Origin of the sequence: Stenotrophomonas sp. SAU14A_NAIMI4_8 (assembly GCF_003086695.1) — a bacterium.
Lineage (GTDB): Bacteria > Pseudomonadota > Gammaproteobacteria > Xanthomonadales > Xanthomonadaceae > Stenotrophomonas.
This window is the reverse complement of record NZ_CP025999.1, coordinates 3,356,913-3,413,715: the sequence shown is the minus strand read 5'-3', so window position 1 is coordinate 3,413,715 and position 56,803 is coordinate 3,356,913. Positions and strand designations below refer to the sequence as shown.

Sequence of the window (56,803 nt, the reverse complement as noted above, 5' to 3'; positions counted from 1 at the left end):
AGGGCGTGGCCAGCGAACCTGCCGATTCGGTGAAGGGCGTGGCCTATCTGTGTTCGGCCACCCTGGCCGGCAATGCCCTGCTGCAGGGCGATATTGCCGGTTGGGCCCGGCAGATGCAGGACGTGCGTACCCGCCTGGACAGCGATTTCCTGCCCATGCTGAAAGATGCGCCGCACACGGTGCGCGTGGCCAGCGTGAGCGAACCGACGTTCGACCGCTTCCTGCAGTGGCCTCGCAGCGCCGAACCGATTGCCGTGCCTGCAGCCGACGTGAGCGTGCCGATCCAGCTGCAGAACGAGCTGCCGACGATCACCCTGAAAGTGAAGACCGCTGCCGGCGAACGCGACCTGCGCGTGCACGTGGACACCGGCGCGGCACGCTCGCGCATCGGCCGCACGCTGGCCGCGGAACTGGGGCTGGCCTTGACCGAGGGATTCACCGTGGCCGATAGCACCGGCGATGCGCTGTTTGCGTTGGCCGCGCCGATGGATCTGGACATTGGCGGACTCGCGGTGCGCCAGGTGTCCTTCGCGGTGCTGGGGCAGGACGATCTGCCGCGCATCGGCCTGGACGTACTGCGCGCGCTGGGGCGGGTACGCATCGACAAGGACGCGCTGGTGGTGCAGGCCGCGTCCAGCAAGGTGCCCTGCACGCGGCGCATGGCCACTGTCTCATCGCTCACCGGCGATGATTACCAGCTGCGCTATCCGATCCGCGCCGGCAAGGACAGCATCCTGGTGCAGCTGGATACCGGCTTCAACGGTGCGTTCATGGCCAGCGGCATTCCGCCCACGGCGCCGCCGCCGGCGGCCGTGCAGCGCAGGAACATCATCACCACCAACGGCGCGCGCGATCTGAAGTACGCCGGTGCCACCACGCCGGTGATGATTGGCGATGAAGTGCTGAACCTGCCGGTGGACCTGGCCCTGGAGCCGGGGCGCCTGTTCAATCCGGACTGGCAGGCAGGCTTTGCGACCACCCAACGCTACAGCCTGTATCTGGACGTGGCCGGTACCTTTGGCTGCCCGGTACCGGTGCCGCAGGCGGCGCCGCTGTTGCCGCCGCGCGGTTCCTGAGCTGCCCGCCGTTACAGCGCCTGCAGGAAGGCTTCCAGATCCTGCAGGTCCTGTCGGTTGAGTCCACGCGGACGCAGCAGCGGGTCCGGCTGCGGGAACGGTGGCGCATCGTCGTGCAGATCGACCGGCGCGCGTGGCCGGCCGCCGCCCACGTTGTAGAACGCCAGCACGCCGGAAAGAGGTGGGATCAGCCCGTTGTGCATGTACGGCGCGGTGTTTGCCACGCCCCGCAGTGATGGCGTGCGGAAGCGACCGCTGTCGGCCGGATCACCGGTGACCTCGTAGCGCCCCAGATCCTGCCGCGGGCGACCGTGGAAGTGCAGGCCAAGATTGTGGAAACCGTTGTCGGTCAGCGCCGCGCCGTTGTGGCAGTTCATGCAGCCTGCCTGGGTGCGGAACAGGTGCAGGCCGCGCAGCTGCGCATCGTCCAGTGCGCGCGCATTGCCACGCAGGAAGCGATCAAAGCGGCTGTTGCGCGGGGACAGACTGCGCTGGAACGCAGCGATGGCCTGGCCCAGCTGCTGCGCGTCGATGCGCGGCTGTTCGAACACGGTGGAAAATTCGCTGCGATAACGGGCATCGCGGCGCAGGCGGCGCACCGCTCCATTCACGCTGAAGCCCATTTCCACCGGGTCGGCAATGGGGCCCAGTGCCTGCGCTTCCAGCGTGGCGGCGCGCCCGTCCCAGAACAACGGTGCCACGTGCGCACTGGCCAGCAGGCTGGGGGCGTTGCGGCGCCCGGTCTGCCGGTCATGCCCGAACGAGACGCGGCGGCCATCGGCCCAGCCCAGGTCGGGGTCGTGGCAACTGGCACACGCCAACTGCCGCGAACGTGACAGGATCGGATCGAAGAACAGGCGCCGGCCCAGTGCCACCTTGGCCGGCGTGGACGGGTTGTCTGCCGGGTCCACCGGCACCGGCAACGGCGCCAGTTCCTGCCAGGTGACGCCCGGTTCAATGTCCGGGGCTGGCCATTGCACTGCCGGGCTGCTGTAGAGCGCGCGCAGGCAGGCCGCTTCCGGGCGTGCGGGCAGCGGGTCGGGGCAGGGTGTGTCGCGCGCGGGCGCAGGCCCGCCCGCGCCGCCCAGCAACAGGGCGGCGACGGGCAGGATCACGCGCAGATAGTGCATGCGTTGCATCGGCAGTGGCCCGGCAGCGTGCCGCCGGGCCGTGCGTTCAGAACGAATAGCCCAGTTCCAGCCAGAAGCTGCGGCCGGGTTCGAAGTACATGGTGCCGGCGGCCGCACCGCTGGCCGTGGTCAGGTTGCTGCGGTTGAGCACGTTCTGCACTTCCACCCGCACATAGGCTTCCTGCTCGCGCGGCAGGGCCCGGCGGTATTCCAGGTTGGCATCCCAGGTCCAGCTGCCGGAGAAGCGGCGCGTGGTGAGGTTGCGTACGCTTTCGCCGTCGATGATCTCCAGAGCCCCCTGGGTGGTGCCTTCGAAGCCCGCGCGGTAGCGGAAGAAGTTGTTCCAGCTCAGGCCCCAGGCCGGAATGTCGGTGCGGGTGCTCAGGCGTGCGCTCCACGGCCGCAGGTACTGGGTGGCGGGCAGCTCATAGCGGTACATCAGCTTGCCATCCAGGCGCACGCGTTCGAACAGGTCGAGAGTGTCTTCGTAGCTGTTGTAGTTGCGGTTCACATCGGTGTGGTCGGCCGAAAGCTGGAAGCTGTTGCGGGTGCCGGCAAACTCCCACGGGCGCTGCGGGCTGACCGACAGCGTCCAGGTCTGCGAATCGCTGCGGCCTTCGTTGGTGTACTCGAAGGTATTGAGGTTGTAGAGGTCGCGGTCCGGGCTGTCGACCTTGCGGCGCAGGATGTCCTTGCGGCTGCTACGGTCCACGTACTTCAGGTGGAACTGCAGGCCGAACGCCTGCTGGTCCACGCCCAGGGTCCATTCGTCGGTGTAGGGTGAATCGACATCGCTCAGGCGGTTGGTGGCCACGTTGCGGGTGCTCTTGGCATCTTCCCAGCGGGTGCTCGCGCTGGTGCGGTCCAGCGTGTCGCGCAGGCGCTCGCGGCCATCGCGCAGCAGGTAGCTGTAGAAGCTGCGCCCGTAGTAGCGGTTCACGCCGGCGTTGATGACCGTACGCTGGTCACCCAGCACGTCCCACGACGCGGCCAGTCGTGGTGACACGTTGGTCTGCTTCCACAGGTTGTTGCGGTCCAGGCGCAGGCCGGGGCGGATGTTCCAGTTGCCGATGCGGATCGCGTCCTGCAGCCAGGCTTCGTACTCTTCGCCGCTCACTTCGAACTGGCCGGCATGGAACAGGAACATGCGCTTGAAGTACTGGCCGGTGCCGCCGCTGCGGGTCGGCGACAGTGAGCAGCTGAAATCATCCACGCTGCCGTCGGACAGCGTGCAGCTGCGGGTGGTGGCGGTGTTCAGCAGAACCCGGTGGTCGTTCAGTCGCTGGTAGTCGCCATCGCGGCGCTGCACGCCGGCACCGAACTGCAGGGTGTGTTCACTGCTGCCCAGCTGCAGCGGTTCGCGGTCGGCCACGAAACGGTAGCCGATGCGGCGATCATGCTGGTCGATGTTGCCCCAGCTGCCCTCGGTGCTGATTCCAGACACGCCCCAGTCGAAGTCGTCGGAGATCAGCCAGTTGCGCATGTAGTCCAGGTCGCCACGGCGGCTGGTTTCCACGTCGCTGTAGTTGAGGGTGTTGCGCAGGGTCCAGGCAGCGCCAGTCCAGTTCGCGCGCAGGCTGGCGGTGGGGCCGCCGGACTTGATGCTGAAGTACGAATCGCGCGAGTTGGAAATGAAGTAGACATCGTCGGTGGGCGCGTAGGACAGGTTGGCGCCAAGCTGCAGGCCTTCGCCATTGCTCCAGTCCAGGGCCACCGTGGCACTGGTGTTCTCACGCGTCTGGGTGCGGGTGTTGACGTCCGCGCCGGTGGTTTCGCGGCCGCCGGCGTAAGCACGCAGCGGGATCTCCGAGCGCGTGCGGGTGAAGGTTCCGATGATGCCCAGACCGCCGCGCGTGCGTCCTTCCAGCCGCGCGCCGACGCGGTACTTGTCGTACTGCGGCTGGTATTTGTAGGTGTCCGATTCCTCGAACTCCTCCTGCTGCGCGTCGTTGGCGATGATGCTGTCCCAGGCCGAACGGGCCATGCGGAACCAGACCTTGCCGTGCAGGCCGTCGGTTGCAGAGCGGCTGCGCGCGTCCACGACGCCGCCCAGGAAGTGGCCGAACGAGGCCGGCACGTTGGCGTCGTAGACGGTCAGCGATTCCAGCAGGTCCACATCCACGGCGATGCCCTGCGCGCCGCCGGGCACATCGAAGTTGTGCGCCGGGTTGCCGTTGTCGGGCGTATCGGCCGGATCGATATCGTTGTTGATCGTGGCGCCATCGAGCAGGAACAGGTTCTGGTAGTAGGGCGCGCCATTGATGCTGAAATCATCGGGGCGGATTTCGCCCATGTTGCGGCTGCTGCGGTTGGTATCGCTGAACTGCACCGCCGGGTTGCTGCGCAGGGCCGTGGCGATGTCCCCGTTGCCCTTCACCTGCGCATCCAGCGCATCGGCATCCAGGGTGACGCCCTGGCCGAAAGGCAGCGCCTGCGGCAGCGCGACCTTGCCATCGGACGCCCCCACGCGCAGCGGCTGCGTCTGCCGGGTGGTCTGCGCGCCCTGCAGCGTGTAGCTGCCATCGGCGCGGCGCACCGCACGCAGGCCGGTGCCCTGCAGCAGTGTGCTGAAGCCTGCGTCCACGCCCGCGGCCGGATCGACCGGCGGCGCGGTGCGGCCCTGGGTCAGCGCCGGATCGAAGGACAGGGCGACGCCATGCTGGGCGGCAAAGGCGCTCAGCGCACTGCCCAGCGATGCCGTGGCCGGGGCGTTGGCGGGTTGCCCGGCGGGCGCGGTCTGGGCGAAGGCGGGCGTGGCAGCCAGGGCGATGGCCAGCAGGCTGTAGCGGAAACGGGTCGGGATCACAGGCATGGAGGGAGCCGGCAGAAGAAGGATTCACTTCCTCTGCCACGCAGGAACGAAAAAAGTGTCACCGCGGCGTGGCGGCCGCGCGCACGCGCACCGTCAGACCCTGATCGATGCGCAGCGGATAGGTGGCGGCCAGCATTGACAAGCTGCGCGGCAGGTCGTCCAGCGGGAACGCGCCGGACACCGGCAAGGCCGCCACATCGTCATCCAGCCGCAGCCAGCGCCGGTGGTAGCGGCCCAGTTCCTGCAGCAGCGCCTGCAGCGGCAGGCTGTCGGCCACCAGCATGCCGTGCAGCCACGCGTCGCTGCCGGGCGCAGCGGGCTGCGGTGCGGCCGGGCCGGCGTCCCCCCAGCGCAGCTGCTGGCCGGCGGCAACGCGCTGGCTGGCACCGGCGGCGGTGGTCACCTGCACCGCGCCTTCCTGCACCACCAGCAGAGAGGCATCGTCGAACAGGCGCACGTTGAAGCGGGTGCCCAGCGCCCGCAGCATTCCCTGCGCGGTGGCGACGCGGAACGGCCGCGCTGGGCGGTGTGGATCGGGCGCGGTGTCGATATGGATCTCGCCGCGGCGCAGCCGCAGCAGGCGCTGCTGGCCGTCGAAGGCGATATCGACGGCGCTGGCCGTGGCCAGGTGCAGCACGCTGCCGTCGTCCAGCACGCGGCGCAGGCGCTCGCCCACGGCGGTGCGCACGCTGGCGTCCCAGGCCGCTTCGTCATACAGCCGCCAGGCCAACCAACCGCTCAGCGGCGCCACCAGCAGCGCGGCCACGCTGCGCAGCACCGCACGACGGCCAGCGGAAGCCGGGCGCTGCAGGGCCTCGTGGGCCAGCGTGGGCGGTACCTGTGCGCTGAGCGCCAGCAGGCGTTCGGCACGTTGCCAGGCGCGTGCATGCTCGGGGGCGGCATCGTGCCAGCGTTGCCATTGCGCGCGTTGTGCCGCGCTGCCGTCGTCGTGCAGGCGCATCAGCCAGTCGGCCGCCTGTTCCAGCACCCGCGGCGACAGTGCGGCGCCGTCGCCCGGCTCAGGGCGCATGCGCCAGGCAGCCCAGCAGGGCCCGCTTCATATGGCGCTTCACCGTGGACAGTGACAGCCCGAGGCGTTCGGCGATGGCGTCGTAGCGCAGGCCATCGAACTGGGCCAGCACGAACACCCGCCGTGCCATCGCCGGCAGGCCGTCCAGCATGGCGTCGATCTGCTGCAGCGCTTCGCGTACCAGCGCCTGTTCCTCCAGCGAGGGCAGGGCGGGTTCGGGGAACTGTGCGAGGTATTCCAGATAGGCGCGTTCCAGCGCCTGCCGGCGGAACCAGTTGGCGGCCAGCCCGCGCGCCACGGTGGTGAGGAAGGCGCGCGGTTCGCGCAGTGCGGCCAGATCGCGATCCAGCAGCAGGCGCGCGAACGTGTCCTGGGCCAGATCATCGGCCACGTCGCGGTTGCCCACGCGCCCGCTCAGCCAGCCGCGCAGCCACCGGTGGTGGTCGCGGTACAACGTGGCCAGGTGCGGGTGGGAAGCGTGCATGCGTAGGGCGCCGATGCGCACGGATCGAAATGAGAATGATTCGCAAGTATGGCATCGGCAGGCCGGCCGTACCAGTCCTTGCCCACCGATTGCGCCGGATCAACGCGGTGCCCACGGGCGCCGGCGCATGCTTGCCGCAGCCTGACCGACCCCCGGGTGCAGTCGCAGCCGCCCTTGAAACGCGGTGGCGCAACCGCATCTTCCCTGCATCGCCGGCGCGGGCCGGCTCTGTAACCGATGAGGATTCGCAATGCGGATGGACAAGCTCACCTCGCGTTTCCAGCAGGCGCTGGCAGACGCACAGTCGCTGGCCGTGGGCCGCGACAACAGCATCATCGAACCGGCTCACCTGTTCAGCGCGCTGCTGGACCAGCAGGGCGGCAGCACGCGGCCGTTGCTGGCCCAGGCCGGGGTGAACGTGCCGGTGCTGCGCGAGCGCCTGGCCGAGGCGCTGGATGCACTGCCGAAGGTATCCGGGCAGGCCGGCAACGTGTCGCTGGGCAATGACCTGGGGCGCTTGCTGAACCACACCGACAAGCTGGCCCAGCAGAATGGCGATGCCTTCATCGCCAGCGAATGGTTCGTGCTGGCCGCGCTGGAAGACGGCGGCACGCTGGGCATGGCGCTGCGCGCTGCCGGCGCCGACAAGACTCGCCTGCAGGCGGCCATCGACAAGCTGCGTGGCGGCGAGAACGTGCAGTCGGAAAACGCCGAAGAGCAGCGTCAGGCGCTGGAGAAGTACACCATCGACCTGACCGCGCGCGCCGAGAGTGGCAAGCTGGACCCGGTGATCGGCCGCGATGAAGAAATCCGCCGCACCATCCAGGTGCTGCAGCGCCGGACCAAGAACAACCCGGTGCTGATCGGCGAACCCGGCGTGGGCAAGACCGCCATTGTCGAAGGCCTGGCCCAGCGCATCGTCAACGACGAAGTGCCCGAGGGCCTGCGCGGCAAGCGCGTGCTGTCGCTGGACATGGGCGCGCTGATTGCCGGCGCCAAGTTCCGCGGTGAGTTCGAGGAACGCCTGAAGGGCGTGCTGAACGACCTGGCCAAGAGCGAAGGGCAGATCATCCTGTTCATCGACGAACTGCACACCATGGTCGGCGCCGGCAAGGCCGATGGTGCGATGGATGCCGGCAACATGCTGAAGCCGGCGCTGGCGCGTGGCGAACTGCATTGCGTGGGTGCCACCACGCTGGACGAGTACCGCAAGTACATTGAAAAGGACGCCGCGCTGGAGCGCCGTTTCCAGAAGGTGTTCGTGGGCGAGCCGTCGGTGGAGGACACCATCGCGATCCTGCGTGGCCTGAAGGAAAAGTACGCCGTGCACCATGGCGTGGAGATCACCGACCCGGCCATCGTCGCCGCTGCGACGCTGTCCAACCGCTACATCACCGACCGCCAGCTGCCCGACAAGGCCATCGACCTGATGGACGAGGCCGCCTCACGCCTGCGCATGGAGATCGACTCCAAGCCGGAAGAACTGGATCGCCTGGAACGCCGCTTGATCCAGCTGAAGATCCAGCGCGAGATGCTGAAGAAGGAAAAGGACGATGCGTCGCGGCAGCGTCTGGCCGATCTGGAAAATGACATTGATGGCCTGGAGCGCGAGTTCTCCGATCTGAACGAAATCTGGAAGTCGGAGAAGGCCGCCCTGCAGGGGGCGACCAAGATCAAGGAACAGGTGGAACAGGCCAAGCTGGACCTGGAAGCTGCCCAGCGCCGCCAGGATTTCGCGCGCATGAGCGAGATCCAGTACGGCCTGCTGCCGCAGCTTGAAAAGCAGCTGGCCGCTGCCCAGGAAGCGGAGAGCAACGACTTCAAGCTGGTGCAGGACCGGGTGACCGACGAGGAAATCGCCGAGGTGGTTTCGCGCTGGACCGGCATTCCGGTGAACAAGATGCTGGAAGGCGAGCGCGACAAGCTGCTGCGCATGGAAGAGGTGTTGCATAACCGCGTGGTCGGCCAGGAAGAAGCGATCAAGGTCGTTTCCGATGCCGTGCGCCGTTCGCGTGCCGGGCTGTCCGACCCGAACCGGCCGGCAGGCTCGTTCCTGTTCCTGGGCCCGACCGGCGTGGGCAAGACCGAGCTGTGCAAGTCGCTGGCCGAGTTCCTGTTCGACAGTGCCGACGCGATGATCCGCATCGACATGAGCGAGTTCATGGAAAAGCACAGCGTCGCCCGTCTGATCGGCGCGCCCCCGGGCTACGTGGGCTATGAAGAGGGCGGCTATCTGACCGAGGCCGTGCGTCGTCGCCCGTACTCGCTGATCCTGCTGGATGAGGTGGAGAAGGCACACACCGATGTCTTCAATATCCTGCTGCAGGTCCTGGACGATGGCCGCCTGACCGACGGCCAGGGCCGCACCGTGGACTTCCGCAACACCGTCATCGTGATGACCTCGAACCTGGGCTCGCACCAGATCCAGGACATGAGCGGCGACGACAGCCCGGAGGCCTACACGCAGATGAAGGCGGCGGTGATGGGTGTGGTGCAGGCGCACTTCCGCCCGGAGTTCATCAACCGCCTGGACGACATCGTGGTGTTCCACCCGCTGGACAAGCAGCAGATCAAGCAGATCGCGCGCATCCAGATGCGCGGCCTGGAAAAGCGCCTGGCCGAGCGCGGGCTGAAGCTGGTGGTGTCCGATGCGGCGTTCGACCTGCTGGGCAACGTGGGCTTCGACCCGGTGTATGGTGCGCGGCCGTTGAAGCGTGCCATCCAGTCGCAGCTGGAGAATCCGCTGGCGCAGAAGATCCTGTCCGGTGCGTTCGCCAACGGCGATACCATCGAGGTAGGCAACGATGGCGGCCAGCTGGTGTTTGCCAAGGCCTGATGCAGTTGTGTGCGTCCCCGCCTACGGGCGGGGGCGTACCGGGCGGTAGCGCCCGTTATCGCCGACACCGCTGCCGCGGGTATCTACGTTGGCGCACAGTCTTTCTTTTCCGCACAGAACCACGTCGGCGCGGTTGTAGGCGCGCAGCAGCTGGGCCTCGACCTGGTTGCGCTTGATCTCGGTGGTATACCGATCGCCCAGCCACACCGCACCGGCCAACAGGGTGGTGCCGCTGGCCAAGGCGATGGTCACGCTTTTCCACAGCACACCGCGCGACGTGAGTTGCAGGCGCTTCACTTCTGCAGCCAGCGCGTCGGTGCTGCGGCCAAGATGCTCTGCTGAGGCGGTCAGTTGCTGCTCGTAAGCGCCCATGGGGGCGAGCAGGGCGTGCTTGACGGCGGCGCTGCCCTCGCGGGTCAATCCAGCAATGGCGTTGTCCGCGCTGCGGCGGAACTGCTGTGGCAACGATTGCGTGAGGCCGTTCAGTGCGGCCGACAGATGTGACTGCTGCTGGGCCATTTCCGTGCAGATCCGCTGGTAGCGCTCCATCAGCAGGGCGGTCTTGCTGATCAGTTCCTCAAGTTCGCGCTCATCCATGGTCCTGTCTCCCCTGGATCAGCGACGCATGGCGGCCGCCTGCGTTTCCTGCTGCAGGCCATGCTGACGTGCCTGTTCCTGGGCGTGCTCGCGCGTCGCGTCTTCTGCGTTCACCTGATTGCGCGCCTGCTGGTTCAGTGCCTGGCCGGCCTCACCGGTGGACATCTGCTGGTTGAGGATCTTGAAACGCTCGGGGTCTGCGTTGAGCAGCTCGTCCAGGCGTTGGCTCAAGGGGGACGCCGTCTGGAACTGGGGACGCTCGCGCTGCGGACCGCCGTGGGAGCCGGGCGCATTGCGGTGTTCAGCGGGGTTGAAAGGATGCGCGGCGCGCTTTGCTGCCTCAGCCTGGCGCTCTGCGTAGGCGCCGGGTTCATCCGGGCCACGGAGCGTGTGCACGACGTCCAGCACCAGGCCGGGTCCGCCACGTCCGATCACCGTCGCGGTCGCGCGCATCTGATGGATGCTTGTGCGATAGGCGTCGACTCTTCGCTGATCCTCAGGATCCGTGATCCGTGCTGACGGGTCATCCAGTACTGATTTGATTTCGACGCCGTCTTCGACCCGATCGAAAAAGTGCTTCATCCGGTGCGAATCGGACAGCGCGATGGCAGGCAGCGGAGCTCGGGTTGCGGCGGAGAGTACTCCAGGCAGGCGGGAAGCGAGCTCTGCGCCGCGCAGGGTGGCCAGTTCGCCCGGCAAGGCATACATCTCGACCCTGCCGTAGTGCTTGCCGGCCGCGCTGACGAAGTCGCCGGCGGTGACATGGTTGACGAAGGTCGCCGCATGCGCCGGCTGTCCGCTGGGAATGCGATAGCCCAGGCTGGCCGCGCCATACGGGTTGAATGCGTCGCCGGGAAGATCATGGTGATGGCCGGTGACCTGCGCCATGCCGCCACCGAGCGAGTGGCCAGTGACGGAAAGCTGGGTGCCATCGCGCTCGGCCATGACCTTGGCCTGTCGGGTCAGTTCCAACGCATCCTTGAGCTGCGCATTGAAGCGCGTGGTGACCATGCCGAGGTCGACGAGGCCATCCTTCAGCAGCTCGCGGTCGAACTCGGTGCCGCGGTGGGCTACGACGTAGTCGCCTGTCCTCACGCTTCTGTAGATGGAGCCTTGGTAGCCGCTGGGCCTGTCCAGATGCTGCACTACTTCATATTCTTCATTTCCGCCTGGTCCAGCTTTCAAGGTTCCAGGTGTCCCATCGGCTTTGATGGGAGGCGGGTCGTACACAGCCATTGCCAGATCGGCTCTTACGGATCTGCTCATTGTTCATGCGTCCTTGCGTTGATTGAGATGCTGTAGGAGAAAAATCTGTCGTAATCAGATAATGCAACTTCTCTTTCGAATCGCTCTTGCGACAAGCTGGATGCTGGGTATACGTTTCCGTCGTCCAGTAAAGGCACAAATGCCTTCGCTGCAAAGCGCGTCTGTTCCTTATGTGCTGGGGATGCGCTGATGGAGAAGTATGCAATTGACTTGGTGGATGGCGCTCTAAGATTGGCGCTTATCCGTACAAGGTTCCAACTGCACTCCCCGCGACCGAAGTAGTTTGATGGTTTCATGCCATCGCGATAGAACTCCCCTACGAAGGTAGCGTCGCTGACTTTCCGGAGCTGGATCGGAAGCGAATACCGCTCGATTCCGTATCTGACGCCTTCAAAGTTGTCTATGGGTGGTAGGCATCCTTCGTCGGCAATTTCGTAGTCCGCCGACGTCGCGGAAATGAACATCTCCTCCGGCGCGTCATGCGTAGTAACCACCACCTCATACGCCTCTTTCGGCGAGGGATTGGCTTCATACGGCGGCGCGCGCTCCTTGCTTCCGCAGGCGCCGAGCAGCATCAGCAGGCTCAACAACAGGAGGCGCCCGAATGAAACCCGGCACGTGTCGTCGGGGTGATCTTTGATCTCATCCATGCGACGCTCCATCACCGGGGATTGTCCCAACGATACGGCTGCGCAGGTGCACACTTCCGTTCTGCGAGTCGGCTGTGCCTGTTATGTGGCATTGATCTCAGTTTCATCGCAGGAATTCACCGGCTGCTGGACGATGGCTCTGCCGATTGCGTCACCCGCAGCTGCTGGCCTGCCGAAACGCGTAATGCTATGGATGCCACTGGCGCTCGCCGGTCCCTCGGCTTCCAAACCCCAGGAGAAGGAGTTCCATCCATGACATGCCGACTCACCTTGCTCCATCTCAGCCTGAGCGCTGTGTTGGCTCCAGCAATCGCACTGGCAGCCAACACCGAGCAGGCCCGCCTGCCTGCCATGCCCGGTTATGCACAGGCGCACCAGGACACCGATCCGCAGGGCAACCGGCTGGTCGAATACGTGCCGCAGGGCCAGACGGTGCAGGACTGGACCGACATGATCACCGTCAACACCGCCCCCCACGCCGCCAACGCCACCCCGCGCGAGTTCCTGGGCATTATCGAAGCCGGCTGGACGCTGGCCTGCCCCGATGCGCAGGCCAACTGGGTGGGCGAGGGCGTGGAGGAGGGCCGCCCCTTCGCGGTGCTGATGCTCGGTTGCCCGCGCAACCCCGGCACCGGCAAGCCGGAGTTCACCTGGATCAAGGGCATCCAGGGGCTGCAGGGCTTCCATACCGTGCAGAAGGCATTCCGCGCCGAACCCGAACCGAAGGATGTGGTGACCTGGATGGGCTGGCTGCGCGACGTCGCCCTGTGCGGCAATGGCCAGGCCCCCGCCTGCGTGCCCGACGCGCGCTGATAGCCAGCGGTACGGGCGTTATCACCATGCGCTCTCAGGAAGGTGCGCGCGCTGCCCTATGGTGGCGGTTTCCCGCCTGGAGGGTGTGCAATGAGCGATCCGCAGTGGCAACTGGAAACCCTGGCCGTGCACGGCGGCTACCGACCCGACCCGACCACGCGGGCAGTGGCAGTGCCGATCTACCAGACCGTGGCCTACGCCTTCGATGACACCCAGCACGGCGCGGACCTGTTCGACCTGAAGGTTCCGGGCAACATCTACACACGCATCATGAACCCGACCACCGATGTGCTGGAGCAGCGTCTGGCCGCGCTGGAAGGCGGCATCGGTGCGCTGGCCCTGGCCTCGGGCCAGGCGGCGATCACCTATGCAATCCAGACCATTGCCGAGGCAGGCGACAACATCGTGGCGGCCAGTGCGCTGTACGGCGGCAGCCTGAACCTGCTGGCGCACACGCTGCCGCAGTACGGCATCCAGGCGCGGTTCGCCGACCCGGCCGATCCGGCCGCGTTCGCCGCGCTGATCGATGCGCGCACCAAGGCGGTGTTCGTCGAATCCATCGGCAACCCGCGCGGCAATGTCACCGACATAGCGGCCATTGCCGAGGTGGCACACGCCGCTGGCGTGCCGCTGATTGTGGACAACACCGTGGCCACACCCTTCCTGTTGCGCCCGTTCGAGCACGGTGCCGACATCGTGGTGCATTCGCTGACCAAGTACCTGGGCGGCCACGGCAACAGCCTGGGCGGGGCGATCATCGATTCGGGTCGTTTCGACTGGGCCGCGCACGCGCAGCGCTTTCCACGCCTGAACCAGCCCGACCCCAGCTACCACGGCGTGGTGTACACCGAAGCGCTCGGGCCGGCCGCCTATATCGGCCGCGCGCGGGTAGTACCGTTGCGCAACACCGGCGCTGCGCTGTCGCCGTTCAATGCCTTCCTGATCCTGCAGGGCATTGAAACACTGGCACTGCGCATGGAGCGGATCAACGCCAACGCGCTGGCCGTAGCGAACTTGCTGAAGACGCACCCGAAGGTGGCCTGGGTGCGCTATGCCGGCCTGCCTGACGACCCCGAACACGCCGCCGCGCAGCGCTACCTGGGCGGGCACGGTTCCGGCGTCCTGACCTTCGGCCTGCCGGGCGGTCGCGCGGCAGGGGCGCGCTTCCTGGATGCGTTGAAGCTGTTTACCCGGCTGGTGAACCTGGGCGATGCCAAGTCGCTGGCCACCCACCCGGCCTCGACCACGCACCGTCAGCTGGATGCTGCAGAACTGGCCCGGGCCGGCGTGAGCGAGGATACGGTACGGCTGTCGATCGGCATCGAGCATATCGGCGACCTGCAGGCCGATCTGCAGCAGGCGCTGGACAGCGCCTGATAGCCGCACGCTTGGTCGTCATCGCCGAAGGCGATCACCACCGGCCGCGCGATGCGTTACGGTGGAACTGCCTCTCCAAGGCGTGGCAAACATGGCAATGCAGATCCCCGGCGGGTGCGGGCCCGCCGGGGATTTTTGTTTCTGGGGTCAGATCCGTTTTCCGCAGGAAAACGGATCTGACCCCATGCGCCACCGTGTCGACCAAGGTCGACACCTACCCATAGCCGTTACACCACCGGAATGCTGTTCTGCCCCAGATTCCGGTACGGCGGGGTGGACATGATCATTTCCGCCAGCGAATAGGCCAGCTCGCGCTCGGCCATCACCGTGCCGTCGGCGCCGTGTTCCAGCAGATGCTTCACTTCGGCATCGCTGTGCGCGCGTGCCAGCAGGGTCAGGTCGGGATTGATGGCGCGCAGCTTGGCCAGCGCTTCACCGGCTTCCAGCGGCTGCGGAATGGCCAGCACGGCGATCTTGGCGCGCTCGGGATGGGCCTCGGCCAGCACCCGGTCGGCGGCCGCACTGCCGCGGATGGCGGCCAGGCCCTTGGCATGGGCCTGCTCGACATGTTCCTTGTTGTCGTCGATCACCAGCACCGGCACGCCGCGGTCGCGCAGCACCTGGGCCAGCTCGCTGCCCACCCGGCCGTAGCCGATCACGATGGCGTGGTCATGCAGATCGCGCGAAGGGCCGGTGGCCTCTTCCGGTTCCGGCGCCTGCGGCAGCTGCTCCTGCTTGGCCTGCCAGCGGTCCAGCAGGCCGAACACCAGTGGGTTCAGCATGATCGACACCAGCGCACCGGCCAGCACCAGCGACTGGCCTTCCTTGGGCAGGATCTGCAGCGCCACGCCCAGGCCGGCGATGATGAAAGCAAACTCGCCGATCTGCGCCAGGCTGGCCGAGATGGTCAGCGCGGTGCTGGTGGGGTGGCCGAAGGCGCGCACGATGAAGAACGCAGCGGCCGACTTGCCGAACATGATGATCGCCACCGTAGCCAGCACCTGCCAGGGGTGCTGCACGATGATGTTGGGGTCGAACAGCATGCCCACCGAGACGAAGAACAGCACCGCGAAGGCGTCGCGCAGCGGCAGCGAATCGTGCGCCGCCTTGTGGCTGAGCTCCGATTCGTTCAACAGCATGCCGGCGAAGAAGGCGCCCAGCGCGAAGGACACACCGAACAGCATGGCCGAGCCGAACGCCACGCCCAGCGCGATGGCCAACACCGACAGGGTGAACAGTTCGCGCGAACCGGTGCCGGCAATGCGTTCCAGGATCCACGGAATGACCCGGCGGCCGACCACCAGCATCACCGCCACGAACAGGCCCAGCTGCACGAACGTCCAGCCGATATCGGCCAGCACGCTGCCCAGGGTGTGGGTTTCCTTGGCGGCATCGGGGCCGAACACACCGGCCAGCACCGGCATCATCACCAGTGCCAGCACACAGGCCAGGTCTTCTACGATCAGCCAGCCGACGGCGATCTTGCCGCGCATGGTTTCCAGCAGGCGCCGCTCTTCCATGGCCCGCAGCAGCACCACGGTACTGGCGGTGGCCAGCGAGAAACCGAAGATGACCCCGTGCAGCGCCGGCCAGCCCATCAACCAGGCCACGCCCCAGCCGAGCAGGGTAGCGACGGCGATCTGGCCGATGGCACCGGGGATGGCGATGGCCTTGACCGCCATCAGGTCCTTCAGGGAAAAGTGCAGGCCCACGCCGAACATCAGCAGCATCACGCCCAGCTCGGCCAGCTGGTTGGCCAGCGCCTGGTCGGCCACGAAGCCGGGGGTGAACGGGCCGACGCAGATGCCAGCGACCAGATAGCCGACCAGAGGCGACAAGCGCAGCTTGTTGGCCAGGGCACCGAAGATGAAGGCGAGCCCCAGGCCAACGGCCACGATGTTGATCAGGTCGGTGTCATGGTGCATCGGCACTCGCAGGTAATCGGGGGATGCCCCGATTTTCACCGATGCGGCCACATACGGCAAACCGAAAATGCGAACGGGGTCAAAGCCCTTTTCTGGCGAAAAGGGATCTGACCCCGGGGCAGCACCGCCGGGCGTGGCCCGGCGCTACCGTTATCGCTTACCAGTTGTACTTGATGCGGCCGTACACGTACGCGCCGTTGAAGCCGAACGGCGAGTAGTTGCTGTAGGGCAGCATGCCGAAGGTCGAGTTCTGCAGGTCTTCGGTGCGGTCGGGGTATTCGTCCAGCAGGTTGTCCGCGCCCAGGGTCAGGGTCCAGTTGCTGCTGGGCTTGTAGCTGACCGAGGCATCGAGCACCCACTTGTCGCCGTAGGTCTGGTCACGCAGGGCGGTGGCGGAGTTGCGCACGGTGAATTCGCCGTAGCGGGTGGCCGCCAGGCCCAGTTCCCAGTGGTCCGAACGCCAAGTGCCGCTGACAATGGTCTTGTCGCGCGGGAAGCTGTCTTCGATGCGGCCGATCTCATCACGGCCGATCAGCGACTGGGTCAGGCCCAGCGTGCTGAATACCGCCGGGGTGCCGCCCACGCGACGCACTTCGGTGTCGTTGTAGCTGTAGGCGGCGGTCAGTTCCAGGCTGCTGGCGCTGAACGGAATGGTGTAGCTGGACACGAAGTCCACGCCGCGGGTGCGGGTATCCAGGCCGTTGGTGAAGTACGAGAACGCGGTGACCTGCGGCAGCCCCAGGCCGGCCAGCAGGTTGCTGGTGGCGGTGTTGGTGGTGATGCTGGAGGACAGCGCGATGCGGTCATCGATGTCGATCTGGTACGCATCCACGGTCACGTACAGGCGGTCCACCGGCTGCAGCACCAGGCCCACGCTGTAGCTGGTGGAGGTTTCAGCCTTCAGCGGCGAAGCGCCCAGTGCCTGTGCGGCGGTGCTGGTGGTCGGGAAGGTGCCGCGTTCGACGAACACGCCGTTGGTGAACTGGCTGGTGACCGCCTGGTAGCCCTGCTGGGCCAGCGACGGTGCGCGGAAGCCGCTGGAAGCGGTGGCACGCAGTGCGACCTTGTCGGTGAAGGCGTAGCGCGCCGACAGCTTGCCCGAGAAGCGATCACCGAAGTCCGAGTAATCCTCGTAGCGACCGGTGATGCCGGCCGAGAACTTCTCGGTCAGGTCCGCTTCCAGGCCAGCGTAGACCGCGTAGTTGTGGCGGTCGGCATGCACTTCATTGGTGGGGGTGAAGCCGCCGAAGCCCTGCGCGCCGCTGCCGGTGTAGGAGTTCAGTTCGCCCGGGTTCTGGTCCCACTTCTCCTTGCGGTATTCACCACCGAAGGACAGGGTGACCGGATAGGCCAGGCCCCAGTCCAGCGACTTGGTGAGGTCGGCATTGAACACGTCCTGCTGGTACTTCAGCGTGCCGTCGTAGAACGAGCGCGGGCTGGTCGCACCGAGGCTGTAGTTGATGCTGTTGCGGGTGTGGAAATCCAGGGTGTTCTCGCCGTGGTTCAGGCTCAGGTCCCAGGTCCAGCCGCTGTCGGTGTTGCCCTTGACCCCGGCCACCACCGAACGGTCCTTGGAATACTGGTTGATCTCCGGCACGAAGCCGTCCGGGTAGACCTGGGCCAGCAGCGCGCTCTGGCCGTTGTGGTTGCGCGAGCGGTAGAACGCGAACGAGGTGATGTCGCGGTTGCTGAGGATCGCGTTGGCGTAGCCGGTGATGTGGTCGCTGAAGTCGAAGCTGGCGTTGGCCGACACGGCGGTGGCGTCCACCTTCGGGTCGCCCACCACGAAGGTGGTTTCGCCGATGGACGGGTAGTTCACCGTGTTCGGGGTGGTGCCGCGGTACGGGCCGGCGCGGTTGCTTTCATCCTGCTGGCTGATCTGGCCGGCCACGTGCACGCGGCCACGGCCGCCGCCGAATTCCAGGCCGGTATCGCCGGAGAGCTGGTACTTGTTGCCGTCACCGGCCGAGTACTGGCCGTAATCGACGGCCAGGCTGCCGCCACTGCCGCTGCCCTTCAGCACGATGTTGATGACGCCGGCGATGGCGTCCGAGCCGTACTGCGCCGAGGCGCCGTCGCGTAGTACTTCCACGCGCTCGATGGCGGCGATCGGAATGGCGTTGATGTCCACCGCCGAGGAACCGCGGCCGATGGTGCCGTTCACATTGATCATGGCCGAGGTATGGCGGCGCTTGCCGTTCACCAGCACCAGCACCTGGTCCGGCGACAGGCCGCGCAGCTGCGCCGGGCGCACGCCGCTGGTGCCGTCGGTCAGGGCCGGGCGCGGGAAGTTCAGCGAGGGCAGGGCGCGCGACAGCGCCGTGGCCAGTTCGCCGCTGCCGGTGGACTGCAGGATTTCCGGGGTGATGATGTCGATGGGCGACTGCGATTCGGCCACGGTACGGTCGGCCACGCGGGTACCGGTGACGATCACCGTGTCCAGGGTATTGGCGGCGGTGCCGGTCTGCTGGGCCAGGGCGGCGAACGAGGAACCACCGAGGGCGACAGCGACGGCGGCGGCGATCAGGCTGGTCTTGCGGGTCATCGGGAGGGGGCTCCGGTTGGCGGGGGCGGGCACCGGAATCGACATCACAGGGTGAGGCGGACGACGGTTGTTGCGGTGCGCAATGCAGGAATTAACGGGATATTCAGTGCCTGTCAAATGGTGGTAACAGGAAAAAATGTTGCCGTGGCAACCATTTAGCTGTGACAGGCAGTGAAGCGGGGGGAGGGGCCGGGGGCTGCGCGGGGCCGACGCGGGAGAGAGTTGGCCTGCCACCGCGCATCCCGGGGCGCGTCAAGTATTCGTTAACGCTAGAATTGCGTCGCAGGAACAGTGCTCACCAGCACATTCCATTCGGTTATATGGACGCCTTCCCCCATGATTTCGCTTCGTAATTTCGCCTTGCGCCGCGGCGAGCGGCTGCTGTTGTCCAACGTCGACCTGACCCTGCACGCCGGTTACCGGGTGGGCGTGGTTGGCCGTAACGGGGCCGGCAAGTCCAGCCTGTTCGCTGCAGTGAAGGGCGAACTGGAAGCCGACAAGGGCGATGTGGACCTGCCCGGCAAGGTGCGCATCGCCAGCGTGGCCCAGGAAACCCCGTCGCTGCCCGACCCGGCCCTGAGCTTCGTGCTGGGTGGCGATACCGAGGTGGCCGCGGTGCTGGCGGCCGAGGCCGATGCCACCGCCCGCGAAGACTGGGAAGCGGTGGCCGAAGCACATACGCGCATGGCTGAGCTGAACGCCTACGACGCCGAAGCGCGTGCCGGCAAGCTGCTGCACGGCCTGGGCTTCCCGGCCGAGACCCACCACCGCGCGGTGTCCTCGTTCTCCGGCGGCTGGCGCGTGCGCCTGAACCTGGCGCGCGCGCTGATGATGCCCAGCGACCTGCTGCTGCTGGACGAACCGACCAACCACCTGGATCTGGACGCGGTGTACTGGCTGGAACAGTGGCTGCTGAAGTACCCGGGCACCCTGCTGCTGATCTCGCACGACCGCGAGTTCCTGGACAACGTGGCCACCCACACCCTGCACCTGCACGGTGGCGGCGCCAAGCTGTACCCCGGTGGCTACACCGACTTCGAGCGCCAGCGCGCCGAACAGCTGCGCCAGCAGCAGATCGCGCACGAGAAGGAACAGGCCGAGCGCGCCCACCTGCAGAGTTTCATCGACCGCTTCAAGGCGCAGGCCAGCAAGGCCGCGCAGGCGCAGAGCCGCATGAAGCGCCTGGCCAAGCTGGCCGGTACCGAAGCGGTGCGTGCCGAGCGTGAATTCCGCATTGAATTCGCACCGCCGGCCAAGCTGCCGTTCTCGCTGATCCGCCTGAACCATGTCGAGGCTGGTTATGGCAGCGACGCGGTGATCCTCAACAACGTGGGCTTCGGCCTGGAAGCGGGCCAGCGCATCGGCCTGCTGGGCCCCAACGGCGCCGGTAAGACCACCCTGGTGAAGACCCTGGTGGGTGAGCTGAAGCCGATTGCCGGCGAGCGCTCGGCGCACCCGGACCTGCGCATCGGCTACTTCGCCCAGCACACGGTGGAATCGCTGCATGAAGGGCAGTCGCCCATCGAGCACTTCCGCGAGATCGCCCCGGACGCGCCGAACCAGGCCTTCCGCGATTTCCTCGGCAAGTGGAATTTCCCTGGTGACCGCGCCTTCGAGCCGGTGGACGGTTTTTCCGGTGGCGAGCGCGCGCGCCTGGCGCTGGCCCTGATCGCCTGGCAGCAGCCGAACGTGCTGCTGCTGGACGAACCGACCAACCACCTGGATCTGGAGATGCGCGAGGCGCTGGCCGAAGCGCTGGCCACCTTCGAGGGCGCCATCGTGATGGTGTCGCATGACCGCCATCTGATCGGCCTGGTCTGCGATACCTACTGGCGCGTGGCCGATGGTGTGGTCGAGCCGTTCGATGGCGACCTGGATGCCTACGCCGCCTGGCTGCGCACCCGTCCGCAGGCACAGGGCACCAAGGCGCGCATGGAGCAGGTGGAAGAGCCGGTGGTGGTCAAGACCGCACCGGTGGCGCAAGTGGTGCAGAAGAAGCCGGCCAACCCGCACAAGCTGGCCAGCGCGGAAGCCAAGGTGGCCGAGCTGGAAGCCAGCCTGGCCGAGCTGGACCGCCAGCTGGCCGACCCGGCCAACTACGCCGATGCCACCCGCATGGCCGTGCTGGGGCGCGAGCGCGAGACTGCTGCCGCGCAGCTGGAAAAAGCCGAAGCGGCGTGGATGGAATTGCTGGAAGCCTGATGGCGTCCGCCGGGCACGGCCCGGCGGCTTTCCCCGATCCGCTGCGCTCGCCGGGCATGGCCCGGCGCTACCGAGGCACCGCGAACGCGGGTAGCGCCGGGCCGTGCCCGGCGGGATCAGCGGTATTCGCGATCCATCGGTAGCGCCGGGCCATGCCCGGCGGCATCAGCGGTATTCGCGATTCATCGGTAGCGCCGGGCCGTGCCCGGCGGCATCGGCGGCGTACGCGATCCATCGGTAGCGCCGGGCCGTGCCCGGCGGCATCAGCGGCGTACGCGATCCATCGGTAGCGCCGGGCCGTGCCCGGCGGCATCAGCGGTGTTCGCGATCCATCGGTAGCGCCGGGCCACGCCCGGCGGCGTCAGCGGTGTTCGCGATCCATCGGTAGCGCCGGGCCATGCCCGGCGGCATCACCCGCCCTGCGCCTGCAACCATTCGCGGAACCGCTTGGCCGGTTCGCGTTCGCTGCGCGAGCGCAGCCGGGTCAACCAATAGCGGCCCAGCTCCAGCGTGGTGGCGAACGGCTGCAGCAGGCGCCCTTCGGCCAGTTCGGCCTCGAACATGCGCAGCGGCAGCAGCGCCACGCCGGCGCCACCGGCCGCAGCGGCGGCCAGGGTCAGCGAAGAGTCGAACACCGGGCCTCTGGCCTCCACGCCGCTGGTGGCGGCCGCCTGCAGCCAGCGCGGCCATTCGTCGCTGCGGTACGAGCGCAGCAGCGTCACCGCGGCCAGATCGCGGGGGTGCTTCAATCGGCGCGCCAGCGCGGGCGCACACAGCGGCGCGAAGGGCGCCTCCAGGATGGCCGTGCAGTGTTGCCCCTGCCAGTCGCCCTCACCGAAGCGGATGGCCAGGTCCAGTCCTTCGCCGGCCAGATCGATACGGTTGTTGTGGGTCTGCAGGCGCAGCTCGATATCCGGGTGCGCTGCCTCGAAGGCCGCCATGCGCGGCAGCAGCCAACCGGTGGCGAACGTGCCCACCACCCCGATCGTCAGCACCTCGCGCGCTGGCCCACCGGTGTAGCGGGCGATGCTGGCCGAGATGCGCTCGAACGATTCATGCAGCACCGGGAACAGTGCGGCGCCCTCGTCGGTGAGTGCCACGCCGCGTGGCAGGCGGTGGAACAGGCGGATGCCCAGCCGGTCTTCCAGCCCACGGATCTGGTGGCTCAACGCGGCTTGGCTGACGCACAGCTCCAGCGCCGCACGGGTGAAGTTCTGGTGGCGGGCCGCGGCCTCGAAGGCGCGCAGGGCGTTGAGCGGCAGGGTGAGGTGCAGCATCGGTAGGTGTGAGGAAGGCTGATGGGTGCATCCTAGCGTGTTAACCGGCGCCGCCGTCAAAGGAAGGGTTGATTGCGTCAGGCATGAGTTCTACTCATGCCTGGCCCTGAAAATTCGCGTTGGTCGCGGGGCCGCCATGCTTTCAATAATCCGGGTTCGTATCCCGGAGCCCGCCCATGCACGCCCGCCGTCGATTCCTGCAACTCAGTGGTGCCGCCATCGCATCGTCCCTGCTTGCGCCCGCCTTGGCGCGGGCCGCCGCGCCTGCCCCTGCCAGCCCGGCCACGTCCGCCGCCATTGCCGGTGCGGTGGATTTCGCCGCGCTGGAAAAAGCCAGCGGCGGCCGCCTTGGCGTGACCGTGCTGGATACCGGCAGCGGCCGTCGCCTGGGCGGGCACCGCCAGCACGAGCGCTTCCCGATGTGCAGTACGTTCAAATCGATGCTGGTTGCCCACATCCTGAGCCTGGCCGATGCCGGTCGCCTTTCGCTGGACACCCGCGTGCCGATCACCGAACGGGATCTGTTGTCCTACGCCCCGGTAGCCCGCCGCCATGTCGGCAAGGACCTGAGTGTGCGCGACCTGTGCCGGGGCACGCTGACCACCAGTGACAACACCGCCGCCAACCTGCTGCTGGGGGTGAACGGGGGGCCGGCGGCGCTGACCGCCTTCCTGCGCGCGCAGGGCGACACGGTCACCCGCAATGATCGCTACGAGCCGGACATGAACCGTTTCGCGAAGGGCGACCCGCGCGACACCACCAGCCCGGCGGCGATGGCAGCCAGTCTGGCCCGGTTCGCGGTGGGCGATGGCCTTCTGCCGCCCTCGCGGCTGCAGTTCGCCGATTGGCTGGTCGACAACCAGACCGGCGATGCCTGCCTGCGCGCGGGCCTGGGCCCGCGCTGGCGGGTGGGTGACAAGACCGGCAGCAATGGTGAGGACACGCGCAATGACATCGCCGTGCTGTGGCCACGTGCGGGCGGTACGCCGTGGGTCATCACCGCGTATCTGCAGGGCGCCAGCGTGGACGAGGCGCAGCGCGCTGCAGTGCTGGCGCGTGTCGGCGCACTGGCCGATGCACTGATCGGCTGAAGTGCAGCGGCGCGGTGCGGGGTCGGAGCCGCTTCCGGTGGAAACGGATCCGACCCCAGTGCGTCAGCTGGCTGGTGTGTCGCTGCCTTCTACCGCGGCCAGGAAATCACGGCCCCAGCGGTCCACGTCGTAGTACTCCACGATGCCCTGCAACTGGCGCAGGCGCGCGCTGGCCTCTTCTTCGGGCATGGACAGCGCCTGCAGCAGGCCGGCGGCCAGATCGGCCGGGTCGTGCGGATTGGTCAGCACCGCGCCCTTCAACTCGGCCGCCGCACCGGCGAACTCGCTCAGCACCAGCACGCCGGGCGTGCCTTCAATGCCCTGGGTGGCGACAAATTCCTTGGCCACCAGGTTCAGGCCATCACGCAGCGGGGTGATCCACATCACCTGCGCGGCGGCGTAGTGCGCCACCACCTGTTCGAACGGCAGGGCCTGGGCGAAGAAGCGCACCGGCGTCCAGTCCAGCCGCGAGAAGCGGCCATTGATGCGGCCAACCGCCTGTTCGATCTGGTTCTGCAGCGTGCGGTAGACGGTCATCTCGCGCGCGGCTGGCACGCAGACCATCAGCAGGGTGACCTTGCCGCAGTGCTCGGGGTGCTGTTCCAGCACACGTTCGAAGGCTTCCAGTTTGGCCAGGGTGCCCTTGGTGTAGTCCAGCCGTTCCACCGACAGCACCAGCTTGCGTGCGCCGATCTCGCGGCGCAGCTTGAACAGATCGTTGCGCACCTCGGCACGCGCCAGCAGGTTGCGGATGCGGCGCACGTCGGTGCCCACCGGGTGCGCGCCCAGCGCCACATCGCGGTCGCCCACGCGCAGGCGGGTGGTCATGGTGTCCAGGCCCACCGCGCAGCCATAGGTCAAAAAGCGCGGCGCGCAGCTTTCCCAGGCCAGGCGCTCGGCCGGCATGGCGCCACGCACCACGTCCACGAAGTTTTCCACCTGGCGCGGAATATGGAAGCCGATGTAGTCGCAGCACAGCAGGCTGCCGATGATCTCGCGCCGCCACGGCACCACGTTGAACACATCGGCGGAGGGGAAGTAGGTGTGGTGGAAGAAGGCGATCTTCAGGTCCGGGCGCAGTTCGCGCAGCGCGGCCGGCACCATCCACAGGTTGTAGTCGTGGATCCACACCGTGGCGCCGTGCGCGGCTTCGTCGGCCACGGCCTCGGCGAAACGGCGGTTCACCTTCAGGAACACCTGCCAATCGTCTTCGCGGAACCGCGCGCGTTCCCAGAACACGTGCAGCATCGGCCAGAACGCTTCCTTGGAAAACCGCTTGTAGAAGATGTCCACGTCCTGGCGACTGAGCGGTACGCGGGTGGCGCGCAGGGTCGGGTAGCGCTGCGCGTCCACCTGCACATGGCGCTGGAACGGGCGGTGCTTGGGGTCGTCGATGCCCCAGGCCACCCAGCTGCCGCGCTGGCCACCTTCGAAGAAGCTCAGCAGCGAGGGGATGATGCCGTTCGGCGAACGCGGCGGTCGCTGCACCAGCTTGCCGTCCTCGATGGCTTCATCGAAGGGCAGGCGGTGATAGACCATCACCAGTTCGGCGCCCTGCGCGCGTGCGGCGGCCGGCGCATGCAGGTACGGGTCATCGGCGGCCAGCAGGCCGAAGTGTTCGATGGCTTCCACAATGCCGCCGCAGCCGGGTTCGCGGGCGTGGTAGGTGTTGGCCAGATCAGCGGTGGCTGCAGTCAGCGCTGGCTCCGATTCGCCCACGCACACGCCACGGAAACCGGCCTGGTACATGGACAGGTCGTTCAAGGTATCGCCGGCCACCAGGATGCGCTCGCGCGGCAGTTCCAGCAGGCGCGCCAGCGCGGCCAGGGTGCGGCCCTTGTCGGTGTCCGGCGGCAGGATGTCCAGGTAGCGGTCGGCCGAATACAGCACGTCGCAGCCCAGTTCCGCCGCGGTCTGCTGGATCTGCGCGCGCAACGGGGCCAGCGTGGCCGGATCGCAGAAATAGGAGCAGCGGCGTTCCTGCGGAACATCCTGGCGCTGCAGTGCGGTGAACGGCCGCATCGCTTCGGCCACCACCTGTTCGCCGGGCCAGTGCGCGTCGATCATCGACTGCAGCGGCTGCAAGGGCTGCAGGGTGTGGCCATGCACCACGGTGGCGCCCACGTCGCAGACGATGTAATCGGGGCGGGGAATGGCCGGGTCGGACAACAGCGGCATCACCGCTTCCAGGCCGCGCCCGGTAATGAACACCAGGGCGATGCCCGGGTGCTGGTCCACCAGCCGGTACAGGCGGTGGCGCTGGGCGGCGCTGCCGGCCAGGAAGGTGCCATCCAGGTCGGTGGCCAGGATCAGCTGTGGCCCGGTGGCCGTGCTGCTGGAAAGAAGGGGGTTCGGAATCAGGGTCGGGGACTCGACAGTCAATGCACTTCCTTCGTGGGTACGGTGGGAGATTCGGTTTCCGGCATCAGCTCCAGGGCCGCAGGCGTGGTCCGCAGCATGGGACGGAACGGTGCCGGGTGGGTGCGCAGGCGCGCATGGCGCAGCAGGCGCAGGGCGGTGAAGTCGGCCAGCGCGGTCAGCACGGCGGTGAAGTACAGCGGCAGCGCTGGGGCGCCGTAGCGCTGCATCAGCGCACCGGCCAGCGCCGGCCCGATGGCGGCGCCGATGCCGTGTACCAGCAGCAGGCTGCTGCAGCCGGACAACAGGTCCGGCGTGGGCAGGTAGTCCAGCATGTGCGCCACGGCGAACGGATAGAGCGCGAACGCCAGGCCGCCATAGCAGAACACCAGCACGAACATCAGGTGCACCTGCTGCGACAGCGGCGGCAATGCGGCCAGCGCGGCCACGGCGGCGGCCAGCACGCTCAGGCACAGCAGGCCCAGCCGACGGTCATGGCCATCGCTGATCCGGCCCAGCGGCCATTGCAGCAACGCACCGCCGGCAATTGCCGTCAGCATGAACAGCGGCACCTGCGCATCGCGCAGGCCGATCTGTTCGGCATACACCGGCAGCAGGCCCCAGAACGGCCCCATCGCCAGGCCGGACAGCGCGGCGGCGACGGTGGCCACCGGCGCCAGCGCGTACAGGCGCTGCAGCGTCAGCCGCGGCACGCTGGGCACCTCCGGCTGCTGCAGGCGGGTGGCGGTAACCGGCAGCATGGCCGCGCACACCAGCAGGGCAGTGAGCGAAAACATGGTGGCCGCGCCGGTATCGCCGGCCAGCAGCAGCACCTGGCCCAGCGCCAGCGCCGACAGGTTCACCATCATGTAGACCGAAAACACCCGGCTGCGCCGCTGCGGGTCGGGCTCGGCGTTGAGCCAGCTTTCGATCACCGTGTACAGGCCCACCAGTGCTATGCCGGTCACCACGCGCAGCACGATCCAGCCGGCGGCGCTGATCCACAATGGGTGCAGCAGCACGGCCATGGTGGCCAGCGCGGCGTGGAAGGCAAATGCCCGGCTGTGGCCGATGCGGCGGATCAACGGCGGGGCGGTGAAGGTGCCGATGAAATAGCCGGCGAAGTAGGCCGACATGATCCAGCCCAAGGTGCCGGCGCTGAAACCTTCCTGCTCACCGCGAACGGCGAGCAGGGTGCCCAGCAGCCCGCTGCCGGTCAGCAGCAGCGCCACGCCCAGTAACAGGGCCGTCAGCCGCCACATGGGTGCGGCCTCGATGGAATAGGTGGAGAAAACACCTGTCCCACCCTAACACACCCGCATTTCAGCCCCGTTCGATTTGCAGCGCTGCGCAGCCACGCGCATGCTGCGCGCGTTCGTTCCACACGGAAGTCACGATGAGCCATGAACTGATCTACCTGCTGCTGATCTTCGCGCTGCTGGTCATACCGCGCGCGCTGCAGCGCTTCAGCCTGCCGGCGCCGCTTACGTGCCTGCTGTTCGGCATCATCGCCATGCTGTGGCTGGGCGAGCGCTCGCACGATGCGGTGATCGGCCTGCTGGCAACGCTGGGTATTTCTTCGCTGTTCCTGTTCGCTGGGCTGGAAGTGGATCTGGCCGCGCTGCGGCGTGGGCTGTGGCCGCTGCTGGCGCACCTGGTCATCCGCAGTGCAACGTTGTTCGGTGTGGGCTGGCTGGCTTGGCGCTATGCGGGCCTGCCGTGGCAGGCCGCAGGTCTGCTGGCGCTGGCCCTGCTCACCCCGTCCACCGGTTTCATCATGGATTCGCTGTCTCGGCTGGGCCTGAGCGAAGACGAGCGTTTCTGGGTGACCAGCAAGGCCATTGCCGGTGAACTGCTGGCGCTGGCGGCGCTGTTCGTGGTGCTGCAGGCCGGCGATCCGTGGCACATGGCCATGTCCAGCAGCGCATTGCTGGCGATGATGGTCGGGCTGCCGCTGCTGTTCATCGCCCTGGGTCGCTGGGTGGCGCCGCATGCGCCCGGTTCGGAATTTTCGCTGCTGGTGATGGTGGGCATGGTGGCGGCCTACATCACCTACCTGCTGGGCGTGTACTACCTGGTGGGCGCGTTCATCGCCGGCCTGGTCGCGCGCCTGCTGCACCAGCGCATGCCGCTGCTGGCTTCGCACGAGAACCTGCACGCGCTGCGCCTGTTCGCCTCGTTCTTCGTGCCGTTCTACTTCTTCAATGCCGGCACCAAGGTGCCCAGCGAAGCGCTGAGCTTCGAGGCGCTGGGGCTGGGCGTGGTGATTACCATGGTGGTGCTGCCGCTGCGCATCGCCGTGGTGTGGCTGCAGCGCCGGGTCATGTTCGGCGAAAGCTTCCGCAGCAGCCTGCGGGTGTCGCTGGCGCTGGCACCCACCCTGATCTTCACCCTGGTGCTGGCGGCGATCATGCGCGAGCGCTTCCAGATTCCGGCGGTGTTGTTCGGTGCGCTGCTGTTGTACGCCGCGCTGACCACGCTGCTGCCGTCGCTGGTGTTCCGCACGCCGTTCGATGTCGATCCGGTGGAGCAGGAACCTGCCGGTGAAGGCGAGGGTGCGCCGGTGGCGGCGACTGAAGTGATCGAGCCGACACCGGCGCGCGACACAAACGCAGGCACGCCAGCGCCGTTGCCATAGTGTTCGGGCACAGCGGGTGGGGCGGTGCCCGCTGCCCGCGGTTTGCGCGCGCTGGCCATGGCCGTTAGGGTGGGGCCATGACTGTCCGTTCCGCCTCGATGTCCGCCGTGCTGCTGCTGGCCCTTGCGGCCTGTTCGCAGCAACAGCCCCCGATCAGCCACGATGTGGCCACTGCGCCTTCCGATGCCTTCATGGCCGCCGTGGCCGCGCACTGCGGCCAGGCGTTCGCCGGCCGGGTAGTGGAAGACACTCCGGCCCCCGCGGGTGACGATCCGTTTGCCGGCAAGCCTCTGGTGATGCACGTGCGCGGCTGCGACGACCCCGGCCATGAGCTGCGCATTCCGTTCCATGTGGGCGATGACCATTCGCGCACCTGGATCCTGACCCGCACCGACCATGGGCTGAAGCTGAAGCACGACCACCGGCACGCCGATGGCAGCCCCGATGTCATCAGCCTGTACGGCGGCGACAGCACGCCACCGGGCACCGCCCAGCGCCAGCAGTTCCCGGCAGATGCCGATTCGGTGGCGATGTTCCGCCGCGCCGACATGCTCGCCTCCACCCACAACGTGTGGGCGATGGAGATCGAGCCGGACCAGCGCTTCGTCTATGAACTGACCCGCCCCGGCGGGCGCCGTTTCCGCGTCGAATTCGACCTGGGCAAGCCGGTGGCGCTGCCGCCGGCGCCGTGGGGTTCCGAGCAGGCACCGGCCCGGCCCTGAGCGGATTGGGGTCGGATCCCCTGCCGCAGGCAGGGGCTCTGACCCTGTCGAGCAGCCAGCGCAGGGGTCAGAGCCCTGGCCGATGGCCAGGGATCCGACCCCGCCCCGTCGGCACCCTGAGCGGATCGGGGTCGGACCCCCCTGCCGCAGGCAGGGGCTCCGACCCCATGCCTCAGCGGGTACCGAAGCGCGCCCGGCAGCCGTTGCTGACCCACACGCTGCCGCGCGAATAGCCCCAGCTGCGGCCCTCCTGGCAGGCACTGCCGGACAGCTGCTGCTGCAGCACCGGCCGGCCCTGGCGCTCATCCCAGTTGCAGTTCTGGGTACGGTTGTTGTTGCTGCTGCAGGTAACGGTGTAGTTGCTGTTGCCGCCGCCCCAGCCGCCGCCATTGCCACCGCCCCAGCCGCCGCGGCTTTCGGCGAATTCACCGCGGCAGCCGCGGTTGACCCAGATGGCGCCGCGACGCACGCCCCAGGTCTGCCCTTCCACGCAGGCCGAGCCGGAGATCTGCCGCACCAGGGTGGCCCCGCGCCAGTTCACCGGACAGGTGCGCTCGCGGTTGTCCTGGCTTTCGCAGCGGATGGTGCTGCCGCTGTTGCCGCCGCCCCAACCGCCGCCGTGGTTGCCGCCCCAGCCGCCGCGGCCTTCGACGAATTCGGCGCGGCAGCCGCCGTTGACCCAGATGCTGCCGTTGCGGCTGCCCCAGGTGCGGCCCTCCACGCAGGCCGAGCCGGACAGCTGGCGTACCAGCCGGGCGTCGCGCCAGCCGGTGCTGCAGACCCGTTCACGGTTGTTCTGGCTTTCGCAGCGGACCACGCCGGTCTGCGCGGCGGCGGGGGCGGGGGACAGGGTCAGCCCGGCAAGGGCGCCCAGGGTAAGGGTGGTGGCCAGACTGGCCAGGGACAGCGCTTTCATGGCAAATCCCCATACGGTGTGTGGTGCGCGACTATAAGGACGGGGTGGATAAAGCCCGCGTGACCGTCCGCATTTGCCCCAGCCGGGCCCTCGGCCGCAGAATACGAGGCTTTCCGGCCCCCGTCGGGTGCCGGCGTTCTCCAGCGGAGCTTTCCCCCCATGCGTACCCACTTCTGCGGCCTGGTCAACGAGACCCTGATTGGCCAGACTGTCACCCTCGCCGGCTGGACCGACGTGGCCCGTAACCAGGGCGGCGTCTGCTTCATCGATCTTCGCGATCATGAAGGCATCGTGCAGGTGACCGTGGAGGTGGACAACGCCGAAGTGTTCGCCGTGGCTGCCAGCCTGGGCTACGAAGACGTGCTGCAGGTGGAAGGCGTGGTGCGCGCGCGCCATGCGGTGAACGACAAGATCGCCACCGGCAAGGTGGAAGTGATCGCCACCGCCATCACCGTGCTGAACAAGGCCGCGCCGCTGCCGTTCCACGCCCACGAGAACCCGGGCGAAGACACCCGCCTGAAGTACCGCTACCTGGACCTGCGCCGCCCGGAAATGCAGCGCATGCAGCGCACCCGCATCAAGCTGGTGCAGGCCCTGCGCCGCCACCTGGACGAGCGCGGCTTCCAGGACATCGAAACCCCGATCCTGACCAAGGCCACCCCGGAAGGCGCGCGCGACTTCCTGGTGCCGGCGCGCATGCACCCGGGCGAGTTCTACGCCCTGCCGCAGAGCCCGCAGCTGTTCAAGCAGATCCTGATGGTGGCCGGCTTCGACCGCTACTACCAGATCGCGCGCTGCTTCCGCGACGAAGCCCTGCGCGCCGACCGCCAGCTGGAATTCACCCAGCTGGACATGGAATTCGCCTTCGTGCGCGAGCGCGACGTGCAGGATTTCGTTGAAGACATGATCCGCGCCATCTTCAAGGAAGTGGTGGACGTGCCGCTGGCGGCCAGCTTCCCGCGCATGACCTGGGCCGAGGCCATGCGCCGCTACGGCTCGGACAAGCCGGACCTGCGCATCGCGCTGGAGCTGGTGGACGTGGCCGAACTGGTCAAGGACAGCGAGTTCCCGGTGTTCACCGGCCCGGCCAACGATGCCGACGGCCGCGTGGCCGCGCTGCGCATTCCGGGCGGTGCCACCCTGTCGCGCAAGCAGATCGACGAATACGCCGCGCACGCCGCCAAGTACGGCGCCAAGGGCCTGGCCTACATCAAGATCGCCGACAACGGCGAAGTCAGCTCGCCCATCCAGAAGTTCTTCAGCGAAGAGCGTTTCGCTGCGCTGGTGGCCCACGTCGGCGCCGGCAACGGCGACATCGTGTTCTTCGGTGCCGGTGGCTACAACAAGGTGTCCGACTTCATGGGCGCGCTGCGCCTGAAGGCTGGCAAGGACTTCGGCCTGGTCGCCGACGGTTGGGCGCCGCTGTGGGTCACCGACTTCCCGATGTTCGAATGGGACGAGGAAGAGCAGCGCTACGTCGCCCTGCATCACCCCTTCACCGCGCCGGCCGTGGACGATATCGCCGACCTGCGCGCCAACGCCCGTACCGCGGTTTCGCGCGGCTACGACATGGTGCTCAACGGCAATGAAATCGGCGGCGGTTCGATCCGTATCCACCGCCCGGACATGCAGAGCGCAGTGTTCGAGCTGCTGGGCATCGGCGCCGAAGAAGCCCGTGCCAAGTTTGGCTTCCTGCTGGACGCGCTGAACTACGGCGCCCCGCCGCACGGCGGCATCGCCTTCGGCATCGACCGCATTGCCGCGCTGATGGCCGGCACCGAATCCATCCGCGACGTCATTCCGTTCCCGAAGACCACCGGTGCGCAGGATCTGATGACCGATGCGCCGTCGCCGATCGTCGACGTGCAGCTGGCCGAAGTGCATATCCAGGTTCGCCCCAAGACCAACTGATCAGGAGATCCACGCAATGACCGAGTTCGCGTTTTCGCTGGAGTGGGAAAAGCTGGGCAATGAAGGCTCCGAGGCCACTCTGGTCACCGAGCGTGCACGTGTTTTCGGTGGTTGGCTGGTCCGCGTCGGCACCAACCCGGCGGCGATGGCACTGACCTTCGTCGCCGACGGCGAAGGTCGCTGGGACGGTGAAGACTTCGGCGTCGAGGATTACGAAGACGACGAAGAGGAAGAGTTCGACGAGGACGAGGAAGAAGAAGGCGAGGACGAGGACGAAGAGGAATACGAGGAAGAGGACGAGGAAGAAGAGGACGAAACCGAGTCGTCGGAACGGGCTTGACCCCGACCGTCGTCCTGGCGTCCACTCGACCCATGTATTCGATCCGCCGCGCCACCGTGGACGACGCGCCGACCCTGTCGGCGCTGGCCGCGCGCACGTTCACTGAAACCTTCGGCCATCTGTACCCGCCGCAGGACCTGCAGGCCTTCCTGGAGGAGGCCTACACGGTCGAGCGCCAGCGCATCATCCTGGCCCACCCCGACTATGCGGTGTGGCTGCTGGAACGGGACGGGGAGGCGGTCGGCCATGCCGCCGCCGGCCCCTGTGGCCTGCCGCACCCGGACGTGAAGCCCGGCGATGGCGAGCTCAAGCGCCTGTATCTGGTGAAGACCGAGCAGAGCTGTGGCTGGGGCAGCCGCCTGCTGGAAACCGCGCTGGCCTGGCTGGAGCGCGACGGCCCGCGCACGCTGTGGCTGGGCGTGTGGTCGGAAAACTTCGGCGCACAGCGCTTCTATGCCCGCTATGGCTTCCAGAAGGCCGGTGAGTACCTGTTCCCGGTCGGCCAGATCAACGATCTGGAATTCATCCTGCGCCGCGAACCGCGCCCGGCCTGAGCGCGTTCACTGGCGCTTGCCCCGCGATTTCGTTCAATCACTGCAGATTCCGCCCCGCCCAACGCCAGGCTGTCACGCATGAATCCCCCTGTTTTGCTGCTGCATGGCATCTGGAATGCCCGCGCCTGGGTCGGGCCGTTGGCCTGGCGCCTGCGCGCGCGTGGGTTCCAGGTGCACACCTTCGGTTACGCCTCGATCTTCGGCGGGCCGGACGTGGCCGTGCCGCAGTTGCTGGAACGGCTGGCCGGCACCGGCCCGCTGTCGCTGGTCGGCCACAGCCTGGGCGGGCTGGTGGCGCTGGAAGCCCTGCGCCGGCAGCCGCAGTTGCCGGTGCAGCGGGTGGTCTGCCTGGGCTCGCCGCTGCGCGGCAGTGGCACCGCGCGCTCGCTGTCCGAACACGGCTGGGGCCTGGCCCTGGGCCGCAGCAGCGAACTGCTGCTTGATGGCCTGCCAGACTGGCAGGGCAGGGCGAAGGTCGGGCTGATCGCCGGGTCGGTGCCGCATGGCCTGGGCAGCCTGCTGGGGGCCATGGGGGAAGCGTCCGACGGTACGGTGGCGCTGGACGAGACCCGCCTGCCAGGCCTGGCCGACCACTGCGTGGTGCGCACCAGCCACAGCGGCCTGGTGGTATCGCCCGATGCCGCGCGGCAGACCGCGCATTTTCTGCAGCACGGCCAGTTCGACCACAGCCGCGACGCCGCCGCCGCGTAGGTTGGTGGGTGCGAACCGACCTGCCTTGGTGGGTGCGAACCTTGGTTCGCACGCTCTTCGCTAGGCGACACCCGGCACCCTCCATCCACCCTAGACACGGTTGCCGCCCCCGATCAGGTAGAATCCGCGCCTTGATCCTGAAGCAGCCAGACGGTAGCACCCATGGGTAGAGGCCCCTCCATCGAAGCCCGCAAGAACGCGTCCGACGCGAAGCGTGGCAAGATTTTCACCAAGATCATCCGCGAGATCGGCGTTGCCGCGCGCGGCGGTGGAGGCGACCCCAACAACAACCCGCGCCTGCGCGTGGCCATGGACAAGGGCCTGGGCGTGAACATGTCCAAGGACGTGATCGAACGCGCCATCAAGAAGGCCACCGGTGAACTGGAAGGCGTCGATTACGAGGAAATCCGCTACGAGGGCTACGCCCCCGGTGGCGTGGCCGTGATCGTCGACTGCCTGACCGACAACCGCGTGCGTACCGTGGCCGATGTGCGCCACGCGTTCAGCAAGTGCGGCGGCAACATGGGCACCGAAGGCTCGGTCGCCTTCATGTTCAAGCGCCTGGGCGTGCTCAGCTTCGCTCCGGGCGCCGACGAAGAGGCGATCACCGAGGCGGCCATCGAGGCCGGCGCCGATGACATCGTGGTCTACCCGGACGACGGTTCGATCGACGTGGTCACCAGCCCTGACGCGTTCAACGCGGTCAAGGATGCGATGGCGGCCGCCGGGCACGTGCCCGGGCACGCGGAAATCACCTTCCGCGCCGACAACGACATCAAGGTCGAAGGCGATGTGGCCCTGCAGGTGAAGAAGCTGCTGGACATGCTGGAAGACCTGGACGACGTGCAGGACGTGTATTCCAACGCCGAACTCGGCGCCGACGCCTACGCCTGAGCCGTCTTCGACGGTCTGGGCGCGGGCCGTTGAACGGTCACCGCGGACAGTCATGAGCCCATACGCCTGCCAGCGCTTCCCGTTCCACCCGGCCAGGAGTGCCGTATGACCCGCATCCTCGGCATCGACCCCGGTTCCCAGCGGACCGGGGTCGGCATCATTGATGTCGACGCCGCCGGCAAGGTCAGCCACGTGCACCACCAGCCGCTGGTGCTGCTGGGCGCCGACGATTTCCCCCAGCGCATGAAGCTGCTGGTGCTGGGCCTGGCCGATCTGTGCCGGGAGTTCCAGCCGCAGGAAGTGGCCATCGAAAAAGTGTTCATGGCGCGCAACCCGGATTCGGCGCTGAAGCTGGGCCAGGCGCGCGGCGCGGCCATTTCCGCGGTGGTGCTGCGCGACCTGCCGGTGCACGAATACGCCGCCAGCGAGATCAAGCTGGCCGTGGTTGGCCGTGGCGGCGCGGAAAAACAACAGGTCCAACACATGGTCGGGCTCATGCTGAACCTGAAAACCAAGCTGCAGGCCGACGCGGCCGACGCGTTGGCGGTAGCCATCACCCATGCCCACGTAAGGGCAACGGCCAACCGCCTGGGGCTCAGTGCCCGCCAGGCGTGGGGCCGCAAATGAGGAGCTGCACGCAATGATCGGTCGACTGCGCGGGATCGTCGCCTACAAGGCGCCGCCGTGGCTGGTGGTGGATGTGAACGGGGTGGGCTACGAGCTGGAGGCGCCGATGAGCACCTTCTACGACCTGCCCGAGCTCGGCCGCGAGGTCATCCTGTACACCCATTATTCGCAGAAGGAAGACAGCGTTTCGCTGTACGGCTTCCTGCGCGAGGGCGAGCGCCGGCTGTTCCGCGATGTGCAGAAGGTCAGCGGCATTGGCGCGAAAATCGCGCTGGCCGTGCTGTCCGGGGTCACCGTGGAAGAGTTCGCGCGCATGGTCCAGGCCGGCGACATCACCGCCTTGACCCGCATTCCGGGCATCGGCAAGAAAACCGCCGAACGCATGGTGCTGGAGCTGCGTGACCGCGCCGCCCAGTTCGGTGCCGGCGGTGCGCTGCCCACCGGCAGCGGCCCGGCACCGGCCGATCCGCTGGCCGATGCCACCGTGGCCCTGCAGCAGCTGGGCTACAAGCCCACCGAAGCGGCCCGCATGGCGCGCGATGCCTTCACGGAAGGCGACGAAGTGGCCACGGTCATCCGCAAGGCCCTGCAATCGGCGCTGCGCTGAGCCGCGCCTTCCATTCCCTACACCACGCCTGAGCCCCGCCAGGAGCCCCATGTCCAGCAGTCAAACTCCGCACGATGCCGCCCACGGCGGCCACGGTCACGCTCCCCCGGCCGGGGGTCTGGCGCTGATCATCGGTGCGATCGGCGTGGTGTTCGGCGATATCGGCACCAGCCCGCTGTACACCCTGAAAGAGGCGTTCTCGCCGCACTACGGGCTCACCAGTGACCACGACACCGTGCTGGGCGTGCTGTCGCTGGCGTTCTGGGCACTGAACATCGTGGTCACCCTGAAGTACGTGACCATCATCATGCGTGCCGACAACGATGGCGAAGGCGGCATCATGGCGCTGATGGCGCTGACCCAGCGCACCCTGCGCAACGGGTCGCGCTCGGCCTACGTGGTGGGCATCCTCGGCATCTTCGGCGCCTCGCTGTTCTTCGGCGACGGCGTGATCACGCCGGCCATTTCCGTGCTCGGCGCGGTGGAAGGCCTGGAAGTGGCCGCGCCGGGCCTGCATGCGTTCATCGTGCCGATCACCGTGATGGTGCTGCTGGCGGTGTTCGCGGTGCAGCGCTTTGGTACCGAAAAGATCGGCAAGCTGTTCGGGCCGATCACCTCGATCTGGTTCATCTCGCTGGCGGCGATCGGCATCTACAACATCGTCGATTCGCCGGAAGTGCTGAAGGCGTTCAACCCCTGGTGGGCCATCCGCTTCTTCATGGACCACAGCTGGCACGGCATCTTCATCCTGGGCGCGGTGGTGCTGGCGGTGACCGGCGGCGAAGCGCTGTACGCAGACATGGGCCACTTCGGTGCCAAGCCCATCCGCCATGCCTGGTACTTCTTCGTGCTGCCGTGCCTGGTGCTGAACTACCTGGGGCAGGGCGCGCTGGTGCTCAACCACCCCGAAGCGGTGAAGAACCCGTTCTTCGAAGCGGTGCCGTCGTGGGCGCTGTACCCGATGATCATCCTGGCCACCATGGCCGCGGTGATCGCCTCGCAGTCGGTCATCACCGGTGCGTTCTCGGTGTCGCGCCAAGCCATGCAGCTGGGCTACATCCCGCGCATGCGCATCAAGCACACCTCGCACGACACCATCGGCCAGATCTACATTCCCGGCATCAACTGGGGCATCGCGGTGATGGTGATCGGGCTGGTGCTGGCCTTCCGCAGTTCGTCCAACCTGGCCGTGGCCTACGGCATCTCGGTGTCGGCCACCATGCTGATCGACACCCTGCTGCTGGCCCTGGTGGCGCGTTCGCTGTGGCCCAAGGCGCGCAACTGGATCCTGCCGCTGTGCGTGGTGTTCTTCATCATCGATCTGGGCTTTGTCATCGCCAACGGCGCCAAGCTGCTGCAGGGTGCGTGGTTCCCGGTGGTGCTGGGCATCTTCCTGTTCACCATGATGCGCACCTGGCGCCGCGGCCGCGAACTGCTGCGCGATGAGATCCGCAAGGACGGTATCCGCATCGACACCTTCCTGCCGGGCCTGATGCTGGCGCCGCCGGTACGCGTGCCGGGCACCGCGGTGTTCCTGACCGCCGACCCGACCGTGGCCCCGCATGCGCTCATGCACAACCTGAAGCACAACAAGGTGCTGCACGAGCGCAACGTGTTCCTGCACGTGGAAACCCTGCCCATTCCCTATGCGGTGGAAGGGCAGCGGCTGAAGATCGAATCGGTGGGCGATGAGTTCTACCGGGTCTACGTGCGCTTCGGTTTCATGGAAACCCCGGACGTACCGCTGGCGCTGATGCGCTCGTGCGACCACGGCGGCATCTACTTCGACCCGATGGACACCACCTTCTTCGCCAGCCGCGAAACCATCGTGGCCACCGCCAACCGTGGCATGCCGATCTGGCGCGACAAGCTGTTCGCGCTGATGCATCGCAACGCCGCCCCGGCCACCGGCTTCTTCCGCATTCCCGGCAACCGCCTGGTCGAACTCGGCGCGCAGGTCGAAATCTGATCGCAGCGGTCGGATCCCTTTCCGCAGGAAAGGGCTCTGACCCCAGGCGTCGCGCATCCGGCAGTGGGGTCAGAGCCGTTTTCCGTTGGAAAACGGATCCGACCCCGTGTCGACCAAGGTCGACACCTACCGACAGATCTCGCCCAGGTCGAAATCCGACCCCATGCCGCCGCATCCGGATGCGGGGTCGGATCCCTTTTCCACAGGAAAAGGGCTCTGACCCCATGTTGCCGGTGTCCCGGTTCGGGGTCAGAGCCGTTTTCCGCCGGAAAACGGATCCGACCCCATGCACTTTTGCCGCATAATCAGCAGATGACCGACGACCGCATCATTGGCGCCGGCGCCACCCGCGAGGATGACGCCGCCGACGCCAGCATCCGCCCCAAGCGCCTTGCCGATTACCTCGGCCAGGCGCCGGTGCGCGAGCAGATGGAAATCTACATCCAGGCCGCCAAGGCCCGTGGCGATGCGCTGGACCACGTGCTGATCTTCGGGCCCCCGGGTCTGGGCAAGACCACCCTGAGCCACGTGATCGCCAACGAACTGGGCGTGGCCCTGCGGGTCACCTCCGGCCCGGTGATCGAAAAGGCCGGCGACCTGGCCGCGCTGCTGACCAACCTGCAGCCGCACGATGTGCTGTTCATCGACGAAATCCACCGTCTTTCGCCCGTGGTGGAAGAAGTGCTGTACCCGGCGATGGAAGACTTCCAGATCGACATCATGATCGGCGAGGGCCCCGCCGCCCGCTCGATCAAGATCGACCTGCCACCGTTCACCCTGATCGGTGCCACCACCCGCGCCGGCCTGCTGACCGCTCCGCTGCGCGACCGCTTCGGCATCGTGCAGCGCCTGGAGTTCTACAGCGTTGAGGAACTGACCCGCATCGTGCGCCGCTCGGCCGCCATCCTCGGCATCGACTGCACCGCCGACGGGGCAGGGGAGATCGCCCGCCGCGCGCGTGGCACCCCGCGTATCGCCAACCGCCTGCTGCGCCGCGTGCGCGACTACGCGCAGGTCAAGGCCGGCGGCCACATCGACGAAGCCGTGGCCCAGGCCGCCATGCAGATGCTGAAGGTCGACCCGGAAGGCTTCGACGAACTGGACCGGCGCCTGCTCAAAACCATGGTCGACTACTTCGACGGTGGCCCGGTGGGCATCGAATCGCTGGCCGCGGCGCTGTCCGAAGAGCGCGGCACGCTGGAAGACGTGGTTGAACCCTACCTGATCCAGCAGGGCTTCCTGGTGCGCACCGCGCGCGGCCGCATGGCCACCCACAAGGCGTACCGGCACATGGGGCTGAAGCCGAAAAACCCGCCGCAGGACCTGTTCGCGGAGGTTCCCGATGTCGGTTGAACCGCGATTCAGTTGGCCGACACGCATTTACTGGGAAGATACGGACGCTGGTGGGGTGGTCTACCACGCCCGCTACGTGGCCTTCATGGAACGGGCCCGGACCGAATGGATGCGCGCACTGGGCTACGGCCAGGAGCGCATGCGTGCCGAACACGGGCTGGTCTTTGCGGTGCGTTCGATGCAGATGGACTTCCTCAAGCCGGCCCGGCTGGATGATGCCCTGCAGGTGAGCGCCACCCTGGTCCAGCTGAAGAAGGCCAGCATGGTCTTCGACCAGCAGGTCCTGCGCGAGGGCCAGCTGCTGCTGTCCGCGCAGGTCCGCATTGCCGCACTGGACGCGGCCAGTTTCCGCCCGCGTGGCATGGACGATGCCGTCCTTGCCGCGCTGCACCCCCACCTCCACCCTGAATCCGAACACTGAGGAACAACGGATGATCGCAACGCTCCTGGCCCTGCAGGCCACGGTCACCGAGGCACTGCCGGCAGACGTCAGCAACGCCGCGACCCAGACCCTTGCCCAGGCCACCACCGGCGGCGGCATCAACTACCTCGAACTGATGGCCAAGGCCAGCCTGCCGGTGAAGATCATCGTGCTGCTGCTGCTGATCGGTTCGTTCGTCAGCTGGGTCATCATTTTCCGCAAGGCCCGCGTGTTCAAGCAGGCCACCCGCGAGGCGGACGAGTTCGAGAACCGCTTCTGGTCCGGCGCCGACCTGGGCAAGCTGTACAGCTCGGCCACCGACCGCAGCCGCAACGTGGGCGGCCTGGAGGCCATCTTCGAAGCCGGTTTCCGCGAATACACCCGCCTGCGCGACAAGCGCCGCCTGGATGGCCGCGCGCAGCTGGAAGGTGCCCAGCGCGCCATGCGCACCACCTACACCCGCGAAGTGGACCAGCTGGAACGCAACCTGGAACTGCTGGCCAACATCGGCTCCACCGCCCCGTACGTGGGCCTGGTCGGCACCGTGTTCGGCATCATGGTGACCATGCACGACATGATCAGCAGCGGTGCCCAGGCCGGTATCGCCTCGGTGGCCCCGGGTATTTCCGAAGCGCTGTTCGCCACCGCCATCGGCCTGTTCGTGGCCATTCCGGCGGTGTGGGCCTACAACCGCTTCACCACCCGCGTTGAGCGCATGTCGGTGCGGTTCGAGACCTTCGCCGAGGAGTTCAGCTCCATCCTGCAGCGCCAGAGCGCTGGCGACGAGTAAGCGCCTGACCCGGGAGTCCAAGCCATGTCCGCTGCCATCGGTCGCCGCAAGCGCCGCAAGCTGAAATCGGAAATCAACGTCGTTCCCTATATCGACGTCATGCTGGTGCTGCTGATCATCTTCATGGTCACCGCGCCGCTGCTCACCCTCAGTTTCGATGTCGATCTGCCCACCTCCAACGCCAAGGCGCTGGAAAGCAAGCAGGACCCGGTCATCGTGTCGGTGCGCCAGGACGGCCAGCTGAGCCTGAAGCTGCCCGACGCCAAGGAACCGACCGCCGTCACCGCCGAGGAACTGGAAGGCCGCCTGTCCGGCATTGCCGCCCAGGACAAGGACGTGCGCGTGATCGTGGCTGCCGACCGCGCAGTGGCCTATGAAAAGGTCATCGCCGCGATGGACGTGATCAAGCGCTCGAAAGTGGACAAGGTAGGCCTGGCCACCGATGCACGCTGACGCCCTGCCACCGCCGCACAAGCAGGAACCGGGCTGGGGCTTGCCCCTGGTCCTGGCCGTGCTGGTGCACCTGCTGGTCGCGCTGGTCTTCATCGGTGCCTGGCTGTGGTCGCCCCAGCGCAACACTGAAGCGGCCGCCGGCGATCCGTCGGTCGAGGCCAGCCTGGCCGTGTCGTCGTCCGAAGCCGCCGCCGCCCGCCAGGCCCTGCGCCAGTCGGAAAAGCTGGAAGAGCTGCCCGAGCCGGTGGCCGAGCCCATTCCGGTGCCCGAAGACACCATTCCGCCGCCGCAGCCGATCGAGGAACCACGCCCGCAGGACGCGCCCACGCCGCAGCAGCAACAGGCGCAGGAACGCGTGGCCCAGCCCGATACGCAGGACCAGGAAGCGGTCAATGCCCTGGCCATTTCGCAGGAAAAGGCCAAGCAGGAACAGGAAGCCAAGCGCCGCCAGGAACAGATCGACCTGACCGAGCGCAAGCGCCAGGAAGAGGCCGAGCAGAAGGCACGCCTGGCCAAGCAGCAGGAAGAGGACGCCAAGAAGAAGATTGCCGAGCAGCAGCGCGTGGCGGCCGACAAGGCCGAAGCGGACCGGCAGAAGAAGATCGCCGAGATCCGCGCCAAGCGTGAGCAGGCCGAAAAGGAAGCCAAGCTGGCCGAGCAGAAGCTTCGCCAGGTGGCCGCCGCACGCAACGCCGCCGGCAGCGCCAACGCCGGCAGCACTGGCCAGACGCAGCCGGCCGGTGGCGGTGGTGGCACCAGCGATGATCTGTCGGCCAAGTACGCCGCCGCGCTGGTGAACAAGATCCGCGGTTCGTGGACCCGTCCCGACAGCGTGCCGCTGGGGCAGAAGTGCCAGATCACCATCACCCAGATTCCGGGTGGGCAGGTGCTGCAGGCCAAGGTGGGTGCCAACTGCCCCTATGACGAGGCCGGCAAGCGCTCGATCGAGGCCGCCGTGCTCAACGCCCAGCCGCTGCCGTACCGCGGCTTCGAACAGGTGTTCGCGCGCACGCTCAACCTGACCTTCACCCCGCAGGACTAAGCCCCGGGTGTGCACAGATGCCCTCGTCCGCCGCATCGGGCGGGGGCGCCAGGTCAACGCCGCGTGATGGCGTGGGCTGGCACTGACCCGGAATTCACGTACCCTTGGTTCATGATTGCGAAGCGGTTCACTCGCCGTTTGCTATCCCTCGTACCGGTTTCCCCTCATTGAGCGCTCCATGAAGAAGATGCCTCGCTGGCTTGCCGTGTTTGCGGCCCTGTTGCTGCCCTTCGCTGCCTTCGCGCAGCAGAGGAGCCTTGACCTTGAAATCATCGGCGGCAATGCCTCCGCGCTGCCGATCACCATCGTGCCCATGCCTTACCAGGGTTCGGCCGGTGCCCCGCAGACCGACGTGGCCGGCGTGGTCCGCGCCGATCTGGAGCGTTCGGGCCAGTTCCGCACGCTGCCCGAAGCGCAGATCGTGGAAAAGCCCACCCGTGGCGGTGACATCCAGTTCGCCACCTGGCGCGCGCTGAAGCAGAACTACATCGTGGTCGGCCGGGTGATGGACGCCGGTGCCGGCGCCTACCGCGTGGAATACGAACTGTTCGACGTGCCCAAGGGCGAGCGCCTGCTGGGCCTGGCCATGACCGCCCGTGGCAACGCCATGCGCGATGTGGCCCACCAGATGGCCGATGCCATCTATGAAAAGATCACCGGTGTACGCGGCGCCTTCTGGACCCGCATCGCCTACATCACCGCCAGCGGCAAGGGCGACGCCATGCGCTATGCGCTGATGGTGGCCGATTCGGATGGCTACAACCCGCAGACCATCGTGCGTTCGGCCGAGCCGCTGCTGTCGCCCTCGTGGAGCCCGGACGGCGGCAAGCTGGCCTACGTCAGCTTCGAGCGTGGCAATTCGGCCATCTACATCCAGAACATTTCCACCGGCGCGCGCGAGCTGGTCACCAGCTTCCGTGGCATCAACAGCGCCCCGGCGTTCTCGCCGGACGGCCGCAAGCTGGCCCTGACCCTGTCGCGTTCGGGTAATCCGGAAATCTACGTGATGGACCTGGGCAGCAAGCAGCTGACCCAGCTGACCAACCACTTCGCCATCGATACCGAGCCGACCTGGGCCGCCGATGGCAGCGCGGTGTACTTCACCTCCGACCGTGGCGGTCGCCCGCAGGTCTACAAGGTCGGTGCCGGCGGCGGCAGCGCCGAGCGCGTCACCTTCCAGGGCAACTACAACGCCAAGCCCTCGGTGTCCTACGACGGCAAGAAGATCGTGGTGGCGCAGGGTTCGGGCAACAGCTACAAGATCGCCATGATGGACAGCTCGCTGGGCTCGCCGCGCTGGAGCACCCTGTCCCCGGGCTCGCTGGACGAATCGCCCAGCTTCGCCCCGAACGCCAGCATGGTGTTGTACGCCGCCCGCGAGGGTGGCCGTGGTGTGCTGTACGCCGTTTCGGCCGATGCACGGGTGCGCCAGCGCCTGGTCCTGGCTGACGGTGATGTGCGCGAACCGGCATGGTCCCCCTACCGTACCCAGCGCTAAAAGAGTGTTAATATTTCCGCTGTTTTGAACCCCTCATCGGCCTAGGAGCCACAAAGGTATTGCCATGAACAAGACCACCCGCGTTCTGCTTGTTTCCCTGCTGTCTGTGGCCGTCCTGGCCGGTTGCTCGAAGAAGGTGAAGGAAGAGCCGGCAGCCCCGGTCGACACCGGTTCGACCACCCAGCCGACCGGCCCGGCTACCTCCGGCCTGTACGGCCCGGGCGACCTGGACACCGATGCTTGCCTGCGCCAGCGCGTTGTCTACTTCGACCTGGACAAGGAAGACGTGAAGCCGGAATTCCAGGCCATCATGGCTTGCCACGCCAAGTACCTGCGTGACCGTCCGTCCTCGCGCATCACCCTGCAGGGCCACACCGACGAGCGCGGTTCGCGCGCGTACAACCAGGCCCTGGGCGAGCGTCGTGGCAACGGCGTGAACTCGGCCCTGCAGGCCAACGGTGGCTCGGCTTCGCAGCTGACCGTCGTGTCCTACGGTGAAGAGCGTCCGGTCTGCACCGAGTCGAACGAGTCCTGCTGGTCGCAGAACCGTCGCGTCGAAATCGTCTACACCGCGCAGTAATCCATGCGCATCGGCATCAAACTGATGCTGGTCGTTGCGGCAGCCCTCGTGGCTGCCGCACCGGCGCAGGCACAGCGACAGAGCCTGGCCGATCGTGTCGGCGCGCTCGAGCAGCAGATGTACAACAACAGTGCCAACCAGGACCTGTTGAACCAGATCAATCAGCTGCGCCAGCAGGTCACCAGCCTGCAGGCTTCCATCGAGCAACTGCAGCACGACAATGCCCAGCTGAAGCAGTCCGCCCAGGACCAGTACCTGGATCTGGACAGCCGCCTGAACCGGTTGGAAGGGGGCTCTGCCGCCCCGGCCCTGCCGCCCGTTCCGGCTGGTGCTTCCACCGCGCCCAAGGCCCCCGCGGCCCCGGCCAAGCCCACTGCAGCGGCCACTTCCGAGCGGCCGCCTTCGGTGCATGGCGATCCGGGCAGCCTGGCCGCCACCGGCGATGAACGTACCGCCTACAACGTCGCTTTCGATGCGTTGAAGGCCGGCAAGTACGACGATTCGGCGCAGCTGTTCCTCAGCTTCCTCGAGCTGTACCCCAATGGCGTCTACGCCCCCAATGCCTTGTATTGGCTGGGCGAAAGCTATTACGCCACCCGCAATTTCCCGATGGCCGAGTCCCAGTTCCGCGAACTGCTCTCGCGCTATCCCACCCACGACAAGGCGTCTGGCGGCCTGCTGAAGGTCGGCCTCTCGCAGTATGGCGAGGGCAAGGTTGACCAGGCCCAGCAGACCCTGGAAACCGTCGTGGCGCAGTACCCGGGTTCGGATGCCGCGCGCACCGCCCAGGACCGCCTGCAGTCCATCCGCCTGGGCCAGCAGATCCGCTGAGCCGGCGTACAATACGGGTCCCCTAGCGCCGAGCCCAGCTCGGCTGCTGTCGTTTCCGGCACGCTCGACCCGCCGCGATACGGTAGCGCCGGGCCATGCCCGGCGACCTTCTTTCTGTAGAGCCGAGCCATGCCCGGCTGCGTTCCCCACCGCCACGTGTCCCCCAAGAAGTTCCTGCCATGACCGCCGTCCCCCTGTCCGCCGCCGTCGCCACGCCCAGCGAGATCGTGCAGTCACCCTTGCCCCGGCTGAAGATCACCGAGATCTTCACCTCGCTGCAGGGTGAAGCCGATACCGCCGGTTGGCCGACCGTGTTCGTGCGCCTGACCGGCTGCCCGCTGCGCTGCCAGTACTGCGACACGGCCTACGCCTTCCACGGCGGCACCTGGTGGGATATCGACGACATCGTGGCCGAGGTGCTGGCCCAGGGCGTGCACCACGTCTGCGTGACCGGCGGCGAGCCGCTGGCGCAGAAGCGCTGCCTGATCCTGCTGGAAAAACTCTGCGACGCCGGCCTGGACGTCTCGCTGGAAACCTCCGGCGCGCTGGATGTGAGCGCGGTCGATCCGCGCGTGTCCCGCGTGGTCGACATCAAGACCCCCGGTTCGGCCGAAGTGGCGCGCAACCGCTGGGAAAACCTTCCGCTGCTGACCCGCCGCGACCAGATCAAGTTCGTCATCTGCAGCCGCGAAGATTACGACTGGGCCAAGGGCCTGCTGGCCGAGCACGATCTTGTGAAGCGCTGCACCGTGTTCTTCTCGCCCAGCAAGGGCGAGATCACCGCCCGCCAACTGGCCGACTGGATCGTGGAAGACCGCCTGCCGGTGCGCTTCCAGATGCAGTTGCATAAAATCCTGTGGAACGACGAACCGGGCCGATGAGCCCGGGCGTGGTGCCCTGATGTAGTTCCGGCGCGGGACAGCGTGCTGGCTTTCCCCTCCCAACCGGAAGATTTCCCCATGAAGAAGGCAGTCGTGCTTCTCTCCGGCGGCATGGATTCAGCCGCCGTCATCGCCATGGCCCAGGAACAGGGCTTCGCCGTACACGCCCTGAGCGTGCGCTACGGCCAGCGCCATACCTCTGAACTGGACGCCGCCGCACGCGTGGCCAAGGCCATGGGCGTGGTCGCGCACAAGACCGTGGACGTGGACCTGCGCAGCATCGGCGGTTCGGCACTGACCGACGATATCGACGTGCCCGAAGCGGGCGGCGAGGGCATCCCGGTCACCTACGTGCCGGCACGCAACACCATCATGCTGTCGCTGGCCCTGGGCTGGGCCGAAGTGCTGGGCGCCAACGACCTGTTCTGTGGCGTGAACGCCGTGGACTACTCGGGCTACCCGGACTGCCGGCCTGAGTTCATCGCCGCCTTCCAGGCGCTGGCCAACCTGGCCACCAAGGCCGGCGTGGAAGGCGCGGGCATCCGCGTGCACGCACCGCTGCAGTTCCTCAGCAAGGCGCAGATCGTGAGCGAAGGCGTGCGCCTGGGCGTGGATTTCGGCCTGACCGTGTCCTGCTACAACGCCGATGCCAACGGCGCCGCCTGCGGCCACTGCGATGCCTGCCGCCTGCGCGCCCAAGGCTTCGCCGACGCCGGCGTAGCCGACCCGACCCTCTACGCCTGACCGGCTTGCTTTGGTAGGTGCGAACCTTGGTTCGCACTGCTCTGGTGGGGGCGACCACCCGAATGGTGGGTGCGAACCGTTGGTTCGCACGCTTTTGCCTTCCCACCAAGCCATCAAAGTAGGGTAAAATGCCGACCCCGCCGAAAGGTTGGGCATGCATGGGCCGTTAGCTCAGTCGGTAGAGCAGAAGACTTTTAATCTTTTGGTCGATGGTTCGAATCCATCACGGCCCACCAATGCATCAACGATTTAGGCGCCATTACGGCGCCTTTTTTGTGCGTTCGGAGAAATTTCCGAAAAAGTTAAGTGGTTCCACGCTCAAGCGGGCTCCTCATGCCAGGTGGTTGGACCACCGGTAGTTCATGGTCGTAGTGCTGTCGCATCGCTTCGGTAACGTGGCCGCCTGCAGCCCTGTTGTCGCCGTCCGTGAAGCCCTGATGCTTGAGGCCGTGCAGTGTGAAGCGCTCGCTCTTGCATATCATCCCAACGCGAACTGCTTCTCATATCCAGCGCTACCAAGCAGTATCTTAGGCGGCAGCGTGCACGCTGCCTCTCGCCAGCAGCCGGCATCAAGCAAGTACCTGCGCAGCGACGTGCATGGAGACTTTGTGCGCGACGAACGCGAACAGTGCTCGCACTTGGCATGGATACCGCTGTGGCTGGCCGAATGCAGTCGAGTGTTGAAGCAGAGCGCCATGGTGTTGCTGGTCACCGACTGGCGACAGCTGCCAGCCATCAGAGATGCGATGCAGTCCGCCGGTTTCACCTGGCGCGGTGTGGCTGTATGGGACACGACGGAAGGGGGGCGTCCTCAGTTGGGGCGATTCCGTAACCAGACCGCGTACGTGGTATGGGGCAGCAAGAGCAACACGCCGCTCGATCGCCGCGCATCCGTTCTGCCTAGCGCAATTCGTGAGAGCGTCCGCAAGGCTGACAGACACCACATGACCGGAAAGTCCACCGACTTCATGCGACAACTGATGAGGATCTGCGAGGCAGGCGGCTGCATCCTTGACCCGTTCCCAGGCTCCAGAATCACAGTGGTTGCGGCCCGGCTTGAGGGCTATCAATGGGGCGGCGGCGAAGCAACGCGTCACCATTGGTGAGTTGCAAAGGAGAGATTGAGCACGCTGTGAAACAAGTGAGGGCGCTAGGGCACCCCTATGTTCATCCTGCAAAGGGCGGTGATGCGCTGTACAAAGACGCCGGCGTCCAAGAAGTAGTTTGGGTAAGTCTTGCGCAATTGGTCGACGCCACCGCCCGCGACCAAGACGGCGTCGATCGGCTCTCCGCGAGCCGTTCGGAACTCGGCTTCAGCATATGCAGCCGTCGCGTGTTCAAGATCTCGCTCGGCAAACGATTTGATTGTGAGCACCGAGCGCTCGGTATTGAGAATAACCAAGTGATAGGCGGACGAGGAGCGCCCGCTCTGATGGATCTTGTCTGCCGCAACGCTGAATCCACGGAGAAGAGCCAACACGTTGAGTCGGCGCTCGACATCCTGGAGGCGGCGGACAATCTCGCTGAATGCAAGGCTCGCTAGCTCGTCCGGGAGTGCCGTCTTCTCCTGCACGGCGAACGCTGCGCTAGCGAGGAGGAAAAACTCGCGCCAGAGAGGGGTGGGGCGCCCGGCCTTGATCGCGAGGTTCTCAAACACGTCAACGGTCTCAACAGCGGTAGCCCAGGCATGCTGAAGGCGCGTGCGAAGCTGCAATTCGACGTGCAGACCATCGTAGGCAGGTGCACGTGAATTCTGGTAACGGTAGACAAGGTGAATGCTGCGATAGCCATCGGCTTTAGGCGCAGCAACGTAGTTGTCCACCTTTCTCAGCTCATGAGGAAAGCGGGCGCTGTGAACATAGGATCGGTGGAGCGCATCTAGAACCTTGGGATTTGGGACGACCGCGCGAAGTCCGGCGATATCCTGCATGCGGGATAGAGACATATCGCCAAATCGTTGCAGCTTAGAGGCGATAGATGGGAGTCGTTTCAAACGCTGTCCGACCGCAGCGTCGGTCGCGTCCAGCCCTTGCGCTTTCAGCTTCTTGCGAAGTGCTGCTTGGAAAGTATTGAGTGGGTAGGCATGAGCCGCGCGCCAATTCGTTATCACTGGCATGGCTGTGACGATGTCCTTGCCGACAGCCGGGTCTTGGCGCAGGACATCGCCCGCGCGCTCCACTTGCTTTCTACTGAACTGAGGTACGACAAATGCCATAAATGTCCCTCACTGGTGATCGGTGCTGGGGAATTACTGAGTGGAGGTTGTGAACATTCGCGCATTCGCCTCCGATTGGCGTTGGTCACGCTGCATGTTCTGTTTTCCAAGGAGAACCTCTCGCTCGGACAACCATTGGAACACTGTCTGTTCCTCGTCAAGTTCGGGCGAAAGGCCAGCCGCAATACGAATCTCGCGCGAAAGCTGCCCGGCGTTCACGCCGAGCTTTGCGTATTTCAATTGCCTGTGTTCAAAGTACTCATCGTATGGCGACCAGTCGTGTTCCGCGAGATCTGACAGGGCGGATTCAACGTTGCGGAGCTTCGCTGGGAGCGCGTGCAGGCGATCGAGCATCTCGGCTGGCAGAGCAGTCCAAGCAACCTGCAGGTCCGAAAAGTCCAGCTTTGGGGCTTCAACCTGAGCAGATCGGTACTCCTCACCGTCCTCAGTACGGCTAAGTTGCCCCATGGATGTGCCATCGTCACTACTGACAGAGGCACAGTTCGATACGAATGTCTCCAGTACCGCAGAGACAGTTACTGCTAAAAAGAGCAGATCTTCGCGTTGCTTCGCTTCGCGTGCGAGACGCTCCCTCCCGCCCGTGAGGCGTGAGCCCAGCAGGACACCGCCAAGGGCCCCGCCCACCGTTATAATGGCTACGACCACCTTGCCGACCTCGGGGATGGCTTGGCTCAACCAGGGAATGGAGTTGGTTGAGGCTGCCGTACTCGATAGCACCGCCATTACTGCCTGGTGATCCAGCGCCATGCATTTCCCCTTGTTGGCTCTGCGGCATTGGAGGCGTTTGGCCGATGGATGTCAAATCGTGGCCGGCCCCGTTCGCGCGCACTCGTCTCCCCGACACGCCTGCGTACTTCATGGAGTGCTTTTCCTGTACCCCGGCAAAGCACGCCAGCCCAGACGCTGTACGGAGATTTCAGGGGCGATCGGGCCCAGGTTCGCCCTGCGATTCCCCCCCCCGCGCGGACGGGGCAACCGCAGGTCGGCTCGGGCGGCCACGCGGCGAGGTGTCCAAGCCCGAAATTTTAAAGTAACTACAGGAAACAGGTAGCCCCAGCTTGAGAAAATTTAGTGGGTATTCGAAGTTAAGTGGAAAAGTTGAGTTGCCTTTCTGGGTGATTTGAGGTGATTCTTGCTCTGTCGAAAGGCACTGTGATTGATTTATGAGCCGTTTTCTACGGGCCTGAGTTTCCTCTGAGCAAGGTAGTGAGGGTTCCTCAATATTCTCCGGATGTTACCTTTCTGTAATTTATGTAGGCATGTGATTTTCATGGTGTGAATGGCGATTTTGGGGGCGTTTCCTTTTTTCCTCTTTCCCGTGGGACCTCAAGAATTCTAACTATTAACGCTTTGGGCTCCCCGATACCCCTCTTGCAGCCCTTGCTGCACGCTGGCATCCGCCCGCCGATCGTACCCCTCGCGACGCCCAGCCGTATCCTGCCGCCCACGTCGCTCCCTCTCGCCTTCTTCTGGACAACACACACGGCCAGCCGGCCGAAGAGGCGCCGACCGTCGTCGCCTGCGGTGGCGAGAGGGGGCTTGCCCTGTTTCAGCGCGTGGACGATGGCACCTGGGGTCTACTGGATCGGCACCCGAACGGTCCAGGTGGGGCCTGCTCCCCGCTGTAGCAGCTGCGAGCAGGGGGACGCCGGCGCCGAGCTGTGGGTGACCAGGCCGGCCGATCGCCACAAAGCTGACGTCGTCGCAATCAGAGCTTGGCTCGATTCGGTCCGGGCCAGCCGGTTGGCTAAGGCCGACCTGCGCCCGCCTTTCAGCTGGTTGGAGTAGGCGCCTGTCGGGGGCCGGCAACTGCCAGGCCCCTTGCAGCGGTAAGCTGCTCTACTCCAAGCAAAGCCTGCAGCTGCGTCATCACCTTCTGGATACTGTGATTCGTATCGTCTCCGGCCTGCCGCTTGGCAGCCAATTCTTCTTGAGTCAGACCGGTGATTTCGTGGAATAGATCAAATACCTCGTCGATGTAGTTCTCGGGCAGCCGCTGCCTTAGAGCCTTGTTCTCCCACATGGCCATGAGGTTCCCGATGCGGACGAACTTCATCTCGAACTTGTCTAGCTGCTCTGCCAAGTCACGCGCAACCCACAGTCCGTGATCCAGGCGGACTTGCGTTATGTCCGCGATGTTCCTCGTCGCCGGCGTTGGACCTTCGGTAAAAAGGCGCCCGACGACCACGCGGGCAGCGGCGGCGTATGCCTCCGCGAACGAGACGTGCCTGTCGAATAGAACCTTAGCCATGTGTGATTGAGCAGCAACATGGAAGCTGTTGGCACTCTCATCACGCTGGAGCTGGCGCTCGTGCGCTAGGGATTCCCGCACGCGATCTCGCTCCATTTGAGACTGGTGAGCGATCTCATCGCGAAGCACCAAAAGTACTGCGCCGAGAACAGAGCACACTGCAGGTGTCGCCGCGATGGTGCGAAGTAGGGGGGCTGAATCGGGGATCACCAGGGCAACCGCAGTGCTGACGAGCAAGATCAAAAGCAGTACGACCACAGTGCGAGGACGTAAGGCTAGCTCCATTCCAAGCTCCGGAGAAATTTCAGGCGTGAACCGATGATACCAATGGTTTCACGGGCGCTGACAGGAAAAATTCAGTCTGATAAGCTATTGATTATTAGGCTGGATCCGAGTCTATTTTTATCCTCTAGCCGAAGGTTCGAATCCTTCATGGCCCGCCATTGCATCAAAGACTCAGGCGCCCGATGGGCGCCTTTTTCAATGGTAATGAGAAAAGTCCTGCAACCGACTTCCAGCACCAAGCCCAAGCGCCGCGCCGCAGTGCCCGGTAGGCCCGGGCACGTACAGCGTACTTTTCGCCTAATTCGCCTACTTCGCCTCAGCGCGCTTGGCCCGCGCGGCCTCGCGCTCCGCCGCCGCGTGAGCAGCGACGTCGGCCGCCCTGGCCGCAGCTTCCGCTGCGCGCTGGACAGCCATGCGCGCAGCATCGAACTGCACTTGGCGCTGCGCAGCCTGGCGACGCTCCAGTTCCAGCGAAGCCGCGAAGCTCCCCGGGTGCTTGGCGGCGCAGGCCTGCTGCACCAGATTCACCGCGCGATCGGACAGGCCGGGCTGGATGTTGCCGAGCAGGCAGTCGCCGTAGGGCGCGGAAGGGGACGAAGCAGCGGCCAGCGCGGCCATGATCAAGACATTCAACATGTGTACCTCCTTGTAGGGTGCAGATAGAGCGCGTTACGGCCCGGCCGAAGTATGGCCCGCTTTGCGGCGCATGCGGCTACGTCGGCTGGATCTCCGCACACACCTTCTCCGCCAACCCGCGCTCTGAGTCATTTCCGTCGAACGGTTCAAAGATGCGCAGCCCAGATGCCATGCGTGCGTTGACCTGCCTCTGCGCAGATTGAATCTACGGCGCCGCGAAGTCGATAGTCAGCCTATTCAGGCAAGAGTGGAAATCGAGGCGTGATCGAACGGCATACTTGTCCCCCCCCCATGTCGTAGCAAGGAGCAGAAATTACATGACGTTTGTTGAATTGAAACGCGTTGGCGCCATTCTTCTCGCCACGGTGGCCCTGGGCAGTACTTCGGTCCAGGCAGCCGAGAAAGCGGGCGCAACGCAGGGGAATGCAGGCACGCAGGCATCAGCCAGGGCAGACGGAGTCAAATCACCCGAGCGCTGGTATTACCTGGGCAGCAGTGCGTCATCCAAGACCTATATCGACAGGCAGCAGAAGCTGCAACGTGAGGGTGACACTGTCACGCTGTCGATCCGCCAGGTGCTTGATGACGTACCCGACGATCTCAAGGTTCACCCCCGGACCCGCTACATGGATGTGCGATCACGCTATGACTGCAAGAAGCACACCGTGGCCCATCTCTCGAGTCTGGAACTCAGCGCAGACAACGAGTATCTCGGGGGCGAACCCAGGCCGCTCGATCCTGTGCCGGTGCATCCGGGTACACTGAATGCTGCGGTATTGGACGTTGCCTGCTCGGCGGGTTGAGTCCGCGCCAGGCTTCAGCGTTGCGCGGCAAGCCGCCGCGCAACGCCGCTCAAGATCAGTTCAAGGCCCGCCATGATGTCCGCACGGTCATCGTGGCACAGACCCATCCGGCCTGGTAGATCACCAATGTGGCGCGGCCTTTTTCGCGTCTGCACCCTTCCATTGCCTCGCATTCTGTCGAGCTACACATGTGGCCTTCGAGCTCCATGGGGGCTCCAAGGTTGCGGCGATACGCGAGCACTACGCGGGCGGCCGGATCTCTCCACACACCTTCTCCGCCAAGCCGCGCAGGGCCAGGAACAAGCCGTCCACCACACCCTCATCCAGATGCTGCGCAGGCGTACCGCTCTGCCGACAACGCTCGGCAGCATGCAGTACTTCCGCGACCGTCAGCAACCCAACGGCGGCACGTTCTGTCCGCGCCAGCGCCTGCTGTCGACCGGGCGGCAATCCGGTTTCCGGCCACGGCTGTCCATCTGCGGCATCGCCACGGCGAATGCCCTTCAAGCATCCCCAGACGGTGCTGAGTTCGGGGGCGGGGTTGTCATCGTCATTCACGCTGTCGTGGTGGGCGTACAGCGGATGCGGCGGAGGTAGGGTCATGTCGGCGTCCTCGGCAAAAGCGCAGGCGTGCCACCGCGCAGGGCGGGTGGCGGGCGGTGCGTGGCTGCAAGCCGGAATGACATCACGCTAGTAACCGGCGGGTTCGAAAACCCCCACGCACCGCCCACCATGAAGGCCGACGGATCACCCGCCGGCACCATCCACAGACGGTGCCGACGGGCGAGCGTAAACAACAGCGTGATTGTCATTCCGGGCTTGCAGGCCCGGTGCCACCCGTTGTCGGTGGCGCTGCATGTTGGTTACGCCTGCGCTTGGGTTTCAATCAGAATTGTCTGAAACAGCCTTCCAACCCCAAGGCGCACCTGCATTGTCACCACTGCAGGCGGCGCAGCACACGACAGCACGGGACGTATCTGCTCCAACGTCTGGCGGAACACGCCCAAACCTGTCGCAAAGCGCGAAGTCGCCTGCGTCTGCTGTGAGCGACTTCCACCATCAACACGGAACGCGTGCCTGCGCCCCACGCCGAAGTTCGGTGCAGATGCGACATTGAGCGCTCGCCAAACGCGACAGCGGCATTCACAGGGCCCGGCCTGTGACCCAAATCACAAAGAGAAGCACTGGAAATCCGCGGCGCTCGCGCGTTGCTACCATGCCCCGAACGCCGGGGAGGGCGGGATGGACAAGCTGGTCAGCATTCAGTGGCTGCGGGGAGCGGCTGCGGTCGCCGTGGTGTGGTTCCACGCCATGTTCCTGGTGTCGAACAACGGGCTGCAGGCCTATCAGGTCCAGTACGGCGATATCCGCCAGATCGGCGCCATCGGCGTGGACGTGTTCTTCGTCATCAGCGGTTTCATCGTCTCGATCTCGGCCACCCGGGCACGGAGCGTCCGCGCGTTCATTGGCAACCGGTTCTGGCGAATCTGGCCGCTCTATGCCATCGCCACACTGCTGTACCTGCTGGTCCGGCCGGATCGCCTGGACCCCGGCGCTCTGGCATTGTCCCTGCTGTTCGTGCAGCCGCTGGGCAGCGCCACGACCGTGCCGACGCTGCCGCCGGGCTGGACGTTGCTGTTCGAGGCCGCGTTCTATGCCGTGATCGCACTGGCCCTATGCTGGCGCTCGGCGCGCCCGCTGCACGAACGCATTGCCATCGCCATCGTGCTGCTGGTGCTGCTCGGTTCGGCGTACGGCTTCAGCCGGCCGCTGAACATCGTGGGCAACCCGATCATGCTGGAGTTCCTGCTGGGCGTCCTGATCGGCAGGGTGTGGGCCAGCGGCTACCGGCTGCCTGCCTGGCTGGCCACCGCGATGTTCGCGGCGGGCACCTTCTTCATCCTGCGCGATGCGATGCATGGCATGTACTGGGACTGGAAGGCCGAATCGACGCTGGATGCCAGCCTGAGCTGGCAGCGTTTCCGCATGTGGGGGCTGTATGCCGGCCTGATAGTGTGTTCCGCCGCCCTGCGTGCGCCGGTCCCGCAGGGCACCGGCAAACCGATGACCCTGCTGGGCGATGCGTCCTATTCGATCTACCTGTTCCACATGCACGTGCTGGACCTGCTGGTGCACCGGCTCGACCTGTTCGGCACGCTCAGCCCCGACGCCATCATCCTGGCGGCAACGGCGTGCGCCACGCTGGTGGGCGTGCTGGCCCATTGGGTTCTGGAACGGCCGCTGATGCGGCTGGCCACGCACTGGCGGGCGCGGGCGCCAAACCCGACAGGCTGACACGCCTGCCGGTCACTCACCCGCTCACGCCAGATAACGCTGGAACCACGCCAGCGTGCGCTCCCATGCCAGATCTGCCGCAGCCTTGTCGTAGCGCGGTGTCGAATCGTTGTGGAAGCCGTGGTTGGTGCCCGGGTACACATACGCCTGGTAATGCGTGCCGGCCTGTTTCAGTGCGGCCTCGTACGCCGGCCACGTGGCATTGACGTTGTCATCCTTCTCGGCGAAGTGCAGCAGCAGCGGCGCCTTGATGCGTGGCACGTCCTTCGGGTCGGCCTGGCGCCCGTAGAACGGCACCGCCGCGTCCAGTTCCGGGTAGGCCACCGCCGCCGCATTGCTGACGCCGCCGCCATAGCAGAAACCGGTAATGCCGACCTTGCCGCTGGCCTGTGCATGCGCGCGCAGATATTCGATGGCCGCGAAGAAATCGTTCATCAGTTTCTGCGGATCAACCTGCTTCTGCAGTTCGCGGCCGCGATCATCATTGCCCGGATAACCGCCAACCGAACTCAGGCCATCCGGTGCCAGTGCGATATAGCCGGCCTTGGCCACGCGGCGCGCCACGTCTTCGACATAGGGGTTCAAGCCACGGTTCTCGTGCACCACCACCACCGCGGGCAGGCGCTTTTCCAGCTTGGCCGGGCGCACGAAATAGCCGCGCACCTGGCCATGCCCGTTGGGCGAGGGGTAGCTGAGGTATTCGGCGTGGATATCGGGATCGGTGAAGGACACCTGCTGCGCCAGCGCGTAGTCGGGCGTGAGCGCGGCCAGCAGCGTGCCGGCGGTGACACCAGCCACGGCGAAGGCCGCGGCGCGATCCAGGAAATCGCGTCGGCTCATGCGCCCATGGACGTAACCGTCGTACAGCTCCAGCAGTTCGGCGGGAAAGTCCTTGGCGGTCAGTCGGGTCATGCGGGCACTCCAGGCGCAGGGGCGAACGCCGAATCTAGCACTGTCCTGCCGCAGGCCGTTATGCTCGAAGAATTTCCGGTGAAGGATTCCACCATGCGGTTGTTCGTGCTTCCGTTCCTGCTTCTGGCCGCCTGTGCCGCACCGCTGCACGCGGCCGAACCGGCGGCGCCCGCGCAGTCGGCCGCCGCCGCGCCGTTGGCCATCGGCGAAACTTTCACGATCGAATCGAAGGCGCTGGGCGAAACCCGCCGCATCAACGTCTACCGGCCGCAGCCCTGGGGGCTGGACCCGAAGACGCCGCTGCCGGTGTTGTACATGCCCGACGGTGGCATCGGCGAAGACTTCCTGCACGTGGCGGGGCTGGTGCAGGTGCTGACCGGCAACGGCAGCATGCGCCCGTTCCTGTTGGTGGGCATCGAAAACACCGAGCGCCGCCGCGACATGACCGGCCCCAGCAGCGACCCGCAGGACCAGAAGATTGCCCCGCGCATTGGCGGTTCTGCGGCCTACCGCAGCTTCCTGCGCGACGAACTGATGCCGCAGGTGCGCCAGCGCTACGCCACCACCGACGAACGCGCGCTGATGGGTGAATCGCTGGCCGGCCTGTTCGTGGTCGAAACGCTGCTGCAGGAGCCGGGGCTGTTCAACAGCTATATCGCGCTGGACCCCAGCCTGTGGTGGAACAAGGGCGCGTTGCTGGCGGCGGCGCCGAAGCGCTTGCCGGCCGTGGCCAAGACGGGCCCGCGCGTGTTCCTGGCCAGCAGTGGCCAGCCGGAACTGGCCGATGCCAGCGCCAAACTCGCCGCGCTGCTGCAGCAGGCCTCGCCGTCGCTGCTGGTGAGGTACCAGCCGCTGCCGGATGAAACCCACGCCACGATGTACCACCCGGCCGCGCTGCAGGCACTGCGCACCTTGTTCCCGCTGCCCGCCGCAGCGCCGGCCGTTGCCGAAGCCGCGCCGGCGCAGCCGTATGTAGCGCTGCCCGATACCCAGACGCTGCGTGTGCACGATCCGGCGGGCCGCGATTATCCCATCTGGGTGGCTCTGCCGGCCGGCTATGCCGAACACCCGCAGAAGCGCTATCCGGTGCTGTACGTGACCGATGCGCTGTACAGCTTCCCGCTGGTGCGCAGCGTGCGCAACCTGGTGGGGCAGCAGGGGCAAAACATCGAGGACTTCATCCTGGTCGGGTTGCCGCCGCAGGAAGGCCTGACGTCCAAGCAGAGCCGCTCGCGCGACTACACACCCAGCAACCCGGCGCGCATTCCTGCCGACTACTACAGCAGTGATGTGACCTACGGCGGCGCCCTGCATTACCGCGATTTCCTGGCCAGGCAGGTGCTGCCGCTGGTCGATGCGCGCTACCGCACCGATGCGGCCCGACGCACGTTCGCCGGCCATTCCTATGGCGCCCTGTTCGGCGCCTATGTGCTG

General features: G+C 66.3%; 49 protein-coding genes, 1 tRNA gene and 1 pseudogene (2 of these 51 only partly in view). 32 read left to right on the top strand and 19 right to left on the bottom strand.

Annotated elements, in window-relative coordinates:
• A protein-coding gene (locus C1930_RS15555) for a retroviral-like aspartic protease family protein (protein ID WP_108772131.1) crosses the window boundary here: on the top strand, positions 1–1,076 show its 3' portion. It extends 244 nt beyond the left edge of the window; 1,076 of the gene's 1,320 nt are visible here — the last part of the coding sequence; its start codon lies beyond the left edge, outside the window; its stop codon occupies positions 1,074–1,076.
• Positions 1,077–1,087: 11 nt separating this feature from the next.
• Here the strand turns inward: C1930_RS15555 and C1930_RS15550 are convergent, their stop codons facing one another.
• From C1930_RS15550 to C1930_RS15535, 4 genes are read right to left on the bottom strand one after another with little or no spacing between them, the layout of a single operon-like run.
• Positions 1,088–2,206 carry a cytochrome c peroxidase gene (locus tag C1930_RS15550; RefSeq protein ID WP_108772130.1) on the bottom strand — a complete coding sequence of 373 codons (1,119 nt, stop codon included), beginning with the start codon at positions 2,204–2,206 and terminating at the stop codon, positions 1,088–1,090.
• 46 nt (positions 2,207–2,252) lie between these two features.
• The gene (locus C1930_RS15545) at positions 2,253–5,018 is read right to left on the bottom strand and encodes a TonB-dependent receptor plug domain-containing protein (protein ID WP_108756991.1); all 2,766 of its coding nucleotides are present in this window, start codon (positions 5,016–5,018) and stop codon (positions 2,253–2,255) included.
• Between the two features lie 58 nt (positions 5,019–5,076).
• Positions 5,077–6,048 carry a FecR domain-containing protein gene (locus C1930_RS15540; RefSeq protein ID WP_108772129.1) on the bottom strand — a complete coding sequence of 324 codons (972 nt, stop codon included), beginning with the start codon at positions 6,046–6,048 and terminating at the stop codon, positions 5,077–5,079.
• A complete protein-coding gene (locus C1930_RS15535) occupies positions 6,038–6,532 on the bottom strand; it encodes a sigma-70 family RNA polymerase sigma factor (RefSeq protein WP_108756989.1) in 495 nt (164 codons plus the stop codon). Before C1930_RS15535 ends, C1930_RS15540 begins: the two co-directional genes overlap by 11 nt.
• 250 nt (positions 6,533–6,782) lie before the next feature.
• On the opposite strand from C1930_RS15535, the gene clpB reads away from it, so the two are divergent.
• Positions 6,783–9,368 (top strand): ATP-dependent chaperone ClpB, encoded by a 2,586-nt coding sequence (gene clpB, locus C1930_RS15530; protein ID WP_108756988.1) that lies wholly within the window; start codon positions 6,783–6,785, stop codon positions 9,366–9,368.
• A 21-nt stretch (positions 9,369–9,389) separates the two neighbouring features.
• Here clpB and C1930_RS15525 read toward each other — a convergent pair whose 3' ends face one another.
• The 3 genes from C1930_RS15525 to C1930_RS15515 all read right to left on the bottom strand — a co-directional run bounded on the left by C1930_RS15525 (position 9,390) and on the right by C1930_RS15515 (position 11,881).
• Complete coding sequence (locus C1930_RS15525) at positions 9,390–9,965, bottom strand: hypothetical protein (protein ID WP_108756987.1); 576 nt, start codon at positions 9,963–9,965, stop codon at positions 9,390–9,392.
• Positions 9,966–9,983: 18 nt separating this feature from the next.
• Positions 9,984–11,111 (bottom strand): hypothetical protein, encoded by a 1,128-nt coding sequence (locus C1930_RS15520; RefSeq protein WP_108772128.1) that lies wholly within the window; start codon positions 11,109–11,111, stop codon positions 9,984–9,986.
• A 116-nt stretch (positions 11,112–11,227) separates the two neighbouring features.
• On the bottom strand, positions 11,228–11,881 hold the full coding sequence (locus C1930_RS15515) for a hypothetical protein (RefSeq protein WP_108772127.1): 654 nt from the start codon (positions 11,879–11,881) through the stop codon (positions 11,228–11,230).
• Positions 11,882–12,178: 297 nt separating this feature from the next.
• Between C1930_RS15515 and C1930_RS15510 the strand changes: the two genes are divergently transcribed.
• Positions 12,179–12,694 carry a hypothetical protein gene (locus C1930_RS15510; protein WP_234412678.1) on the top strand — a complete coding sequence of 172 codons (516 nt, stop codon included), beginning with the start codon at positions 12,179–12,181 and terminating at the stop codon, positions 12,692–12,694.
• 90 nt (positions 12,695–12,784) lie between these two features.
• Positions 12,785–14,071 carry an aminotransferase class V-fold PLP-dependent enzyme gene (locus tag C1930_RS15505; protein ID WP_108772126.1) on the top strand — a complete coding sequence of 429 codons (1,287 nt, stop codon included), beginning with the start codon at positions 12,785–12,787 and terminating at the stop codon, positions 14,069–14,071.
• Between the two features lie 227 nt (positions 14,072–14,298).
• Here C1930_RS15505 and ybaL read toward each other — a convergent pair whose 3' ends face one another.
• Positions 14,299–15,996, bottom strand: coding sequence for a YbaL family putative K(+) efflux transporter (ybaL, locus tag C1930_RS15500; protein ID WP_108753937.1), 1,698 nt, complete (start codon positions 15,994–15,996; stop codon positions 14,299–14,301).
• Positions 15,997–16,153: 157 nt separating this feature from the next.
• Positions 16,154–18,541 (bottom strand): TonB-dependent receptor, encoded by a 2,388-nt coding sequence (locus C1930_RS15495; RefSeq protein ID WP_108772125.1) that lies wholly within the window; start codon positions 18,539–18,541, stop codon positions 16,154–16,156.
• A gap of 336 nt (positions 18,542–18,877) precedes the next feature.
• On the opposite strand from C1930_RS15495, the gene C1930_RS15490 reads away from it, so the two are divergent.
• Positions 18,878–20,743 carry an ABC-F family ATP-binding cassette domain-containing protein gene (locus tag C1930_RS15490; protein WP_108772124.1) on the top strand — a complete coding sequence of 622 codons (1,866 nt, stop codon included), beginning with the start codon at positions 18,878–18,880 and terminating at the stop codon, positions 20,741–20,743.
• A 410-nt stretch (positions 20,744–21,153) separates the two neighbouring features.
• Here the strand turns inward: C1930_RS15490 and ampR are convergent, their stop codons facing one another.
• Positions 21,154–22,020 (bottom strand): LysR family transcriptional regulator AmpR, encoded by an 867-nt coding sequence (ampR, locus tag C1930_RS15485; RefSeq protein WP_108772123.1) that lies wholly within the window; start codon positions 22,018–22,020, stop codon positions 21,154–21,156.
• 176 nt (positions 22,021–22,196) lie between these two features.
• Here ampR and blaL2 point away from each other — a divergent pair, with 176 nt between their 5' ends.
• Positions 22,197–23,111: a L2 family extended-spectrum class A beta-lactamase gene (gene blaL2 / locus C1930_RS15480; protein ID WP_108772122.1), complete on the top strand. Its 915-nt coding sequence runs from the start codon at positions 22,197–22,199 to the stop codon at positions 23,109–23,111.
• Positions 23,112–23,174: 63 nt separating this feature from the next.
• On the opposite strand, the gene ggpS is transcribed toward blaL2, so the two are convergent.
• Both ggpS and C1930_RS15470 read right to left on the bottom strand, forming a co-directional pair.
• A complete protein-coding gene (ggpS, locus tag C1930_RS15475) occupies positions 23,175–25,424 on the bottom strand; it encodes a glucosylglycerol-phosphate synthase (protein ID WP_108757782.1) in 2,250 nt (749 codons plus the stop codon).
• Positions 25,425–25,489: 65 nt separating this feature from the next.
• On the bottom strand, positions 25,490–26,731 hold the full coding sequence (locus tag C1930_RS15470; protein ID WP_108772121.1) for an MFS transporter: 1,242 nt from the start codon (positions 26,729–26,731) through the stop codon (positions 25,490–25,492).
• 134 nt (positions 26,732–26,865) lie between these two features.
• On the opposite strand from C1930_RS15470, the gene C1930_RS15465 reads away from it, so the two are divergent.
• Both C1930_RS15465 and C1930_RS15460 read left to right on the top strand, forming a co-directional pair.
• Positions 26,866–28,107, top strand: coding sequence for a cation:proton antiporter (locus C1930_RS15465; protein ID WP_108756978.1), 1,242 nt, complete (start codon positions 26,866–26,868; stop codon positions 28,105–28,107).
• Positions 28,108–28,184: 77 nt separating this feature from the next.
• On the top strand, positions 28,185–28,829 hold the full coding sequence (locus C1930_RS15460) for a hypothetical protein (RefSeq protein ID WP_108772120.1): 645 nt from the start codon (positions 28,185–28,187) through the stop codon (positions 28,827–28,829).
• A gap of 172 nt (positions 28,830–29,001) precedes the next feature.
• Here the strand turns inward: C1930_RS15460 and C1930_RS15455 are convergent, their stop codons facing one another.
• A complete protein-coding gene (locus C1930_RS15455; RefSeq protein WP_108772119.1) occupies positions 29,002–29,745 on the bottom strand; it encodes a DUF3011 domain-containing protein in 744 nt (247 codons plus the stop codon).
• Positions 29,746–29,904: 159 nt separating this feature from the next.
• On the opposite strand from C1930_RS15455, the gene aspS reads away from it, so the two are divergent.
• From aspS to C1930_RS15355, 20 genes are all read left to right on the top strand, one after another.
• Positions 29,905–31,656 carry an aspartate--tRNA ligase gene (gene aspS, locus C1930_RS15450; protein ID WP_108756975.1) on the top strand — a complete coding sequence of 584 codons (1,752 nt, stop codon included), beginning with the start codon at positions 29,905–29,907 and terminating at the stop codon, positions 31,654–31,656.
• Positions 31,657–31,672: 16 nt separating this feature from the next.
• Positions 31,673–31,996 carry a DNA primase gene (locus C1930_RS20460; protein WP_108750857.1) on the top strand — a complete coding sequence of 108 codons (324 nt, stop codon included), beginning with the start codon at positions 31,673–31,675 and terminating at the stop codon, positions 31,994–31,996.
• Positions 31,997–32,028: 32 nt separating this feature from the next.
• Positions 32,029–32,550, top strand: coding sequence for a GNAT family N-acetyltransferase (locus tag C1930_RS15440; RefSeq protein ID WP_108756973.1), 522 nt, complete (start codon positions 32,029–32,031; stop codon positions 32,548–32,550).
• 78 nt (positions 32,551–32,628) lie between these two features.
• The gene (locus tag C1930_RS15435; protein ID WP_108753924.1) at positions 32,629–33,261 is read left to right on the top strand and encodes a cobalamin adenosyltransferase; all 633 of its coding nucleotides are present in this window, start codon (positions 32,629–32,631) and stop codon (positions 33,259–33,261) included.
• 162 nt (positions 33,262–33,423) lie between these two features.
• On the top strand, positions 33,424–34,155 hold the full coding sequence (locus C1930_RS15430) for a YebC/PmpR family DNA-binding transcriptional regulator (RefSeq protein ID WP_108753923.1): 732 nt from the start codon (positions 33,424–33,426) through the stop codon (positions 34,153–34,155).
• A 105-nt stretch (positions 34,156–34,260) separates the two neighbouring features.
• Entirely contained in the window at positions 34,261–34,782 is a 522-nt protein-coding gene (gene ruvC, locus C1930_RS15425) for a crossover junction endodeoxyribonuclease RuvC (protein ID WP_108750853.1), read from the top strand.
• Positions 34,783–34,795: 13 nt separating this feature from the next.
• Positions 34,796–35,389: a Holliday junction branch migration protein RuvA gene (gene ruvA, locus C1930_RS15420; protein ID WP_108756972.1), complete on the top strand. Its 594-nt coding sequence runs from the start codon at positions 34,796–34,798 to the stop codon at positions 35,387–35,389.
• A 49-nt stretch (positions 35,390–35,438) separates the two neighbouring features.
• Positions 35,439–37,358 (top strand): potassium transporter Kup, encoded by a 1,920-nt coding sequence (locus C1930_RS15415; RefSeq protein ID WP_108750851.1) that lies wholly within the window; start codon positions 35,439–35,441, stop codon positions 37,356–37,358.
• A gap of 312 nt (positions 37,359–37,670) precedes the next feature.
• Positions 37,671–38,711, top strand: coding sequence for a Holliday junction branch migration DNA helicase RuvB (gene ruvB, locus C1930_RS15410; RefSeq protein ID WP_108750850.1), 1,041 nt, complete (start codon positions 37,671–37,673; stop codon positions 38,709–38,711).
• On the top strand, positions 38,701–39,132 hold the full coding sequence (gene ybgC, locus C1930_RS15405; protein ID WP_108750849.1) for a tol-pal system-associated acyl-CoA thioesterase: 432 nt from the start codon (positions 38,701–38,703) through the stop codon (positions 39,130–39,132). Before ruvB ends, ybgC begins: the two co-directional genes overlap by 11 nt.
• 10 nt (positions 39,133–39,142) lie before the next feature.
• Entirely contained in the window at positions 39,143–39,922 is a 780-nt protein-coding gene (gene tolQ / locus C1930_RS15400) for a protein TolQ (protein ID WP_108750848.1), read from the top strand.
• 24 nt (positions 39,923–39,946) lie between these two features.
• Entirely contained in the window at positions 39,947–40,375 is a 429-nt protein-coding gene (tolR, locus tag C1930_RS15395) for a protein TolR (protein WP_108753920.1), read from the top strand.
• Complete coding sequence (gene tolA, locus C1930_RS15390) at positions 40,365–41,417, top strand: cell envelope integrity protein TolA (RefSeq protein WP_108756971.1); 1,053 nt, start codon at positions 40,365–40,367, stop codon at positions 41,415–41,417. The genes tolR and tolA overlap by 11 nt, the downstream gene beginning before the upstream one ends.
• A gap of 178 nt (positions 41,418–41,595) precedes the next feature.
• Positions 41,596–42,915, top strand: coding sequence for a Tol-Pal system beta propeller repeat protein TolB (gene tolB / locus C1930_RS15385; protein ID WP_108753918.1), 1,320 nt, complete (start codon positions 41,596–41,598; stop codon positions 42,913–42,915).
• A 64-nt stretch (positions 42,916–42,979) separates the two neighbouring features.
• The gene (pal, locus tag C1930_RS15380) at positions 42,980–43,495 is read left to right on the top strand and encodes a peptidoglycan-associated lipoprotein Pal (RefSeq protein WP_108750844.1); all 516 of its coding nucleotides are present in this window, start codon (positions 42,980–42,982) and stop codon (positions 43,493–43,495) included.
• Between the two features lie 3 nt (positions 43,496–43,498).
• Positions 43,499–44,326: a tol-pal system protein YbgF gene (ybgF, locus tag C1930_RS15375; protein WP_108756970.1), complete on the top strand. Its 828-nt coding sequence runs from the start codon at positions 43,499–43,501 to the stop codon at positions 44,324–44,326.
• A gap of 179 nt (positions 44,327–44,505) precedes the next feature.
• Positions 44,506–45,207 carry a 7-carboxy-7-deazaguanine synthase QueE gene (queE, locus tag C1930_RS15370; protein ID WP_108750842.1) on the top strand — a complete coding sequence of 234 codons (702 nt, stop codon included), beginning with the start codon at positions 44,506–44,508 and terminating at the stop codon, positions 45,205–45,207.
• Between the two features lie 78 nt (positions 45,208–45,285).
• Complete coding sequence (gene queC, locus C1930_RS15365; RefSeq protein WP_108750841.1) at positions 45,286–45,951, top strand: 7-cyano-7-deazaguanine synthase QueC; 666 nt, start codon at positions 45,286–45,288, stop codon at positions 45,949–45,951.
• Positions 45,952–46,111: 160 nt separating this feature from the next.
• Positions 46,112–46,187, top strand: a tRNA-Lys gene (locus C1930_RS15360).
• Positions 46,188–46,313: 126 nt separating this feature from the next.
• Positions 46,314–47,057 (top strand): DNA methyltransferase, encoded by a 744-nt coding sequence (locus C1930_RS15355; RefSeq protein ID WP_234412676.1) that lies wholly within the window; start codon positions 46,314–46,316, stop codon positions 47,055–47,057.
• Between the two features lie 44 nt (positions 47,058–47,101).
• On the opposite strand, the gene C1930_RS15350 is transcribed toward C1930_RS15355, so the two are convergent.
• The 4 genes from C1930_RS15350 to C1930_RS15335 form a co-directional block, all read right to left on the bottom strand.
• Positions 47,102–48,166 (bottom strand): RelA/SpoT domain-containing protein, encoded by a 1,065-nt coding sequence (locus C1930_RS15350; protein ID WP_108772118.1) that lies wholly within the window; start codon positions 48,164–48,166, stop codon positions 47,102–47,104.
• Positions 48,167–48,199: 33 nt separating this feature from the next.
• Positions 48,200–48,934 carry a hypothetical protein gene (locus tag C1930_RS15345; protein ID WP_159093623.1) on the bottom strand — a complete coding sequence of 245 codons (735 nt, stop codon included), beginning with the start codon at positions 48,932–48,934 and terminating at the stop codon, positions 48,200–48,202.
• A gap of 1,024 nt (positions 48,935–49,958) precedes the next feature.
• On the bottom strand, positions 49,959–50,675 hold the full coding sequence (locus C1930_RS15340) for a hypothetical protein (RefSeq protein WP_159093622.1): 717 nt from the start codon (positions 50,673–50,675) through the stop codon (positions 49,959–49,961).
• A gap of 354 nt (positions 50,676–51,029) precedes the next feature.
• A complete protein-coding gene (locus C1930_RS15335) occupies positions 51,030–51,359 on the bottom strand; it encodes a hypothetical protein (protein ID WP_108772115.1) in 330 nt (109 codons plus the stop codon).
• Between the two features lie 317 nt (positions 51,360–51,676).
• Here C1930_RS15335 and C1930_RS15330 point away from each other — a divergent pair, with 317 nt between their 5' ends.
• On the top strand, positions 51,677–52,162 hold the full coding sequence (locus tag C1930_RS15330) for a surface-adhesin E family protein (protein WP_108772114.1): 486 nt from the start codon (positions 51,677–51,679) through the stop codon (positions 52,160–52,162).
• Positions 52,163–52,402: 240 nt separating this feature from the next.
• Here the strand turns inward: C1930_RS15330 and C1930_RS15325 are convergent, their stop codons facing one another.
• On the bottom strand, positions 52,403–52,765 hold the full coding sequence (locus C1930_RS15325; protein WP_108772113.1) for a hypothetical protein: 363 nt from the start codon (positions 52,763–52,765) through the stop codon (positions 52,403–52,405).
• A 639-nt stretch (positions 52,766–53,404) separates the two neighbouring features.
• Between C1930_RS15325 and C1930_RS15320 the strand changes: the two genes are divergently transcribed.
• Positions 53,405–54,457: an acyltransferase gene (locus tag C1930_RS15320; protein ID WP_108772112.1), complete on the top strand. Its 1,053-nt coding sequence runs from the start codon at positions 53,405–53,407 to the stop codon at positions 54,455–54,457.
• A gap of 24 nt (positions 54,458–54,481) precedes the next feature.
• On the opposite strand, the gene yghX is transcribed toward C1930_RS15320, so the two are convergent.
• Complete coding sequence (gene yghX / locus C1930_RS15315; protein ID WP_108772111.1) at positions 54,482–55,369, bottom strand: YghX family hydrolase; 888 nt, start codon at positions 55,367–55,369, stop codon at positions 54,482–54,484.
• 93 nt (positions 55,370–55,462) lie between these two features.
• On the opposite strand from yghX, the pseudogene C1930_RS20570 reads away from it, so the two are divergent.
• Together C1930_RS20570 and C1930_RS15310 are read left to right on the top strand one after the other, a co-directional pair.
• Positions 55,463–56,290, top strand: a pseudogene (locus C1930_RS20570) (alpha/beta hydrolase-fold protein); the annotation flags it as partial.
• On the top strand, positions 56,291–56,803 hold the 5' portion of the coding sequence (locus C1930_RS15310) for an alpha/beta hydrolase-fold protein (protein ID WP_325051544.1). It continues 354 nt past the right edge of the window; 513 of the gene's 867 nt are visible here — the first part of the coding sequence; it begins with the start codon at positions 56,291–56,293; its stop codon lies beyond the right edge, outside the window. It abuts the pseudogene before it with no gap.

Bases quoted from the DNA above. Each gene is read 5' to 3' on its own strand.
- C1930_RS15550 (WP_108772130.1), bottom strand. From the start codon at position 2,206: ATGCACTATCTGCGCGTGATCCTGCCCGTCGCCGCCCTGTTGCTGGGC.
- C1930_RS15545 (WP_108756991.1), bottom strand. From the start codon at position 5,018: ATGCCTGTGATCCCGACCCGTTTCCGCTACAGCCTGCTGGCCATCGCC.
- C1930_RS15540 (WP_108772129.1), bottom strand. From the start codon at position 6,048: ATGCGCCCTGAGCCGGGCGACGGCGCCGCACTGTCGCCGCGGGTGCTG.
- C1930_RS15535 (WP_108756989.1), bottom strand. From the start codon at position 6,532: ATGCACGCTTCCCACCCGCACCTGGCCACGTTGTACCGCGACCACCAC.
- clpB (WP_108756988.1), top strand. From the start codon at position 6,783: ATGCGGATGGACAAGCTCACCTCGCGTTTCCAGCAGGCGCTGGCAGAC.
- C1930_RS15525 (WP_108756987.1), bottom strand. From the start codon at position 9,965: ATGGATGAGCGCGAACTTGAGGAACTGATCAGCAAGACCGCCCTGCTG.
- C1930_RS15515 (WP_108772127.1), bottom strand. From the start codon at position 11,881: ATGGATGAGATCAAAGATCACCCCGACGACACGTGCCGGGTTTCATTC.
- C1930_RS15505 (WP_108772126.1), top strand. From the start codon at position 12,785: ATGAGCGATCCGCAGTGGCAACTGGAAACCCTGGCCGTGCACGGCGGC.
- ybaL (WP_108753937.1), bottom strand. From the start codon at position 15,996: ATGCACCATGACACCGACCTGATCAACATCGTGGCCGTTGGCCTGGGG.
- C1930_RS15495 (WP_108772125.1), bottom strand. From the start codon at position 18,541: ATGACCCGCAAGACCAGCCTGATCGCCGCCGCCGTCGCTGTCGCCCTC.
- C1930_RS15490 (WP_108772124.1), top strand. From the start codon at position 18,878: ATGATTTCGCTTCGTAATTTCGCCTTGCGCCGCGGCGAGCGGCTGCTG.
- ampR (WP_108772123.1), bottom strand. From the start codon at position 22,020: ATGCTGCACCTCACCCTGCCGCTCAACGCCCTGCGCGCCTTCGAGGCC.
- blaL2 (WP_108772122.1), top strand. From the start codon at position 22,197: ATGCACGCCCGCCGTCGATTCCTGCAACTCAGTGGTGCCGCCATCGCA.
- C1930_RS15470 (WP_108772121.1), bottom strand. From the start codon at position 26,731: ATGTGGCGGCTGACGGCCCTGTTACTGGGCGTGGCGCTGCTGCTGACC.
- C1930_RS15465 (WP_108756978.1), top strand. From the start codon at position 26,866: ATGAGCCATGAACTGATCTACCTGCTGCTGATCTTCGCGCTGCTGGTC.
- C1930_RS15460 (WP_108772120.1), top strand. From the start codon at position 28,185: ATGACTGTCCGTTCCGCCTCGATGTCCGCCGTGCTGCTGCTGGCCCTT.
- C1930_RS15455 (WP_108772119.1), bottom strand. From the start codon at position 29,745: ATGAAAGCGCTGTCCCTGGCCAGTCTGGCCACCACCCTTACCCTGGGC.
- aspS (WP_108756975.1), top strand. From the start codon at position 29,905: ATGCGTACCCACTTCTGCGGCCTGGTCAACGAGACCCTGATTGGCCAG.
- C1930_RS20460 (WP_108750857.1), top strand. From the start codon at position 31,673: ATGACCGAGTTCGCGTTTTCGCTGGAGTGGGAAAAGCTGGGCAATGAA.
- C1930_RS15440 (WP_108756973.1), top strand. From the start codon at position 32,029: ATGTATTCGATCCGCCGCGCCACCGTGGACGACGCGCCGACCCTGTCG.
- C1930_RS15435 (WP_108753924.1), top strand. From the start codon at position 32,629: ATGAATCCCCCTGTTTTGCTGCTGCATGGCATCTGGAATGCCCGCGCC.
- C1930_RS15430 (WP_108753923.1), top strand. From the start codon at position 33,424: ATGGGTAGAGGCCCCTCCATCGAAGCCCGCAAGAACGCGTCCGACGCG.
- ruvC (WP_108750853.1), top strand. From the start codon at position 34,261: ATGACCCGCATCCTCGGCATCGACCCCGGTTCCCAGCGGACCGGGGTC.
- ruvA (WP_108756972.1), top strand. From the start codon at position 34,796: ATGATCGGTCGACTGCGCGGGATCGTCGCCTACAAGGCGCCGCCGTGG.
- C1930_RS15415 (WP_108750851.1), top strand. From the start codon at position 35,439: ATGTCCAGCAGTCAAACTCCGCACGATGCCGCCCACGGCGGCCACGGT.
- ruvB (WP_108750850.1), top strand. From the start codon at position 37,671: ATGACCGACGACCGCATCATTGGCGCCGGCGCCACCCGCGAGGATGAC.
- ybgC (WP_108750849.1), top strand. From the start codon at position 38,701: ATGTCGGTTGAACCGCGATTCAGTTGGCCGACACGCATTTACTGGGAA.
- tolQ (WP_108750848.1), top strand. From the start codon at position 39,143: ATGATCGCAACGCTCCTGGCCCTGCAGGCCACGGTCACCGAGGCACTG.
- tolR (WP_108753920.1), top strand. From the start codon at position 39,947: ATGTCCGCTGCCATCGGTCGCCGCAAGCGCCGCAAGCTGAAATCGGAA.
- tolA (WP_108756971.1), top strand. From the start codon at position 40,365: ATGCACGCTGACGCCCTGCCACCGCCGCACAAGCAGGAACCGGGCTGG.
- tolB (WP_108753918.1), top strand. From the start codon at position 41,596: ATGAAGAAGATGCCTCGCTGGCTTGCCGTGTTTGCGGCCCTGTTGCTG.
- pal (WP_108750844.1), top strand. From the start codon at position 42,980: ATGAACAAGACCACCCGCGTTCTGCTTGTTTCCCTGCTGTCTGTGGCC.
- ybgF (WP_108756970.1), top strand. From the start codon at position 43,499: ATGCGCATCGGCATCAAACTGATGCTGGTCGTTGCGGCAGCCCTCGTG.
- queE (WP_108750842.1), top strand. From the start codon at position 44,506: ATGACCGCCGTCCCCCTGTCCGCCGCCGTCGCCACGCCCAGCGAGATC.
- queC (WP_108750841.1), top strand. From the start codon at position 45,286: ATGAAGAAGGCAGTCGTGCTTCTCTCCGGCGGCATGGATTCAGCCGCC.
- C1930_RS15355 (WP_234412676.1), top strand. From the start codon at position 46,314: ATGGTCGTAGTGCTGTCGCATCGCTTCGGTAACGTGGCCGCCTGCAGC.
- C1930_RS15350 (WP_108772118.1), bottom strand. From the start codon at position 48,166: ATGGCATTTGTCGTACCTCAGTTCAGTAGAAAGCAAGTGGAGCGCGCG.
- C1930_RS15345 (WP_159093623.1), bottom strand. From the start codon at position 48,934: ATGGCGCTGGATCACCAGGCAGTAATGGCGGTGCTATCGAGTACGGCA.
- C1930_RS15335 (WP_108772115.1), bottom strand. From the start codon at position 51,359: ATGTTGAATGTCTTGATCATGGCCGCGCTGGCCGCTGCTTCGTCCCCT.
- C1930_RS15330 (WP_108772114.1), top strand. From the start codon at position 51,677: ATGACGTTTGTTGAATTGAAACGCGTTGGCGCCATTCTTCTCGCCACG.
- C1930_RS15325 (WP_108772113.1), bottom strand. From the start codon at position 52,765: ATGACCCTACCTCCGCCGCATCCGCTGTACGCCCACCACGACAGCGTG.
- C1930_RS15320 (WP_108772112.1), top strand. From the start codon at position 53,405: ATGGACAAGCTGGTCAGCATTCAGTGGCTGCGGGGAGCGGCTGCGGTC.
- yghX (WP_108772111.1), bottom strand. From the start codon at position 55,369: ATGACCCGACTGACCGCCAAGGACTTTCCCGCCGAACTGCTGGAGCTG.